The 57,348-nt window shown below is 39.3% G+C and carries 59 protein-coding genes and 1 riboswitch; of the genes, 33 read left to right on the top strand and 26 right to left on the bottom strand.

Annotated elements, in window-relative coordinates:
* Positions 1-251: 251 nt before the first annotated feature.
* The 5 genes from KVY11_RS15385 to KVY11_RS15365 form a co-directional block, all read right to left on the bottom strand.
* Positions 252-812, bottom strand: a complete 561-nt coding sequence (locus KVY11_RS15385; protein WP_010326766.1) for a lytic transglycosylase domain-containing protein — start codon at positions 810-812, stop codon at positions 252-254.
* A 506-nt stretch (positions 813-1,318) separates the two neighbouring features.
* A complete protein-coding gene (locus tag KVY11_RS15380) occupies positions 1,319-2,518 on the bottom strand; it encodes an acyl-CoA dehydrogenase family protein (RefSeq protein WP_218289435.1) in 1,200 nt (399 codons plus the stop codon).
* A 17-nt stretch (positions 2,519-2,535) separates the two neighbouring features.
* Entirely contained in the window at positions 2,536-3,822 is a 1,287-nt protein-coding gene (locus tag KVY11_RS15375) for an acyl-CoA dehydrogenase family protein (protein WP_218289440.1), read from the bottom strand.
* Between the two features lie 231 nt (positions 3,823-4,053).
* The gene (locus KVY11_RS15370) at positions 4,054-5,427 is read right to left on the bottom strand and encodes an AarF/ABC1/UbiB kinase family protein (protein WP_218289434.1); all 1,374 of its coding nucleotides are present in this window, start codon (positions 5,425-5,427) and stop codon (positions 4,054-4,056) included.
* A 157-nt stretch (positions 5,428-5,584) separates the two neighbouring features.
* Positions 5,585-5,890: a hypothetical protein gene (locus KVY11_RS15365; RefSeq protein ID WP_058951948.1), complete on the bottom strand. Its 306-nt coding sequence runs from the start codon at positions 5,888-5,890 to the stop codon at positions 5,585-5,587.
* Between the two features lie 193 nt (positions 5,891-6,083).
* On the opposite strand from KVY11_RS15365, the gene KVY11_RS15360 reads away from it, so the two are divergent.
* From KVY11_RS15360 to KVY11_RS15325, 8 genes are all read left to right on the top strand, one after another.
* Complete coding sequence (locus tag KVY11_RS15360) at positions 6,084-6,506, top strand: lysozyme inhibitor LprI family protein (RefSeq protein WP_004693016.1); 423 nt, start codon at positions 6,084-6,086, stop codon at positions 6,504-6,506.
* A gap of 105 nt (positions 6,507-6,611) precedes the next feature.
* Complete coding sequence (prmB, locus tag KVY11_RS15355) at positions 6,612-7,622, top strand: 50S ribosomal protein L3 N(5)-glutamine methyltransferase (RefSeq protein ID WP_010326759.1); 1,011 nt, start codon at positions 6,612-6,614, stop codon at positions 7,620-7,622.
* 15 nt (positions 7,623-7,637) lie between these two features.
* Positions 7,638-8,729 (top strand): chorismate synthase, encoded by a 1,092-nt coding sequence (gene aroC / locus KVY11_RS15350; protein ID WP_218289433.1) that lies wholly within the window; start codon positions 7,638-7,640, stop codon positions 8,727-8,729.
* Between the two features lie 369 nt (positions 8,730-9,098).
* Complete coding sequence (locus KVY11_RS15345; protein ID WP_256350808.1) at positions 9,099-9,917, top strand: hypothetical protein; 819 nt, start codon at positions 9,099-9,101, stop codon at positions 9,915-9,917.
* Between the two features lie 229 nt (positions 9,918-10,146).
* Positions 10,147-10,233, top strand: a riboswitch (glycine riboswitch).
* Between the two features lie 132 nt (positions 10,234-10,365).
* Complete coding sequence (locus KVY11_RS15340; protein WP_004693024.1) at positions 10,366-11,610, top strand: D-amino acid dehydrogenase; 1,245 nt, start codon at positions 10,366-10,368, stop codon at positions 11,608-11,610.
* A gap of 181 nt (positions 11,611-11,791) precedes the next feature.
* Positions 11,792-12,013 (top strand): hypothetical protein, encoded by a 222-nt coding sequence (locus tag KVY11_RS15335; RefSeq protein WP_218289432.1) that lies wholly within the window; start codon positions 11,792-11,794, stop codon positions 12,011-12,013.
* A 254-nt stretch (positions 12,014-12,267) separates the two neighbouring features.
* Positions 12,268-13,698: a diguanylate cyclase gene (locus KVY11_RS15330; protein WP_218289431.1), complete on the top strand. Its 1,431-nt coding sequence runs from the start codon at positions 12,268-12,270 to the stop codon at positions 13,696-13,698.
* A 54-nt stretch (positions 13,699-13,752) separates the two neighbouring features.
* The gene (locus KVY11_RS15325; protein ID WP_218289430.1) at positions 13,753-15,243 is read left to right on the top strand and encodes an amidase; all 1,491 of its coding nucleotides are present in this window, start codon (positions 13,753-13,755) and stop codon (positions 15,241-15,243) included.
* A 54-nt stretch (positions 15,244-15,297) separates the two neighbouring features.
* Here the strand turns inward: KVY11_RS15325 and KVY11_RS15320 are convergent, their stop codons facing one another.
* From KVY11_RS15320 to KVY11_RS15305, 4 genes are all read right to left on the bottom strand, one after another.
* A complete protein-coding gene (locus KVY11_RS15320) occupies positions 15,298-16,452 on the bottom strand; it encodes an MFS transporter (protein WP_218289429.1) in 1,155 nt (384 codons plus the stop codon).
* 141 nt (positions 16,453-16,593) lie between these two features.
* Complete coding sequence (locus KVY11_RS15315) at positions 16,594-17,355, bottom strand: 3-oxoacyl-ACP reductase (protein WP_218289428.1); 762 nt, start codon at positions 17,353-17,355, stop codon at positions 16,594-16,596.
* A gap of 174 nt (positions 17,356-17,529) precedes the next feature.
* Positions 17,530-19,470 carry a triacylglycerol lipase gene (locus KVY11_RS15310; protein ID WP_218289427.1) on the bottom strand — a complete coding sequence of 647 codons (1,941 nt, stop codon included), beginning with the start codon at positions 19,468-19,470 and terminating at the stop codon, positions 17,530-17,532.
* Positions 19,471-19,603: 133 nt separating this feature from the next.
* Positions 19,604-20,683, bottom strand: coding sequence for a putative zinc-binding metallopeptidase (locus KVY11_RS15305; RefSeq protein WP_218289426.1), 1,080 nt, complete (start codon positions 20,681-20,683; stop codon positions 19,604-19,606).
* A gap of 399 nt (positions 20,684-21,082) precedes the next feature.
* Here KVY11_RS15305 and KVY11_RS15300 point away from each other — a divergent pair, with 399 nt between their 5' ends.
* From KVY11_RS15300 to KVY11_RS15290, 4 genes are all read left to right on the top strand, one after another.
* Positions 21,083-21,574, top strand: a complete 492-nt coding sequence (locus KVY11_RS15300; protein ID WP_218289425.1) for a hypothetical protein — start codon at positions 21,083-21,085, stop codon at positions 21,572-21,574.
* 322 nt (positions 21,575-21,896) lie between these two features.
* Entirely contained in the window at positions 21,897-22,019 is a 123-nt protein-coding gene (locus KVY11_RS16650; RefSeq protein WP_256350806.1) for a hypothetical protein, read from the top strand.
* Between the two features lie 4 nt (positions 22,020-22,023).
* Entirely contained in the window at positions 22,024-22,479 is a 456-nt protein-coding gene (locus KVY11_RS15295; RefSeq protein ID WP_010326746.1) for a CopG family ribbon-helix-helix protein, read from the top strand.
* 75 nt (positions 22,480-22,554) lie between these two features.
* Positions 22,555-23,577: an ABC transporter substrate-binding protein gene (locus KVY11_RS15290; protein WP_218289424.1), complete on the top strand. Its 1,023-nt coding sequence runs from the start codon at positions 22,555-22,557 to the stop codon at positions 23,575-23,577.
* 111 nt (positions 23,578-23,688) lie between these two features.
* On the opposite strand, the gene KVY11_RS15285 is transcribed toward KVY11_RS15290, so the two are convergent.
* From KVY11_RS15285 to KVY11_RS15265, 5 genes are all read right to left on the bottom strand, one after another.
* On the bottom strand, positions 23,689-24,018 hold the full coding sequence (locus KVY11_RS15285; RefSeq protein WP_159128315.1) for a multidrug efflux SMR transporter: 330 nt from the start codon (positions 24,016-24,018) through the stop codon (positions 23,689-23,691).
* Between the two features lie 17 nt (positions 24,019-24,035).
* The gene (locus KVY11_RS15280) at positions 24,036-24,920 is read right to left on the bottom strand and encodes a hypothetical protein (protein ID WP_218289423.1); all 885 of its coding nucleotides are present in this window, start codon (positions 24,918-24,920) and stop codon (positions 24,036-24,038) included.
* A complete protein-coding gene (locus KVY11_RS15275; RefSeq protein WP_218289422.1) occupies positions 24,917-25,927 on the bottom strand; it encodes an isopenicillin N synthase family oxygenase in 1,011 nt (336 codons plus the stop codon). The genes KVY11_RS15280 and KVY11_RS15275 overlap by 4 nt, the downstream gene beginning before the upstream one ends.
* A 72-nt stretch (positions 25,928-25,999) precedes the next feature.
* The gene (locus KVY11_RS15270; protein ID WP_256350805.1) at positions 26,000-26,896 is read right to left on the bottom strand and encodes an ABC transporter ATP-binding protein; all 897 of its coding nucleotides are present in this window, start codon (positions 26,894-26,896) and stop codon (positions 26,000-26,002) included.
* Positions 26,896-27,840 (bottom strand): ABC transporter permease, encoded by a 945-nt coding sequence (locus KVY11_RS15265; protein WP_218289421.1) that lies wholly within the window; start codon positions 27,838-27,840, stop codon positions 26,896-26,898. The genes KVY11_RS15270 and KVY11_RS15265 overlap by 1 nt, the downstream gene beginning before the upstream one ends.
* A gap of 185 nt (positions 27,841-28,025) precedes the next feature.
* Here KVY11_RS15265 and KVY11_RS15260 point away from each other — a divergent pair, with 185 nt between their 5' ends.
* From KVY11_RS15260 to KVY11_RS15225, 8 genes are all read left to right on the top strand, one after another.
* Positions 28,026-28,394: a hypothetical protein gene (locus KVY11_RS15260; RefSeq protein WP_004979554.1), complete on the top strand. Its 369-nt coding sequence runs from the start codon at positions 28,026-28,028 to the stop codon at positions 28,392-28,394.
* 3 nt (positions 28,395-28,397) lie between these two features.
* Positions 28,398-28,823, top strand: coding sequence for a hypothetical protein (locus KVY11_RS15255; RefSeq protein WP_218289420.1), 426 nt, complete (start codon positions 28,398-28,400; stop codon positions 28,821-28,823).
* Between the two features lie 127 nt (positions 28,824-28,950).
* Positions 28,951-29,202 (top strand): hypothetical protein, encoded by a 252-nt coding sequence (locus KVY11_RS15250; protein WP_004693049.1) that lies wholly within the window; start codon positions 28,951-28,953, stop codon positions 29,200-29,202.
* A gap of 33 nt (positions 29,203-29,235) precedes the next feature.
* Positions 29,236-29,961 carry a zeta toxin gene (locus tag KVY11_RS15245; protein WP_184118767.1) on the top strand — a complete coding sequence of 242 codons (726 nt, stop codon included), beginning with the start codon at positions 29,236-29,238 and terminating at the stop codon, positions 29,959-29,961.
* Positions 29,962-30,433: 472 nt separating this feature from the next.
* Positions 30,434-30,850, top strand: a complete 417-nt coding sequence (locus KVY11_RS15240) for a YeeE/YedE family protein (RefSeq protein ID WP_010326736.1) — start codon at positions 30,434-30,436, stop codon at positions 30,848-30,850.
* A gap of 1 nt (position 30,851) precedes the next feature.
* Positions 30,852-31,274, top strand: a complete 423-nt coding sequence (locus tag KVY11_RS15235) for a DUF6691 family protein (RefSeq protein WP_218289419.1) — start codon at positions 30,852-30,854, stop codon at positions 31,272-31,274.
* Positions 31,271-32,140, top strand: a complete 870-nt coding sequence (locus KVY11_RS15230; RefSeq protein ID WP_218289418.1) for an MBL fold metallo-hydrolase — start codon at positions 31,271-31,273, stop codon at positions 32,138-32,140. Before KVY11_RS15235 ends, KVY11_RS15230 begins: the two co-directional genes overlap by 4 nt.
* Positions 32,141-32,373: 233 nt before the next feature.
* Positions 32,374-33,147 carry an alpha/beta fold hydrolase gene (locus KVY11_RS15225; RefSeq protein ID WP_218289417.1) on the top strand — a complete coding sequence of 258 codons (774 nt, stop codon included), beginning with the start codon at positions 32,374-32,376 and terminating at the stop codon, positions 33,145-33,147.
* On the opposite strand, the gene KVY11_RS15220 is transcribed toward KVY11_RS15225, so the two are convergent.
* From KVY11_RS15220 to tssH, 6 genes are read right to left on the bottom strand one after another with little or no spacing between them, the layout of a single operon-like run.
* The gene (locus tag KVY11_RS15220; RefSeq protein ID WP_218289416.1) at positions 33,148-34,116 is read right to left on the bottom strand and encodes a M15 family metallopeptidase; all 969 of its coding nucleotides are present in this window, start codon (positions 34,114-34,116) and stop codon (positions 33,148-33,150) included.
* Positions 34,113-34,712: a hypothetical protein gene (locus KVY11_RS15215; protein WP_218289415.1), complete on the bottom strand. Its 600-nt coding sequence runs from the start codon at positions 34,710-34,712 to the stop codon at positions 34,113-34,115. The genes KVY11_RS15220 and KVY11_RS15215 overlap by 4 nt, the downstream gene beginning before the upstream one ends.
* Positions 34,713-34,723: 11 nt before the next feature.
* Positions 34,724-35,521: a type IVB secretion system protein IcmH/DotU gene (gene icmH / locus KVY11_RS15210; protein ID WP_168159937.1), complete on the bottom strand. Its 798-nt coding sequence runs from the start codon at positions 35,519-35,521 to the stop codon at positions 34,724-34,726.
* 11 nt (positions 35,522-35,532) lie between these two features.
* On the bottom strand, positions 35,533-36,897 hold the full coding sequence (tssK, locus tag KVY11_RS15205; RefSeq protein WP_218289414.1) for a type VI secretion system baseplate subunit TssK: 1,365 nt from the start codon (positions 36,895-36,897) through the stop codon (positions 35,533-35,535).
* A gap of 5 nt (positions 36,898-36,902) precedes the next feature.
* Positions 36,903-38,033, bottom strand: coding sequence for a type VI secretion system protein TssA (gene tssA / locus KVY11_RS15200; RefSeq protein WP_218289413.1), 1,131 nt, complete (start codon positions 38,031-38,033; stop codon positions 36,903-36,905).
* A 21-nt stretch (positions 38,034-38,054) separates the two neighbouring features.
* Complete coding sequence (gene tssH / locus KVY11_RS15195) at positions 38,055-40,727, bottom strand: type VI secretion system ATPase TssH (protein ID WP_218289412.1); 2,673 nt, start codon at positions 40,725-40,727, stop codon at positions 38,055-38,057.
* A 375-nt stretch (positions 40,728-41,102) separates the two neighbouring features.
* Here tssH and KVY11_RS15190 point away from each other — a divergent pair, with 375 nt between their 5' ends.
* From KVY11_RS15190 to KVY11_RS15140, 11 genes are all read left to right on the top strand, one after another.
* Positions 41,103-41,753, top strand: coding sequence for a hypothetical protein (locus KVY11_RS15190; RefSeq protein WP_218289411.1), 651 nt, complete (start codon positions 41,103-41,105; stop codon positions 41,751-41,753).
* 40 nt (positions 41,754-41,793) lie between these two features.
* Entirely contained in the window at positions 41,794-42,297 is a 504-nt protein-coding gene (gene tssB, locus KVY11_RS15185; RefSeq protein ID WP_218289410.1) for a type VI secretion system contractile sheath small subunit, read from the top strand.
* Positions 42,290-43,771, top strand: coding sequence for a type VI secretion system contractile sheath large subunit (gene tssC, locus KVY11_RS15180; RefSeq protein ID WP_218289409.1), 1,482 nt, complete (start codon positions 42,290-42,292; stop codon positions 43,769-43,771). The genes tssB and tssC overlap by 8 nt, the downstream gene beginning before the upstream one ends.
* A gap of 46 nt (positions 43,772-43,817) precedes the next feature.
* Positions 43,818-44,321, top strand: a complete 504-nt coding sequence (locus tag KVY11_RS15175; RefSeq protein WP_004693082.1) for a type VI secretion system tube protein Hcp — start codon at positions 43,818-43,820, stop codon at positions 44,319-44,321.
* A gap of 66 nt (positions 44,322-44,387) precedes the next feature.
* Complete coding sequence (gene tssE / locus KVY11_RS15170) at positions 44,388-44,864, top strand: type VI secretion system baseplate subunit TssE (protein WP_010326723.1); 477 nt, start codon at positions 44,388-44,390, stop codon at positions 44,862-44,864.
* Positions 44,865-44,876: 12 nt separating this feature from the next.
* Positions 44,877-46,685, top strand: coding sequence for a type VI secretion system baseplate subunit TssF (tssF, locus tag KVY11_RS15165; protein WP_218289408.1), 1,809 nt, complete (start codon positions 44,877-44,879; stop codon positions 46,683-46,685).
* The gene (gene tssG, locus KVY11_RS15160; protein WP_218289407.1) at positions 46,649-47,647 is read left to right on the top strand and encodes a type VI secretion system baseplate subunit TssG; all 999 of its coding nucleotides are present in this window, start codon (positions 46,649-46,651) and stop codon (positions 47,645-47,647) included. Before tssF ends, tssG begins: the two co-directional genes overlap by 37 nt.
* Positions 47,640-49,067, top strand: coding sequence for a hypothetical protein (locus KVY11_RS15155; protein ID WP_218289406.1), 1,428 nt, complete (start codon positions 47,640-47,642; stop codon positions 49,065-49,067). The genes tssG and KVY11_RS15155 overlap by 8 nt, the downstream gene beginning before the upstream one ends.
* 90 nt (positions 49,068-49,157) lie before the next feature.
* Positions 49,158-52,916, top strand: coding sequence for a type VI secretion system membrane subunit TssM (tssM, locus tag KVY11_RS15150; RefSeq protein ID WP_218289437.1), 3,759 nt, complete (start codon positions 49,158-49,160; stop codon positions 52,914-52,916).
* 36 nt (positions 52,917-52,952) lie between these two features.
* Entirely contained in the window at positions 52,953-53,909 is a 957-nt protein-coding gene (gene tagF / locus KVY11_RS15145; RefSeq protein WP_218289405.1) for a type VI secretion system-associated protein TagF, read from the top strand.
* Positions 53,910-53,915: 6 nt separating this feature from the next.
* Positions 53,916-54,680: an OmpA family protein gene (locus KVY11_RS15140; protein WP_218289404.1), complete on the top strand. Its 765-nt coding sequence runs from the start codon at positions 53,916-53,918 to the stop codon at positions 54,678-54,680.
* A gap of 212 nt (positions 54,681-54,892) precedes the next feature.
* Here KVY11_RS15140 and KVY11_RS15135 read toward each other — a convergent pair whose 3' ends face one another.
* From KVY11_RS15135 to KVY11_RS15125, 3 genes are all read right to left on the bottom strand, one after another.
* Positions 54,893-55,042 (bottom strand): hypothetical protein, encoded by a 150-nt coding sequence (locus KVY11_RS15135; RefSeq protein ID WP_218289403.1) that lies wholly within the window; start codon positions 55,040-55,042, stop codon positions 54,893-54,895.
* Positions 55,043-55,067: 25 nt separating this feature from the next.
* A complete protein-coding gene (locus KVY11_RS15130) occupies positions 55,068-55,214 on the bottom strand; it encodes a hypothetical protein (protein ID WP_256350803.1) in 147 nt (48 codons plus the stop codon).
* Between the two features lie 113 nt (positions 55,215-55,327).
* Entirely contained in the window at positions 55,328-55,576 is a 249-nt protein-coding gene (locus KVY11_RS15125; RefSeq protein WP_218289436.1) for a hypothetical protein, read from the bottom strand.
* 117 nt (positions 55,577-55,693) lie between these two features.
* Here KVY11_RS15125 and KVY11_RS15120 point away from each other — a divergent pair, with 117 nt between their 5' ends.
* On the top strand, positions 55,694-55,897 hold the full coding sequence (locus KVY11_RS15120) for a hypothetical protein (RefSeq protein WP_218289402.1): 204 nt from the start codon (positions 55,694-55,696) through the stop codon (positions 55,895-55,897).
* A gap of 242 nt (positions 55,898-56,139) precedes the next feature.
* Here KVY11_RS15120 and KVY11_RS15115 read toward each other — a convergent pair whose 3' ends face one another.
* From KVY11_RS15115 to KVY11_RS15105, 3 genes are all read right to left on the bottom strand, one after another.
* Positions 56,140-56,289, bottom strand: coding sequence for a hypothetical protein (locus KVY11_RS15115; RefSeq protein WP_218289403.1), 150 nt, complete (start codon positions 56,287-56,289; stop codon positions 56,140-56,142).
* Between the two features lie 25 nt (positions 56,290-56,314).
* Positions 56,315-56,461, bottom strand: a complete 147-nt coding sequence (locus tag KVY11_RS15110) for a hypothetical protein (RefSeq protein WP_256350803.1) — start codon at positions 56,459-56,461, stop codon at positions 56,315-56,317.
* A gap of 113 nt (positions 56,462-56,574) precedes the next feature.
* Complete coding sequence (locus KVY11_RS15105) at positions 56,575-56,823, bottom strand: hypothetical protein (RefSeq protein WP_218289436.1); 249 nt, start codon at positions 56,821-56,823, stop codon at positions 56,575-56,577.
* A 117-nt stretch (positions 56,824-56,940) separates the two neighbouring features.
* On the opposite strand from KVY11_RS15105, the gene KVY11_RS15100 reads away from it, so the two are divergent.
* On the top strand, positions 56,941-57,144 hold the full coding sequence (locus tag KVY11_RS15100) for a hypothetical protein (RefSeq protein WP_218289402.1): 204 nt from the start codon (positions 56,941-56,943) through the stop codon (positions 57,142-57,144).
* The last annotated feature ends 204 nt before the right edge of the window (positions 57,145-57,348 follow it).

Genomic DNA, 57,348 nt, shown 5'->3' with positions numbered 1-57,348 from the left:
GAAACCTCTTAGCGCTGATGGTAGTGTGGAGTTATCCATGTGAGAGTAAGTCATCGCCAGCTCATTAATTCAAATCCCCCTAACTCAAATGAGATAGGGGGATTTTTTTATGCAAGGAAGGTTAAAATAATAAAAATAAATAATTATTAAGAGGGAAAAAGAGATAGAGAACAAGTGAAATAGCTTATCTATAAGGGCCTAAATGGTAAAAAGCCAGCAGTTGCTGACTTTTATGTCTTATTTAAAAGAGGTTACAGAGCATCTTTTAAGTTTTTTTGATGTGCTTTAACCTGTTTGGCATATTTCTTTCCTTGACGCTTCATTTTCCAGGTCGAATGGTATCCTGTTGGACCGACATTATAATAAGCCAAAGCTTTGGGCCAACTTTCTGCTTTTTGGTTATAGCTAGCGAGAATATAGGTGCCACAATTAATATTATTAATCTCTTCAAATAAATCGCCAGGGCAGGTTTGTTGCCAATAGCGTGGGATAACTTGAGTAAGTCCAATAGCACCAGCAGGGGAAACAGCATAATTTCTATAGCTAGACTCTTGTCTTATGACTGCTGCAACTAGTAATGGATCCACATTATAACGATCTGCACTTTGTACAATCATAGGTGCAATACGTAGTGCTGTTGTTGGTTCAACAGCATATGCCTTTTGAATGCCATTGGCTAATTTTGCTGAACGCTTTTCAACTGAACCGCCACCAAGTGATGAACAACCAGTAAATATTAAAGTTGTTGTTAAAATTAAAACAGATTTAGCTTTAATATGAGATGTTGGTAAGTATCGTTGATAATTCAGCAAACTGTATATCCATTGGTATAATGTCTGAGAAGATCATATTGAGCTGTGCAATTACAGTCAAGTTGAGACAGAAGGTACTATTTTATGGTTTTGTTAAATCCGTACTTTATTTAAGCTAAATAGAGGCGATTAATTGAAATTCTAGATTTTATGCTGTTAGTAGATCCACTTGCAAAGATAGTTTTGTCATATAACCCCATAGTATTTAACTTTTTTATAGGTGATTGCATGGACAAGTCAAAGAAATTCTTCTTGCTTATAATAAATAGCCTAAGCAGTATCTAAGTTGGTAAGACTTACTATTCTCCAAATATTAAATTTGCTCAATAAATCTAAGTTCTGTGATAGCGATACGTTTTTTGAAGCCCAACAAATAAGTTCAGCCGTTGTTAGATAGCATGAATTTAAGTCCAGTAATTTCTACTTTTATATTACTTCAATGTGAGGCCATAATCTTCTATTTATAAAAACTATGGCATCAACATATCTGAATGAGATGTTTTATATTATTTCAATTCGCTCGATGACTTTCCGAGTTCACGGCGTGCGATAATGAGTTGCTGAATTTGTTGCGTACCTTCAAAAATATCTAGAATTTTAGAATCTCTTGCCCATTTTTCTAAAAGCTCATCTTCGTTGTAACCAACCGTTGACGCAAGTTCGACGCACTTAAGGGTAATTTCATTACAAATTCGACCAGCTTTGGCTTTGGAAATGGAGGCTTCCTTTGAGTTCGGTTTCTTGTTATCTGCCATCCATGCGGCTTTTAAGGTCAGCAAACGAGCCGCTTCCCATTCAGCCTCCATGCGATAAATTTGGCTCGCAATATGAGTCGTCTGTAAGTATGGTGTTATATATTGAGGATCCAAACAATCGCTGAAGATTTCTTTAATTCGTTGTAGTGAGGCCTTGGCACAGCCTATAGCCATCGCTGCAACGAGCGGACGGGTATTATCAAAAGTTTCCATCACGCCAGCAAAGCCTTTAGCAATGTCAATTTCCGCATTTCCCAGTAGGTTATTGGCTGGTACTCGACAGTTGATTAAACGAATAACTGCGGTATCAGAGGCTTTGATTCCTAGTTTATGCTCCAAACGTTCTACTGCCATACCAGTAGTTCCTTTAGGAATTACAAAAGATTTGATGGCTGAACGGCCTAATTTTTTATCCAGCGTTGCCCAAACGACGATAGCGTCAGCACGCTCCCCTGAAGTCACGAAAATCTTTTCACCGTTTAAGATGTAATCATCACCATCTTTTATTGCCGAGGTGCGAATAGCCGCAGAGTCCGAGCCACAGTTTGGTTCAGTGATTGCCATAGCTGCCCATGTGTTTTTGAAGCGCTCTAGCTGCTCCTCATTGGCAACAGCTGCAATTGCTGAATTTCCTAGACCTTGGCGGGGCATCGATAGGAGTAAAGCGGTATCTCCATAACACATTTCAATCACACTTAAAGCGGTAGAGAGATTCACTCCATTTTTATTGCCTTGTTCATTGGTACCTCGCTTGCCGACAGCAGCCCCCGCATTCATACCTTCACCACCCTCATTCATACCATCGACTAAAGATGCCAGCATATCCAGTTCTTTAGGGTAGCTGTGTTCAGCTTTGTCGTATTTTCGGGAGATAGGGCGAAGTACATTGATGGCCACTTGGTGGGCTTGATCAATCAGTAATTTAAATTTCTTAGGGTTCTGTAAATTCATGCCAGTTTTCCTTTTTATTATGCATGTAGACCAGAGTAAACAATTGCTGTTGCACGTAAATCACGATACCAACGCTCAACAGGATGTTCTTTGGTGAATCCGTGCCCACCTAAAATCTGTACACCATCGGTGCCAATTTTCATGGCTTTTTCGGCACAAAGTAAGCGTGCTAAATAGGCTTCACGGTGAAATGTCTGCCCAGATTCAGCTAGACTTGCGGCATTTAGAATGAGCATACGCATGGCATCAATTTCGATGGCCATATCGGCAATCATAAATGCAACACTTTGACGGTGGGAAATGGGTTCACCAAAGGCGGTGCGTTCATTGGCATATTCAATACAATATTTTTTGACCGCTTCACATGTGCCAACCGCCATTGCACACCACATTAAATTGCCGAGGTCTAAAAATGCCGTGTAGTTGAAATCTTCATCACCTAAGCGTAAAGCAGGGGTTTGATTAAAAATTAAAGTTGCTGTTTCGGTAGCTTTGAGGCCCATAGCGGGAGATTTTTTAAACTGAATACTTTCATCCCGTCTGAGAATAAAAACTTCAGCTTGGCCATTAAGTTCAGCACTGACAAGGAAAATATCTGCACTTTCAGCCAATAGTACCAGTGTCTTTTCACCTTGGATAAAATATTGACCATCACGTGAAATGGCTTTGGTTTTTAGCTGGTAAGGATTAAAAGCAGGCGTAGCTTCTTGAATTGCAAAGCTAGCGCGAATGCTACTGTCTTGCGCAAAACTGTTTAAATATAAAGCCTGTACTTGTTCAGAACCCCATTGTGTAACGGCATTAATCACACTAAAAGTAGAGAGCATACCAGCGGCTAAACTAAAATCACCTTTGGCCAGATGCTCTGCAATAAGTACATTACTCAGAATATTTTTCTCAGCAGCGACACCCCCAAGTGCCTCAGGCAAAGCATAAAAGTTCAGACCTAGCTCTTCAATATATTGCCAAAGCTCTGTTGGAAAAGTTTCATTTTGATCGGCACTTGCGGCTAATGGGTAAAGTACATCCGCTGCAAACTGTGACATGGTGTCGATGGTCATTTGCTGATCTTCAGAATGGTTCAGATCAAACAATGATTTTTCTTGATTATTGAGTCGTTGTTTATGTAGATCTTTATTGGTTTTAAAGGCTTTTTGTGTTTTTGATAGAGTCTTATAGCCAGCTTTTGAGCCTTGATATAGCGATTTCTCGATAAATTTTCTAAGCTTTAATTGGTCAAGTACGTCGCTACTTGCCATTTTTGTGATCAGTGATAAGCCAAATCCCTGCGCCTTATTTACCATATTTGTCATTATTTTCATCCAGCAGAATTATTCTGTGGTTTTATGCTGACATAGCGGCATACGAATAACTATGTCATGACTGACATGATGTATTGTCAAAGATAAACGGTATGTGGTGTATTTTAAATTATTCTAATATTTTGTTTTTTAAGTTTTTTATTGAGTCGTTTGGAATTGAAATGATTGATCAATTGACCAAAATGACATCGCGTCATTTTGGTCAATGTACTTTTAGATAAATTTTTTCACCATTGCACGAACATTGGTTTTCGCTTCAATCACAGTCATAAATGTATAAGCACCGATGAATTTACGGCTGATAAACATAAACTCTTTGGGTGGAACACTGAAATAACGAGATGCCATCGACTTTGAAGCTTGCTGCATTACACGGCTATGAAGTTGGCTTGCTTTCCAGTCATAAGCAAAGTGTTCATCCATAACACCAGCAGGTAAGTCTGGGTTGCTGCTTGGACTGCTAAATGCTTCAGTTGCAAGTAAGAAGACTTTAGCCATATCCGGTTTAATGCTTTGAGGGATAGAGTCGAAAAACTCATAGCCTGTCATCGCTTGAACCATTTCTTCACTACTATGATTAAACCCAGCATGAATGAGCTTACGTGCTACGCCAAGTAAATGTTCATCAAACTGTCGGATTGCGCCAAAATCAAGCAGAACGATTTTGTCCAAGATGTCATTGCCATTACCTAAGCGAACGAGGTAATTACCAAAGTTCGGATCGGTCTGCATTTCACCCCATTCAAAAATCTCGCGTACCGCAATTTCAAGTGATGCTTCGCCAAGTTTGTTGCGACGTTCTTGCGGCAGAGACAGCATGACAGGGCTGTTAATCGGCACGCCACGTTCAAATGTCATACACAATACTTGGTCTGTGCAGTAGCCATCTATAATTTGCGGCACGATGTAGCGTGGGTCTTCTTTTAAGCGAGCAGCAAAGCGGCGTGTGGTAGCAGCCTCAATTTTATAATTCACTTCACGGTGCATCATCTCACGAACTTCATCGAACCATTGGTCGAACTCGCGTGTTTGCGGCACCATACGTGTCAGTTTAAGCATGTTTTTAAACAGGCTCATGTCTGAGTCAATGGCTTCAGCAACGCCTGGATATTGAATTTTCAATACCATCTCTAAACCATCAGACTTACGCGTTGCACGGTGGACTTGTGCGAGTGATGCAGTGCCCAGTGGCTCATGATCGATGGTCAAATCATCCAGTTTAGAACCCAACTGGCTGTGCAGTTGCTGTTTAATCGCAGGCCACGCTAAAGCGACCGTTTGATTATTTAAAGTATTTAAGGCTTGCGTGATTTCTTCAGGTAGAAAGTGTTCACCATAAAGCGCCATCATTTGGCCAATTTTGACGATAGAACCTTTAAGTTTGCCTATTTCAGAAACAAGATAATCGGCCTGTTCTTTCATTGCTTTTTTGCGTTTCTTTTCTTTTTCTTCTTCGCTAGAAAACATAGTTGTCGCATTAGAAGCAGCCCAACGTGTTCCAGCAAGCAACGAAGCTTTGGCAATCGATAAACGACGATCCATAGAGGAGGTTTTCAGTTGTTTAAGCTTATCGTTGTGATCTGACATAATTCAGTAAAATCCTTTCATCAGCAAGGGCAGCATTTTAGATTGTAACGGATAATATCGTGTATTCACGTATTAAAAAAGTTCAACTTGCTGAATCTCGAGTTAAAAAAGGCCATAAGTGTTAAGCAACCATCTAAATACAGCCTAATCGGGATTGTTACATGCGAAATTTTACTTTAAGGGTATTTTTCTGAATCAATTCATCTTTATGTGTTTGTATGTGTTGCAGGATCATTTCTTGTACTGGTTGGTGCATAAATCCATGTGCATAACCTTTAACAATGATGATGCTCGGTAGACTAAAAAAGAAGTATCGAGCATCCTCAATGGTTGCATATTCATAGATCCCTTGCTGCTGTAACAGCTTTTGGAAATAGGCTTTTTCAGTGGCGACATGATTGTTTTCGGTGTCATTCCAATAGCGTTCACGCATCGCCATTAAATTGTTGTGTTTATAACTCATAAATTTGGGGAATATTGGCAGAAGAACTCACCTTATAATAAGGCTGTTTGATCAGGTTTCAATGCAAAGCCTGTGAGTTCATGTAAAAAGCTGTGCAGTGGAAATTTTATAGGGGGCTAGTATGTTCATACAAAATAGGATGTTATATTAAAGCGCTGCAGCACGCAGATGCTGTGAATGACTAGATTAAAAAATGAATGAAGAAAATTTGCTTTGGGGAAAGGAATTGAAACAAATATTTAGTGCATTGCTTGTTGTGGGATTGTTCAGTGGTTCAGCCTATGCAATGGGCCCAACTAAAAAATATGAAGCATGCATGAAGCAAACTGGCAATGTGTTGAGTGAAATTGATGCATGTATGAGTAAAGAATATAAAGCACAAAAGAAACGCTTAAAGAAAGTATTTAAGCCGTATTTAGCGAAGGCTCCTGCAGAAGAGCAAGGACTGGTTAAACAGTCTCATCAGCAATGGCTGGCGCAGCGTGATCAGATTTGTAATAACAAACCTATCGTGAAAAATGAAAAGACTGAATTACAGCGTATTTCGTGTCTGATGCAAATGACACAAACCCGTGCAGATATGTACGAAGCACGTACAGGCCGTATCAGCAAATAAGAGCAAAGCGTATGAAAATGTGTTTGCTGTGCATCAAAACATTATAAATCATAGAAAAACAGGGTATCATAAGGCGTTTTTATTATGACCTTGGAGACGCCTTTAGTGGATCGCCCGACTATTAGCCCTGAACATATACAGGAAGCCGCTGAAAACTTAAGCACAATTCGTGATTTTATCCGTTTTGGAGTGACAGCATTACGTCAATACGATGCACATTTAGGTCAAGGTACAGAAGACTATTTTGCTGAAAGTTCAGCTTTGGTTTTACAAACTTTATCTTTAGATTGGAATGCGGATGCTGAAATCTTAGAGTCGAAGCTACTACCAAGCGAAAAGACAGAAGTTTTAAGCTTATTAGAACGTCGTATTAATGAAAAAGTACCGACTTCGTATTTGCTTAATTTGGCATATTTTGATGGCAAGCCATATTATGTCGATGAACGTGTACTGATTCCACGTTCACCGATTGCAGAATTGATTCAAAACCGTTTTGCGCCTTATTGCTTAGGTGAAAATGGCCAAATGGGTGAGGCAGTCAATAACTTGCCAGAAAACCCAAATCCGAAAACGCCACAACGTATTTTAGATATGTGCACGGGTTCTGGTTGTATCGCGATTGCTTTGGCTTATGCGTACCCAGATGCCGAAGTAGATGCAACAGATATTTCTAAAGAAGCTTTAGAAGTGGCTCAAATTAACTCAGAACACCACGACAAACAGTATCAAGTCGCTTTACTTGAGTCTGACTTGTTCTCCAAAATTCCTGCTGAAAATCAATATGATCTCATCGTGTCGAATCCACCTTATGTGGATGCTGAAGACATGGCAGATTTACCTGAAGAATTCCACCATGAGCCAGAATTGGCATTGGCGGCAGGTCAAGATGGCTTAGATTTGGTTCGTAAAATGTTAGCTCAAGCGCCAGATTACTTAACTGAAGATGGTCTCATCGTGATTGAAGTGGGTAATTCTGAATGGGCAATGCGCCAAAACTTTAATACTGTTGATTTTTACTGGTTACAGTTCCAAAAAGGCGGTACAGGAATCTTTGCATTGACCGCTGCTCAATGCCGTCAATTCCGTGATTTATTCATTCAATCTGTTCAAGCATAAAAGGAGTCGTTAGACATGGCAGGTAATAGTATAGGGCAACTCTTCCGTGTAACGACTTGTGGTGAATCTCATGGTGTAGGCTTAATGGCGATTGTGGATGGTGTTCCACCGGGTCTTGAGCTTACAGCAGACGATTTGCAAAAAGATTTAGACCGTCGTAAGCCGGGCACCTCTAAATTTGCGACGCAGCGCAAAGAACCTGATGAAGTTGAAATCATTTCAGGTGTGTTTGAAGGTAAAACAACAGGCACACCAATTGGTTTATTGATCCGTAACACCGATCAAAAATCCAAAGACTACGGTAACATTGCACAAAGCTTTCGTCCGGGACATGCAGATTATACTTATACACAAAAGTATGGTTTCCGTGATTATCGTGGTGGTGGTCGTTCAAGTGCGCGTGAAACGGCTATGCGTGTGGCTGCGGGTGCGATTGCGAAAAAATACTTGGCTGAAAAGTTTGGTATTTTAATTCGTGGTCATGTAACCCAAATTGGGACTGAAAATGCGGAAAAATTGGATTGGAATGAAGTACCTAATAATCCATTCTTCTGTGGCGATGTCGATGCCGTACCGCGTTTTGAAGCTCTTGTGACTTCATTGCGTGAACAAGGTACCAGTTGCGGTGCAAAGCTTGAAATTTTGGCTGAAAAAGTGCCTGTAGGTTGGGGTGAGCCTGTTTTTGACCGTCTAGATGCTGACATTGCCCATGCCATGATGTCTATTAACGCGGTCAAAGGGGTTGAGATTGGGGATGGTTTTGCCGTTGCTGGTCAGTTTGGACATGAGAGCCGTGATGAGTTAACCACTGATGGCTTCCTTGCGAACCATGCAGGGGGTATCTTGGGCGGTATTTCGAGTGGTCAAACTATTCGTGTTGCAATTGCGCTTAAACCAACAGCATCTATTACCACACCGGGTAAAACGATCAATATTAATCGTGAAGACACGGATGTATTAACTAAAGGTCGTCATGACCCTTGTGTGGGTGTGCGTGCGGCTCCGATTGCAGAAGCAATGCTTGCGATTGTTTTAATGGATCACTTTCTGCGTCATCGTGCTCAAAATGCAGACGTCGTTGCACCATTTGCACCGATTGAATACTAGAAAATTCTCTTTATATTTAAGAGAGTACATATTAAAGTCAGACTTCGGTCTGACTTTTTATTTGCGTATGAGAGCTAATCTTATTAGATACCAATGTAGGGCAACCGTTGATGAATCTTCATTTGGTCTTACTGAGCAAGCAAATTTAGAGCTCGAGTCTTTCTCGTTTCTGAAAGAAATTATTATTAACATAGAATAATTGAGTGTAAGCCATATATGGCACAAGGAACATAAGGGTTAGAGTCATAAGTTTAGTGTGGTCACACAGTGAATGGCTTTAGTTCCTCTCTTTTTCAAGTCAATTTCTTATCCGTGATTCGGGTTAAGTCATTTAGAGAGTTCATTTTTAAAAGAAAAAAGAAGGGGCATATGAATAAAAAAATTAGCACAGTCAGACGAGGCACCATTATATTTTTATCACTACTCACAGTTTTGGTTATTTCATTGTTGATATACGGCTACGACAGTATGCATGACCCTGAAAAAGTTAAAGCGCGCTTATATGCTTGTGGAAAATTTGGTGATCAGCATATGCTTATTGATAAGCAGTATTTACTTTTTGGCAGAGTGACTTATCAAGGTGTGAATTATTGGGGGAAAAATATTAAAAAAGAACACGAGGCTAAAGGTTGTGATGATCAAATTCAACATATTGCTTTGAAAGTGAGATGGCCTGAAATGACAACGTCGAGTGAAGGCTTTAGACTAGGTTCTGAGTATAAAAATGATATCAAAATAGCATTAAGCCAACGCTCAGTTTGGAAAGAGGAGTGGGGAAGTAAAGACTTTTTTAATGAGTTTTTGATTTTAAAACAATACTTAAGGAAAGGAATGTCTTCTGGTGGAGAAGAGGTGAGTGAAGTATGGATAGATGAAACAAAAACATTTAACTCAGATTTGGGACTCTACGAAATAGACGTAAAAAGTGATGATGGTGTTGGAAAAAAGGTGTATTGGCAGGAGCGTAAAGGTAAAGAGGTAAGCCTAACCATTAAGTGTCTTTATTTTAAGACTGGTGCAACAAGTTGTGAATTTAATACACATCAACCCAATTATGGGTTTAATACGAGTTATATCACTATAAGCTTTCACAGTGAGTTACTACCGCATTGGCAAGAAATTTATCAAGATGCAGAACAACTCATTCATTCTTTTAATACAGGAGAGAAACAGAATGAAGCATCTTAAGATGTATAAATCATCACTATTAAAAATGTTTAGATGACCTCAGCATAGCTCAGATGTGCGCGATAGATATGTCCTATTTTAAAGCAGTAACAGCGCAATTTTGATCAGTATAGTGCAACGTTTGTCCTAAGCTGAGGTTGTGCTTTATAAAAATAAACGAAAGATAATACTTTAAGAGCAGTTTCAAATCGGGTGATTACATGGTATATAAATTGCTCATAGAATAATAAGCATTATTGCAGGAGAGAAATGTTCTGCATTCGCCGAAGGAGCAACGACCCCGGAAACTCTCAGGCAAAAGGACTGTAATAATGAAAAAACTCTGGAGAGAAGTGTTCAATCACTCACCGAAGGGGATGGTTTAAAACGTCATGGGATGTTTTAGATCGAAGCTCTCAGGTACACATGACAGATGGGGTTGACATCAAACAATAAAAAGGAGGTGTCTATGTGTCATGTCGTTGTCATTGGTGCTGGAATTACAGGCGTCACAACTGCATATGAATTAAGCTTACTTGGTTATCAAGTGACCGTTGTTGATCGTCATTTATTTCCTGCGATGGAAACTTCTTTTGCAAATGGTGGACAACTGTCTGCATGCAATGCGGAAGTTTGGAACCAAAAATCGACAGTGCTGAAAGGCATGAAATGGATGTCTCAAAAATCTGCCCCTTTATTGCTCAATCCTGCATTTAGTGTGCATAAATATGCATGGCTGATGGAATTTCTGGGTAATATTAAACATTATGAGGCCAATACCCATGAAACAGTAAGATTGGCTTTATTGGCTCGTCAACGCTTGTTCGAAATTGCGGATAAAGAGTCAATCGACTTCAATTTAGAAAAGCGTGGTATTTTGCATTTTTATCATAATAAACAAGATTATGACGTTGCCATTCGAGTTAATGATTTACTCAATAAAGGTGGACTTGAACGTTGTGGTGTAAGCAATGAAGAAATTAAGCAAATTGAGCCGACACTGACCGGCGACTATTATGCTGGATTTTATTGTGAGGGTGATGCGACGGGTGATATTCATAAGTACACCACAGGTTTGGCTGAAGTCACCAAAAAATTAGGTGTGAAGTATCGTTTTGGTATGGATGTGACAGATATCGAACATTTAACTTCAGGTGTTGAAGTGAAGTTACAGCCAAGTTCAGAGAATGTTGAACTGCTTCCAAATGAAGTGGAAATGTTGGCTGCCGATGCTGTTGTGGTTTGTGCTGGGGTGGGTAGCTATCAATTGGCCGAATTGGTCCAAGAACGCGTCAATGTTTATCCTGTAAAGGGATATTCGATTACGGTGATGTTAAATGACGAAGAAAGCCAGCAAAATGCGCCATGGGTGAGTTTGCTAGATGAAAGCGCAAAAATCGTAACTTCACGTTTAGGTAAAGATCGTTTCCGTGTCGCGGGCACTGCTGAGTTTAATGGCTATAACCGTGATATCCGGGCAGATCGGATTCAACCTCTTGTTGACTGGACCAATCGTAACTTTAAAGTTTCGACAGAGCATGCGGTCCCTTGGGCAGGTCTTCGTCCTATGATGCCGAATATGATGCCTGTAGTACGCCGTGGAAAGTTAGAACGTGTGTTCTTTAATACAGGACATGGGCACTTAGGTTGGACGCTATCTGCGGCAACCGCAGCAATGATTAGTCAGGAAGTCGCGACAGCGTATCCTGTTTAATTCGAGTGCATTCTTGGATAGATAAAAACAAGCTTGCTTCGAGCTTGTTTTATCATTTTTGTGCAATGATGTTATAATTCTGCCTTAATTTCAAAAGATTGCTCACAAACGAATACTTTAAACTTGAGCAAAAATAAGTAGTATTGTTTCAAGCAATTAATGACTAATGTGAAGGTGAATAATGATTAACATGAAAATGGCTTTGGTGGTTTTAGCTTCTGCAACGATGCTGTCGCTTGCTGCATGTAGTGACAAAAAACAAGAGACTGAACAAACGTCAGTGGAAAGCTCAGCAACTGAAACACCAGTGACCAATATAGAAGTTAGTCCAGAGATGATTGATGCTGCACCTTTAGAGTCTGAAGAAGCAGGTGCATCAGCGGCAGCGTCTGAAGCGAAATAAGTCCAAAGATCAAACAGCCTCCCAATGTGGAGGCTTTTTTTATGGGTGAGAGTGATATCAGCATTTAATCGTAAATATTTAGGTTCAGGATATAAATCAAAAAATCATATTGAAACCATAACGAACAATCGATAGAGTTTATTTAGTAAATATTGTCAATCTGTGATGGTTTTCATCAATGCATCGTTTGCAAGCAAATGGACAGTAGAAAACATGATGTTTAATCATAACTCATGTAAAAATGAGGGAATATTTTGTACGCAGTTAAGCTCACAGAAGTATCGTTGAATTTTAAACAGCATGGCCGAGCATGTTTGATTGTTGCTGCGGTGATTTTTGTCTGCTGCTTGCTTGGGATATTCACTCGGCCGATTGCATATTTCGCTTATTTTTGGCCAGCTAATGCAGTACTGATCGGCTTATTTTTACGGTTTAAGCCACTCAGAAATGTTGGTGGCTGGTTGGGCGCATTTATTGGTTATATGTCGGCAGACTTAGTCACAGGGAATCATTTTGAACTGACTTTAGCTTTAACGATCGCCAATTTTATGACGGTAGGCGTTTCGTTATTTTTTATCCATTATTTACAAATTGACTATCGTGCATATAACAAAGGCTTAAATTTTCTTTATCTTTTCTTGGTTTGTGTTTTTCTTGGGTGCTTTTCCAGCGCGATATTTGCCGTTGCTGTCGTTCCGTATATGCCACACACCTTTATGAGCACGCAAGACCTTTGGGCTGAGTTTTATATTTGGTGGACGGGGGAAGTGCTAAATTGTATTTCACTTTTACCCCTCATGTTGACCTTTCCTGCAGCGAAGAAATTAAAGTATCTTTGGAATAACCGTAGACAGTGCGAAACCGAGTTTGTCGATGTTTTACCCTTACTCTCAGTTTTAATTTCTGTGGCATGTACACATCTGTTCTTTGGTCCTGGTGCCTTACTTTTCCCTTTAGCAGGGCTGATTTGGGCGGCTTTAAGTTACAACTTATTTTATGTGAGTATCATTAACAGTTTGGTTTGTTTTGTGACGTATCATAGTTTAACGACTTATTATATTTCACGTACAGCAGATAACTTCTTGGCCACTTCTATTTCGGTGCGTATAGGGCTGTGCATGTTGATGATTGCACCTTTGCTTTTATGTATTGTGAGTCGTAATCGTCATGATCTATATAAAGAAGTGCTCTATCTAGCCAACCACGATCCCTTAACTCATGTGGGAAATCGCCGTTTTTTCTTCACTCAAACTGAAAACTTATTGAAGGAAAATCTGGTTAAGTCGATGAGTATCATTGTGCTGGATATTGATCACTTTAAGAAAATGAACGATCAATATGGTCATTATATTGGTGATGTATTGCTACAAAGCTTTGCCACAACGGTGAAAAGTAATTTGCGTGAACAGGATTTATTTGCGCGTATGGGCGGTGAAGAATTTGTGGTGGTGTTAAATAATATCTCCGAGATTGAGTCACAAGTCATTGCAGAACGTATCTGCCGTGCTGTCGCTACTTCAAAAACCCAAGTGGCGCATGCTGTTTTGAGCATGACGGTGAGTCTTGGTGTGGTGCATCAAATTTTACCAACGAAAAATAGCCTACAGAGCTTGTTAAATCGTGCTGATCGGGCGTTATATCAAGCCAAAACTTTAGGACGCAATCAAGTACAACTTGCCTCATAGGTTAAAATTTAGTAAAAGTATAAAACAATAAAAACTATAGATACTTGGATAAAAATGAATTTTTCTGAATACCTTCGTTATGATGGGCTGGGTTTGGCTGAGTTGGTTGCACAAAAACAAATCCATCCCGCTGAATTATTACAAATTGCAATTGAGCGTAGCCAGCAAACCAATCCTGCTTTAAATGCGATTATTATTCCTATGCATGATTATGCCAAGAACAGAGCACAAAATGCATTGTCTGGCCCATTTGCAGGGGTGCCATTTTTAGTAAAAGATTTATTTCAAGAATATGCAGGTTATCCAACCTCTTTTGGATGCCAAGCATTTAAACGCACGGGTCATATTGCAGAACATAATGCAGAAATTGTAAACCGTTGGGAAAACACAGGCATTTTAACCTTTGGACGTACCAATACTCCTGAGTTTGGAATCAAGGGCATTACAGAATCAGATGCTTGGGGAGCTTGTCATAATCCTTGGAATTTAAAACATAACAGTGGGGGCTCATCGGGTGGTTCCGCTTCTGCGGTGGCCGCAGGGATTGTTCCGATTGCGGGTGCCGGCGATGGCGGTGGATCAATTCGAATTCCAGCATCATATTGCGGTTTATTTGGTTTAAAACCAAGTCGTGGACGTACACCGTGGGGCCCAGATATGAGTGAAGCAATGCACGGCGCTGCGATACAGCATGTATTGAGTAAAAGTGTAAGAGACAGTGCAGCGATGTTAGATGCAACGCAGGGTGCAGAGCATAGTTCATTGTTTAAAATTGAACTGCCCAGCCAAAGCTATTTGGCCTGTCTACAGCAGCCTGTGAAAAAACTTAAAATTGCATTTAGTACCCAATCGCCTATCGGAACCCCAGTGTCTAAAGATGCAATTGATGCTGTGCAGCATACTGCACGTTTGTTGGAGTCTTTAGGGCATACAGTGGTTGAAGCACAACCTGAGATAGATGGTATGTCTTTGGCCAGAGACTTTATCACGACGTGGTTTAGTCAATTTTCTTATATGTTAGAGCAGATCAAGCAACACGTTCCCACTATAGCAGGAGATTTTGAGCTGGATTCTTTAGCTTTGGCTGCCTTTGGTGCGAAAACGACTGCGTTAGAATATATTCATAATCTGAATAATTGGGGAGTGTATGTCACCAAAATGAACCAATTCTTTGATCATTATGATCTTTATCTAACTCCTGCCACAGCTTCAGTCGCACCCAAAAATGGGCAAATTTCTACCCCATCATGGCAAAAACCAATTTTAAAAAGTTTATTAAAAGTCGGCAAAGCGCATCTACTGGCACAAGGAAAACTGGTCGATAAAATTGTGAAAGATAATTTAGGTTGGGTGCCTTTCACTCAGTTAGCCAACATCACAGGTTTACCCGCGATGTCTGTACCTTTGTACTGGAATGCTGACAATCTTCCACTTGGTTCGCAGTTCATTGCGCCTTTTGCTCGTGAAGATCGGCTCTTACAGTTGGCTAGTCAGCTTGAACAGGCCCAACCATGGTTTCATAAATACAGTGAAATCAAAGTTTAGAAAGCTGATTAATGAAACTGCTGCAATTTATGCGCGCAGATCAGAAGAGACCTTTTAAGCTTGAACTTCTTTGGGTAAGTAGCGAATAAAACCCAAACCGAGTAGAACCGCACAGCCTGCCAAAATAAAAATAAGTTCGCCTGACAGGCTGTGCCAATAATGTCCTGCAAGAATACTTCCAGACGCTACACCCAGTCCCCACATGGTACTATATAAGGCTTGACCACGTCCTTGTTGCCCTAAACTAAAGTTTTGGAAAATGATACGCATGGCGATGAGATGAAATAAACCAAAGCTAAAAGCATGGATAGTTTGTGCGAAGAACTGGATCGCGAAGATTTGTGGAAAAGAACCGACCATAAACCAGCGTAGCGCCGTGAGGATCAGACAAATAGACACCATGAGTCGCCATGAAAAACGTTTGAAAAAAACGTGAGCAATGGCAAACATAATAATTTCGGCCATGACACCGATAGCCCACAAAAAACCAATTTCTGTGGTTGAGTAACCGGCTTGTTTTAAGAAGTTGCTATAAAAACTATAAAAGGGCGCATGCGAAAAAAGCAGAATAAACTCGACACCTAAAAATGCCGCTACAACGGGTTTTTTTAAAATAGGTAATAATGGCTCGAGCTGCCCTTGTGAATGAGGTGCAGTGGTCGGTTCTTTGATGCTAAATGACCAAATAAAGGCCAAAAAAGAAATACACAGCAATAAAACTGGCAGCATAGAGATGGGTAAAATTTCTAATAAGGCACCGATACCAAAAACCCCGACAATAAAACCGACAGAGCCCCATTTTCGAACTTTTCCATACAAAGCACTGCGCTGTTCCGCGAGCCAAAACAGAGTTACGCCTTCAAACTGAGCCAGAATGGCGTTTTGGAAGAAGCTAAAGATCAGCATGAGCAGAGCGATCGCCTGAAAGGAGTTTGGAATGATAAAAATCATGAACCAAATACAGGCTTCCATCCACGTTGCAACTCTGACCAAGAGCATCCGTTTCCCTGATTTATCTGCAATCCAGCCCCAAATAAAAGGAGCAAAAAAACGGGTAATGATCGCAATTGAGGAAAGGATACCGATTTCACTGTAGTTAAAGCCTTGATCTTCGAGATACAGGCTCCAAAACGGCATGAAGGTGCCCACAATAGAATAATAAAAAAAGTAAAAACCAGCCAGTCGGTGCCGAATGGGGAAAGAAAGCATCGTACTGTATTCCTTGGTTGGGTGGGCAGATTCTGAAGAAGACTTGAACCTAAAACAAAGCTTCAAGTCGATGAAGCTTCGAGAATTTTTAAAATGGATGGTTTAAATCATTCTTATTCAGAGTTTAGGGATTAAAGCTCATTAGCCTTTGACTAAACCACCATCCACAATCAAGTTTTGACCTGTCACAGCACAAGAATAGGGCGATAAGAACATTAAAATGGCTGAAGCAAATTCCTCAGGTGTAACTACACGACGTAGTGGTGTTGCACTTGCGATGTAATCAAAAACTTCATTGGGCGTGCTTTTGCTAGCATCAGTGGTTTGCAGTAAACCGCCAGAGAGCATATTGATATTAATGCCGTATTGACCAAGTTCATGCGCTGAGGTACGCGTAAAAGCCAACAGTGCTGCCTTCGCCGTGGTGTAGTCATGATAAGGCACCACAGGGTTTTGTACCAGATTGGTTCCGATGTTTACAATGCGCCCAAACTGGTTTTGTTTCATACCTTCAAGCGCTACTTGGGTGGTATTCAAAGCGGCTTTAACTGCACCTTCAAATTGTTGTTGCATCGTTTCCCAGCGTAGCTCATGAACTTTTGGGCGGGCCTCACCATTAAACTCGAACTGAATGAGCGCATTATTAATCACGGCGTTGATATGCTGTCCAAAATGCTGAAAGCTTGCGTCAAACATACTTTTGACTTGAGCATTGTCTGTAACATCAGCTTGGTAGATAAAAACCTGTTCGGGATACTGCTGAGCTAAGTTTTGCGCTGCTGCTTGGCTGTTCAAATAGTTCACGACTACACGAGCACCTTCATTGATTAAGGCGTGTGTAATCGCAAGACCTAAACCGCGTGCGCCACCTGTGACCAGTACAACTTGATTTTTAATGTGCATAATGTTTCCGAGCAGATAAATGCATGTATTTTTTAGATAAAGCAAGTATATCAAAACCTTTTCCGTACCTGAGATTTTACAACCGCTGCTTTTCAAGTTTTCGATGCTCATTCAGCTGAGTTAGAGTATTCGGATAAAAATCGCCAAGTAGTAGAACATTTTTAGTACTGTTGATCATTGAGCCCGAGTTTGCTCAAGGTGTAACCTTAAAATACGCCGTAATTCTAATAATGTTTCTGCTTCCTCATGCACCGAATGGTTGCCTTTAATGATTCTTTCAGAGACAGCCTGTTCTAAATGTGAACTGGAATAAGGCACAATACCATCGCTCATGTCATGTATGTCATTGTTCTGACGGTGATTACCAATAATAGAATGATAAGGAACTCTAGATACAGGCATGATGTTACTGGTCAAAGCCATAAAGCGTGACTTTGGACTTAAGTCGTCTGGGCCAGATTGCACCATGCCTTTGGTGCTAGAGCTACCATTGAGTTGTATATCCACTTGGTTAAAGAAAGTGATCGGCAACTTGACCATTTTCTTCACCAATTCCATGTACCAGCGGTCAGACAGTTCACTACCACGGTGAGGCGCGGCAATAAAAATTGCACGTCCAATGGGTAAATCAGAATGAAATTGAAAACGTTCTTTGATTACGGGGTATTGTTGTAATCGAGTGTATTGCTCATAGTTTAATAGTGGAATCACTTGTTCAGAAATATCGTGCTCACTAATCAGTAAGCGACTAATGACGCCCCCCATACTATGTCCAATCAGCACGGCGTCACTGGCCGAGCGAGAGTTGGGTTGAACTTGTGCAAAGGCTTGTTTAAGTAGTGCATGAATCTGATAGCGGCTTTCAACAATGGGCATATTGGTTGAATAAAACACCTGCCATACCTGAAAGTTTTCTCGTAAAACTTTATCCCCCAAAATGTTATTGGTCAGATTGACCCAAGTTTCAGGGCTGCTGGCGAGACCATGAATAAGTACAATCACTTTTTTATTCGGTTGGTAGGGTTCAAGCATATAGACGTGTGGCATACGCAATCGCTCAGTTTTATCGAGCAAGGTTAAGTAGCCTGTAGAGCCCAGTTTATTTTCTGCCAGCCAGTAGGCAAAAGGCACAGAATAATTCGCCGTGAGAATGTATTTTTGTTGATGTATGTCTACATACTTTTGCGTATAAGGATTAAATAGCTCAATCTCAAAAACAGCTTTGCCATTAAGCACATCTTCAATACTGCTTTCAGGGTTTAATGGCTGTGCTGCGGCGGTAACGGACAAATAGCGTGCAGGATGGATATTGGGATTGGTTTGGTATTGATAAAATGATATCGGGTCAAGGATAAAATCATTTTTATGAATAGGATCCGCTTTAGTCACAACCACGAACTCTGCACCCAAACCATCTTGACGGTTGACTTGATAAAAAACCGAGAAGTTTAAATTATAACTGGATTGAACTCGGGCAATGGTTTTACTTTTCAGTTCAGGATAGTGTTCTAAATTTACAATATATTGACGTTGTTGGACGTTGAGTTGCGCGGGAACTTGATGAAAAGGCTGCGTACGGTACGCCGTGGTAATTAAACGTGACAAAGCGACATTGTAAAAAGTGCGGACATGCATTTGTCTTTGATCAAAAACACGGGTACTTGGGCTTTCTTGCATTTTAAATAAATACACATAGCTATAGCGTAAACTTTGGTCGAAGGCATCAAGGCTCTGTTCTAAGCAGTGATTATTTTCACTATGAGGCTGTGCGCGGGTACAGTTGTGTTGTTTTGAGAGCTCTAAAGCTTGAGCCAAATACAGTTCACTTAAAGCGGCATAGCGTTCATCTGCTGCAATATCCGTTTGTGTGTTTAAGCGTTGCAAACATGTTTCAAATTCAGCGGTGCATTGCTGTGGCGTCAGACTGAGTAGTTTGAGTAAGCTGGTGGTTTCCGCACTCAATTGGTCGTGGGTTAAGATGTTTTCAGACTTGCTACGAATAGCTTGATGGATGTTATTTTCTTTGACTTTGACCAACTGGCAGGCCGGCAATAAAACAATCGTTAGCCCTAAAATGATTGGTCGCGTGAAAGTATGATGTCTCGTTAAAAGCATAGTTTTTAGCACGGACGTTATCTATATAGGCTAAAGATGTCTTTCATTTTAAGATAATTTCTAACGAGTTACATCCAAATTCGGTCCGATCTTTTGTGTCCCTAGACATAACTTAAGAACGCTTATATTCAGCTCAAGCAATTTGGCGAGCAAAGGCTTTGCCCAAAACATGTTTATGTATAAATCGTAATTTATCGAGGACTGGCGCTGATAGCGTAAATGGATAAGCATCTTCTAAACCCATACTGCGATTTAACGCATTTAAGTTAAAAGTCAGTGTCATCCACTGTTTGAGGAGTAAATCAAAATCTTGAGCGCCGATTGGATTTTCATAAAAGCTTAAGTCATGCGTATCTTTTCGATTATTACGCACGATTAAACCTGCATAGTAAGCGGTTTCCAATGTGTCCATCATGTGTAAATAGTGTGCCCATGTTTCTGCCCAGTCTTCCCAAGGATGTGTGCTGGCATAAGAGCTGACATAAAATTGGTCCCAGTTTTGTGGTGCGCCATCTTCATAGTGACGTTGTAGTGCTGCGTTATAATCTTGACGCTCATCTCCAAAATACTGACGGAACTCGTCGACCAGCTCAGGATGTAGCGATTTAATGAGGTCAAAATAATAATGACCACTTTCATGACGGAAATGCCCCAAAAGCGTACGGTAGTTTTCACCCATTTTAATACGGGTCGTTTCCCTATAGATGACATCTGCTTCACTGGCATTGAGTGTAATGACGCCATTAACATGTCCTGTCAGCACAGGGTGCTCTGCTTCAGGCATGAGAAAATTAAAACGGAGTCCGTAGCGATCATCATCGTTATATTTGGGCCTTGGCATAATATTCAGGCGTTGCATTAAATACAGAAAACGCCGTTTAGCATGTTCGAGCCGTGACCAATAGACGATATGATCTGGGTTGTCGAGAGTAGGAATAGTATATGTGAGTACACAAGACTCACAGTAGATGTCGTTGCTCTCTGCAGGAATGACCCAATTACAGACCTGATGATGCTGATAGTTATAACAGGGCTTATAGCGCTTCGTTTGGTATTTTTCATTTAGCGCTAACCAAAGAATAGGGCTATGCTGTTCAAAGCTCCCCATATCTTTTTCTGATGCAATATAACCGAGTGTAGTTTGGCAGCTCACACATTGCGAGTTGGCAAAAAAGACTTGGTTTTGACAGGATGCGCAACTAAAGAATTTCATCGGCGGCTATGTCTTTGGTGAGCTTTTAGAACCAGTATAAAGGATGTTGATTCCCTTCGTCATGTTCTGTCATCTGTTTTGATAGGCTTGCAAAGTTGAGTATTTATTTGCATATAATTTGAAAAACTTTTAGTCGTTCGTTTGATATACAGATATAAGCGCGGTAGTGCTTGCATAGAGTGCATATTAAAAAAGAATACATGTGCTTGGTTAGTAGCGAGCTTTTCAGTAGGTTCTTTTCTTTCATATTTGTATAAAGGGATATAAATTTTAAAATTTATAACCTGAATGAACGAAAAAGCTTGATTTAGGTGCAGATTCGTCAAAAATAGGGACTGGGAAAAATCAAAGCTTCATTTTAGAATTTCAAAGCCTTTTAAGTTTCTGGGAGTAAATATAATGATAACGAACGTATCGCCAAAAAAATGGCTACTCATGAGTTTGGGGGCGATGTTGCTTTCAGGTTGTGCGACCACCTCTACAGACCCAAGCCGTCAAAATGTGGGTACCACAGGTTTACTCATTTGTACGCAGAATGAGCTTTGTCCAGTGGTTACTGTGAGCTGGAATGAATCGAACAAAGAGTTGCTTAAGTTAAAAATGCATTTGAGTAGTACTTACAATAAATACGACATTCAAAAGGTCGTGTTTACCAATGGACAAAAAAGCCAAACTTTTGCTGTCACTGGGCCAACCGAACATGATCATGTGTTAGGCACCAACCGTTCGACCAATTATATTTTAGCGCCTGTAAATTTGATGAGTAAGTTAAAAGGTACAAATTCGATCAAAATGAATATTTATACAGATCAAGGTATTATCTCTCGATATGTGTATAAAGATGGCGTCTCAGCTCCAATTTTGGGTGAGTTCCAAAAAGTTTATCAATAAAAGAAAAAATCGCCATCTGGCGATTTTTTTTGCGTATAAGTCAGAGAAAACTAAAAGTTGCGAGGACATAAGACTTCACTTCCAAAAGGTGTTTTGCCTATAGGTATGTAAACATTCGGCCTTTGACGGATGAAAAGTCAAGCTGAATAGTCCCGAAATGCACTTTGATGTATCAATTTTAAAAATATAAAAATATTTTGCACAAAAAATAAACTTTTTGATGCGCTGTTGCTATCAATCTAATCAAAAAAAATTGGCATGTATTCTGCTTAGTTCTAGGTATTACAAAAACCTTTTTTGGTAATACCGAAAGGAGCAGCAAATGTCTAAACAATTCAAAGATGACTTAAATGCATTCTTCACTGTATTTAAACAGTTCGTGGTTGCCATCTTAAGTGCTAGAGCGGGCATTTATATCAAACAAGATCCATCCGAAAAAGGATAAGCACGTGCCGAAACATAAATTGGCACGGATCAGCATCACTGTGCCTGAATTAACTGTCGATGCATTGGATCAGAAAATTGTTGATCAGCACTATGAAAGCCGTTCTCAAGCCATTGTCGACATGATCAATAAACATTTGATTGCGGATCAGGAGCAACGTAACGCCGTGATGGTGGGGACGTTTACCTTGCTCTATGACGCCAGTGTTACGCCACTTAGAGTCCAATTGCTGGACTTACAGCAGCAGTTTTTAGAACAAGTGGTCAGCTCACTACATATTCAGTTAGATGAGCAAAAAATTTTAGAAGTGATGATTTTGCAGGGCTTAACTACAGAGTTAAAAGCATTAAGCCAGCAATTCATTGCTTTGAAAGGTGTGATCAAAGGGCATTTGGAACTGATGGATGCGGTGATGCCGCCGATTCCACAAAATGAAAAACAGAGCGCGTTGAAATCGTGACCATGTTCACCATCCTCAATGACTCACTCCATACATAGCAAGTTTAAACATTTATAGCATCGGGAAAATTGCATCATGATTAAAAAAGCGTTTTTATCAGTCTCTATTGTTTCGACTATTTTATTGGCAGGTTGTGATAACACCGCCAAAATTCCTGAAACAAAAAACAGTGCATCTGAAAGCACAGCCACCAAGACCATCACGATTGGCTATAGTGATTGGCCGGGTTTTGTTGCATGGCAAGTGGCAATTGAAAAAGGTTGGCTCAAAGAAGCAGGGTTGAATGTTGAGTTTAAATGGTTTGATTATTCATCATCACTTTCTGCTTTTGCAGCCAATCAATTAGATGCGGTGCTGGTGACCAATGGAGATAATCTAGTCACAGCCTCTGGGGGCACTCAAGGTGTCATGATTATGGCGACAGACTATTCCGCAGGTAATGACGTGATCATTGCAAAAGATGGGATTAACAGCATTGCTGATTTAAAAGGCAAAAGTATTGCTACTGAAAAAGGTTTGGTTGACCATCTATTGCTAAGTACAGCACTGACAGATGCAAAAATTAAGACCAGTGACATTAAATTGGTCAATTCTATGACCAATGAGCTTCCACAAGTTTTTGCCAGTCCAGACATTGCTGCAATTGCTGTCTGGCAACCTGTAGCCAATCAAGCGTTGAAGTCTGTTGCAGGGTCTAAAATTATTTATAGTTCTAAAGATAAGCCAGGTTTAATTTATGACACTCTGACTGTAAATATGAGCCATCTTTCTGCCAATAAAGAAGATTGGAAAAAGATGATCCAAGTGTGGGATAAAACAGTCAAATATATTAATGACCCTGCAACACATGAAGATGCCGTGAAAATTATGTCTAACCGTGTTGGAGTTGATCCGAAACAATATGAACAATTTATTGGCGGGACGCATTTACTCGATTTGGCAGCCAATAAAACCGTCTTTAAAAAAGGTTCAGGTTTTGACTCGATTTATGGCTCAAGCTACCACGTAAACAAATTCAACGTTGAAAATGGCATTTATAAAACAGAAATGGATGTTGATGGTGCAATTTACCCAGCTTTGGTTGAAGAGTTAAAGTAAGACTGCGTAGAAACTAAAAGCCCAAGTTAACTTGGGCTTTTTTGTATGAGTGTGTTTAAAAAGCAAAGAAAGATCTAATGTTAAATAAAGAGTAGATTTTAAGGCATGTATTTATAAATGCGTACTTTTAGAAAACACATGAATAATCACGATGCCGATAATCATAAAACTTAAACCAACAACCGCCGCAAAGTCGAGCTGCTGTTTAAAGTAAATCCAACCGACTGTAGAGATCAGAATAATGCCCGCACCTGACCACAGTGCGTAAGCTAGCCCCATAGGGATGGATTTAAACGTTAGACCTAAGAAAAAGAGCGCAATTGCATAACCAATAATAGTTAAAACAATAGGTAAAGGTGCAGTGAAACCATTGGTCGCTTTTAATGCAGAAGTTGCGAGGACTTCTGCAATCACGGCGATCAATAAATAGAGAAAAGCCATAACTTATTAAAGCTCCCTTACGCAACCACAGTTGCATGATGCATGAGGTGATGTTGTTCTTGTTTCAGCCAATCCTGACTGTCCGCCGTGGTAGATGTTACATTTTGAAAAGCGTATTCAGGTTCATACACATCCACGACAAACACCAACTGATATGCTTCGCCATCGATCAATTTACGCTGTATGAGGGTTTTAGTATCAACGACTTCAAAACCATCTAGGATGAGTTGTTGTTGAGTCATTTGGGTGCAGCTTGAATATTGAATGAGCTGATCCTGAGTTGAAACTGATACTTCATAGCTTTCAATTTGATTTAAGTCAGAAGAACTTCGCTCCACATGAGAAAGAACCCCTAACGCGTCTATATTCTGTTGAATATGGGGTAAACGTGACTGTGCATATGTCATATACTCACCGCAGATGATGAGACCGCCATCGAGCGAAATTTCTTGCTGCGTGGCAACATGTACGGCTTTGACTAAACGTAGTCCTAAAAATAAACCCGTACTGGCTTGTTGACGCCAGTCTTCAACATAGGCATTACTGGGTGAAAACTCCAAAATACAATTGCCAATGGTATGCAGGGTTGCAGGCTCAGGCCACTGGGTATGGTTCTGATAATTACTACTTAGCTCCCATGACAGTGATGCATTTTGTGCATCCCAATGCGTATAACCGACCCATGCTTGACGCTCTACGATAGGTGTATCTGTTAGTGATTTGAGACGTAAGTCGATGGTGAAGTTCTTGGATTGAAACCAATATACAATCGTATTTTCATCTGTCAGACCATTGTAAAAGCTAATACTCTTACGCCGAAATGCGCCCATTAAATAGGGTGGTACATTGCCAGAAGCTGCTGTGATAGGTTTTAGTTGACTTAAAGTTTCGAATAAATTCATGGGGTGTACTCCATGTTTGACTCAGTCAGACCAAAAGAATAAAGCGGAACGGCATTCTTTAAGACCAACTCACCACTGGCTACACGTTGTTTTAAATAATGAAAGGTTTGAGCCGTTTGATTAAACAAATGTTCTCCACCTGCCAGTGGCGCATATTTAGGTGGTTCATTTGTATTAATCGGTTGGATGACATAGTCATAGTCACAAGAAAAAAATAAAGGAAAGGAGTAGCGTTCTTGTTGGACTTTTTTAACCCGGTGCTTTGTCGCTAAATATTTTCCATTGGACAAGATTTCCATCATGTCACCAATGTTCATCACCAACGTATTTTCAAGTAGAGGAATATCAATCCATTCACCTTGCTTGGTGAGGACTTGTAAACCGGGCGCTGTGGGGAGTAATAAAGTAAAGCACTCATAGTCGGTATGCGCCCCGATGCCTTCTGCATCTGTCGCTTGAGGGTTATATGGATAGTGAATGAGGCGTAACTGGCTGGGTGCATGTTGAATATGCACATCAAAAAAGTCTTCTTTTTGCTCTAAAGCCAGCGCAAAACAGCGAAATAGTTGATGACCAATGGCTTTTAAGTGCTGATAGTACTGTGAGACATCGAGTTTAAATGCGGGATCATCTGGCCATTGCGTCGGGCCAAGTAAGGGATAATTTAATGCAGACCCTTGATAGTCATAATTCACATCATAAGATTCTTTTAAATCGTAGCTGTTACTCGAAAACTGTTCTTCACCTATCGGTACATAGCCACTATGATTCACCGATTTTCCAATATAATTTTGCATTTTTAATGCTTCATCTTGGGCAAAATAGTGCTTCGCAATGTCACATAACTGTGCAAATAATGCAGGTTGAAATTGATCACCTCTGAGGTAGAGAAAACCAACTTCTTTACAAGCCTGATCAAGCGCTTGAGCAACTTGCATACGGTCATCTAGATTTGTGCTATTTAAAAGGCTGATATCCACCAGTGGAAGGACATATTTATCTTGCATGGTAAAATCCTCGCGTTGGCCGTCCAACAGTGCATAAAACCTAAGGGTCGTCCCTCAGGCGAGATCAATGAGTTACTTGTGCGTACTGACTTGGGTCATACGTGGAATTTTGGGTAAATCCTCCAGTGCTGGGTCAATTTCTTCTTCTTGTGCATGTACTAAGAAATCGACTCGCTCTCGAAGTTGCTTAAAGGCAGGGCTGGACATCAGTTCAGTGTTTCGTGGACGGGGTAAGTCCACTTCAATAATTTCTTTAATTTCTCCAGGATTGGCTTTCAGCGCTACGATACGATCAGCCAGTAAAATAGCCTCATCCATATCATGGGTTACAAAAATGATGGTGATATCAATGTTTTGCCATAGGTCCATCAGGTGTTTTTGCATTTTCTGACGGGTATGCGGGTCAAGCGCACCGAAAGGTTCATCCATCAGTAAAATTTTCGGTTCATTGACTAAAGCACGGGCAATCGCAACACGTTGCTTCATCCCGCCAGACAGTTGATGTGGATATTGGTTTTCATACTTCTCTAAGCCAATAATATTGATCCATTCTCGTGCAGCCGCTTCGGCTGAGGCATGACTTGCACCTTTCATGAGTGGACCAAACATCACATTTTCTTTAACCGATTTCCAAGGAAATAAGGTATAGCCTTGAAACACCATGCCTCGCTCTGGACTAGGGCCTGAAATGGGCTGTCCATCTACTAGCAACTCACCACTGCTATAAGGGTCTAGACCCGCAACAACACGACTAAAGGTCGATTTTCCACAACCAGACGGGCCAATCACACAAATAAACTCCCGCTTATGAATTTTCAAATTGAGCTGATTTAAAATCGTGCGTGAATTTTTACCATGCTGAAAAACTTGACTAAGTTGTTTGGCCTCTAAAATGACAGGACGTTGATAAATGTGATCAAAATACTGACGAGCATTGAATTCCGTTGCTTTTATATCTGTGGTTATCATTATTTTGCTCCCGCTTTCCATTTAAACAGATGCTGCCCTAGCTTCATTAAAATCACATCACAGACCAAGCCAATCACCCCAATAATCAAAATCGCAGCATAGACATTGTCAAAGTTCTGGTAGCGTGCTTGCTGGGTAATAAACCAAGTGATCCCTGTGGTGGTGCCAATTAGTTCAGAGACAATCAAGTAGGTCCACGCCCAGCCCAGCAAGACACGTAAATCACGGTAAATATCGGGTAACGCCGCTGGAATGACCACGTGAAACAGACTTTTTGCTTTATTCGTCCCTAGGGTATAACCCGCTTCAATCAGCCCGCGGTCCACCATACGCGTAGTATTGGCAATAATCAGAATTTGCTGAAACAGCGTCCCAATCACGATGATGGCAATCTTTGGTGCATCATTAATGCCTAATATGGCAACAGCCAGTGCACCAAAGGCAGGTGCAGGTAAGTAGCGAAAGAACTCAACAAAGGGTTCAGTGAGCTGGGAAATTTTGTTGGAAAAACCACATAAAATTCCCAACGGAATACCCACGAGTGATGCAATAAAGAAAGCACTGAATACAATTTTGATACTGTGCCAAAGACTTTGATGAAACCATGGCGCATCGGCTTGAGCTGGTGGTGTAGTAAATGCCGTCACTAAGGCTGTCGCAACTTGATGAGGTGCTGGTAAATAAATGGGATTGACCAAATTACCTTGTGGCGGTTCAGTGCCTGTATTGACGGCATTTTGCGCTTCTGTATAGAAAACACTTTTGTCTACACGGCTACCGATTTGTAAAAAAGAGACACTGCCAGAGTTGGTGATTTGTACTTGAGGATGCCAAATAAATGGTAAATAACTCACAGCACACCAAATGAGGATTGGTATTAGAAATGATCCAAAGCCCAGCAATACTTTGCTTTGAGGACTGAGTTCTCGTGCGAAATAACCCATAGTTGCTTAGCCCCGATATTACTTTTTTTATAAAACGTAATACTGTTAAGCAAAATAAATGCCAAATTTGTAGTGATATTGAGTGTTTACCTGTGTGCTAATTGTTTAAATAAAAACAGCCTTTGACCTAAATATGTTTTAAAATGCGCTATCGATAGATTGACGCTCAAAAGGGGCAGCATCGCATGGCACAAAAGTCACAACAATCTGCATTGAATGAATTGATTGCAGAACAAAAACTACTGTGTGAAGAATTTGACTCGGCTTATGTTGAAGTAAAAGGTGATGATGTCGTTGCTGTTGCTGTACAGACTTTAAATCAAGAGCCCATTGTTGGTTTACGTAAAAAGCCAGAAACTGAAGAGAATGTCGCTTGGTTTATTTATGGTGGTGAATTGGGTGAGGGCCAAGACTTTTTTACAACCATGACTGTACGTGAATTACAAGATATCTTGCCTGATGTACTTCCATATTTGGCTTTAAGTGAAGGTTATCGTTTTATGATTGATGGCGATGACTATGAAGACGTATGGAAAGAAGGCGATGAGTCTTAATACATGAAAAAACAAACATGGACGTTGCTTAGCCTTTCGTTATTTTTATCATCATTTCTATCAACCCTGAGTTATGCAGAAACAACGAAGCTAACTCAGGCACAGTATGATCAGAAGATGGCTGAATATACAGCAACTGTGAATTCAACTAAAACCGTTTTAGATGCAAAAGATAATCCAGCGACAGCAACAGAAATGAAAACCGCATTTTGTCAGCGTATGGATGCATATCATCAAATTGCTGCGCTATCTAAAGCCAATATTGAGTTAAGTACCGCTTCAGTGATGCTGATGGTGGCCAACCGTTACCTTGAGCAGCAAGAAAAAAGCCTGACCGATGCAGGGATGAATGAAAGTGCCTTCTGCCCAACGGCGAAAGCTTTAAAAGTTGAAGATACGAAACGATTAAAAAGTAAAGTAACCGAATAAGACAGCATGAAATTAGTGTAGATATTAAGATCTAATTTATTGTTTCAGGATGCTGTATAAATAGACAATGTCCTCGATTGTGTTAAGATAAATAAAAATCAACCATCGTTTGAGTAGGAGTTGGTGTATGGCAGCTTATACCGACATTAAAGTAGGCAAATATGAGGATGATATGATTCCTAAACTTGCCATTCATGCTTTTCATGATGCTTTTCAAAAAGCAACCACTCGTTCGTCTGTAGTTTATGCAAAAGCTGAACAGTTGGTTGAACGCGATATTCATGGCAATGAAACTGTTTTACAAGACTTAAGTCATGCTTATGTCGATGTAGGCGTTTTACCGACACTGACACGTAAAAAGAAACACGCGACCGTATAGATTGATATGCCACCTCGACAACCTAGAATAAGAATGTTTGCAGGGCCGAATGGTTCTGGTAAAAGCACTGTTAAAGATTACCTCTTGCCCCAACATATTGGGGCATATTTAAATGCAGATGAACTGGAACAAAACTTAAGACAGAGTCAACGCATTGATTTATTGCATTATCATCCTTCCTTAAAAGCTTCAGAGTTGGTCACTTTTCTAAAAAGTAAGAAGCGTCCTCAAGCGGGACAGTTTGTGGCCTTACTTGCACATGAGCCAATTGTGCTAGATGAATGGAAGATCGAGTTTAAAACCGAAGAGATTGATTCTTATCTCTGTGCACGCATTATTGACTATATCCGGCTTGAGTTTCTGCGCTTAAAAGTCAGTTTTACTTTTGAGACGGTCATGTCACATATCTCTAAAGTTGAGTTTCTCCGAGAAGCGAAACGTCAGGGTTATAAAACCTATCTATATTATGTCTCAACAGTAGACCCACAAATCAATATTGCCCGAGTCAAGTATCGCGTCAGTGTGGGTGGTCATCCTGTTCCTGAGCAGAAAATTATTGAACGTTACTACCGTAGTATGGATCTGCTCATGCAAGCCATAGAGTGCTGTGATCGAGCCTACTTGTTTGATAACTCTTCTGACGGTATACAAGCGTCTTTTCTTGCAGAAATAGAAGCAGCTGAAACCTTAAAAATGAATGCTGCCGTGTCTAAGCTCCCAAGATGGTTTGCAGAACGCGTACTATCAGAATTTCAATAAACTGCTCAGAAAAAGAGCAGATTATTTTATCCTTTTTCATGTGTCTGCCCGCATAAAAAAATATTCAAAAGTCGTAAATGTGTTTCATAAACTGAGAATAATGATCATGATGTAGAGATGTACCTCTAACTGTATTCAGTTTCTTTAAATGAAAACTATCATGAAATAAAGCGAGAGAAGTTAAGTATTTCTAATCTAAAAAAGGGCTGAATACAAAATCCCTCGGGGATATATTCAAGCTTTTTACGTTATTGTGAAGAATAACTATGTAAAAAAATGCTTTAAGGTGTTATCTAAAAGACTAAAAGCTTCGAGAACGGACGGGTAGTGCCATTCAAATATCTAAAGCTAGATGAAAGACCCCGTAGACAGTGACCATAGACATGCATAGCATCCATAGATACAAAGGACGCTTGATTATTTTTTAATTAAATATATTATAAAAACATATATTGTTTTAAGGTGCTTACCAATGCATGATTTTGCGTGGTCTTTTATAGGTGGAATATTACTCGGCATCTCCGCCGTTGGATATTTATATACCAATGGACGAATTGCAGGAATCAGTGGTCTGGTCTCTCAAGTTTTAAACTTAAAAGGGATCATAAATACGCCTGCACTGTGGTTTTTATTGGGCCTGTTCATTGTTCCGTTTATATATGCCGCTTTTGTTCAGCCAGAGATCTATATTGAAGCTACACCTTTCATGTTAATTATTGCGGGCGTATTAGTAGGCTTTGGAACTCGCTTAGGCTCTGGTTGTACCAGCGGGCATGGTATTTGTGGTATCAGTCGTTTATCCAAACGTTCAATCATCGCTACAATGAGTTTTATGTTCGCAGGCTTTATTACTGTGTATGTTGTCCGTCATATGTTTGGAGCAATCTAAAATGAAAAATGTTTGGGCATTCATTTGGGGTGGATTATTTTCAATTGGTCTCATGCTTTCAGGAATGTCGAATCCTGCGAAAGTGATTGGCTTTTTAGATATTTTCGGGCAGTGGGATGCCAGTTTAGCTTTTGTGATGATAGGGGCGATTGCGGTTGCATTTATTCCTTTTCAAAAAGCTGTACGTCAGCCACATCCACAAACCTTTTATGGTGGAGTTATACAGCTTCCTAAAAATACGAAAATCGATAGAAATCTGATCTTGGGAAGTCTGCTATTTGGTATAGGCTGGGGAATTGCGGGAATTTGTCCTGCGCCGAGTTTTACTTTGATTGGGCTGGGCTATTATCAAGCGATCTATTTTATAATTGCGATGTTCGTTGGTGTGCTACTACATCGTAAAGTGATGGAGAAAATGCCATGAAGGAAACTGCGCAAGTAAAAGCATTCTTTGATTCAGCGACCAACACATTTAGTTATGTGGTGAGTGATCCAGACACTCAGCGCTGCGCCGTGATTGATAGTGTGTTGGACTATGATGCAGCATCGGCAACGACTAAAACAGAGCAGGCTGATTTAATCATTGCTTATATTCAGGAAAATAGTCTAAGCGTAGACTGGATTTTAGAAACGCATGTTCATGCAGATCATTTAAGTGCTGCACAGTATTTAAAGCAAAAACTAGGTGGAAAAATTGCGATTAGTCATAAGATTGAGATCATACAACAATCTTTTGGTGAGATTTATCACTTAGATATTAAAAGTTTAAATGCCACGCAGTCGTTTGATTACCTTTTTGCAGATCACGAGATATTTTTGATAGGCAACATAAAAGCATATAATATTCCGACACCAGGGCATACACCTGCGTGTCTCAGTTATGTCATTGGTGATGCTGTTTTTGTGGGGGACACGTTGTTTATGCCTGACTATGGGACGGCACGTTGTGATTTTCCAAAGGGGAGTGCGGCGGCTTTATTTGATTCAGTGAAGACTTTGTACACATTGCCAGATCAAACGCGGATGTTCTTATGCCATGACTATTTACCCGAAAGTCGTGATCAATACCAATATGAAACATCGGTTTATTCGCAAAAGCATAAAAACATTCATATCAATACTACAACGGGAAAAGTTGATTTTGTCGAGATGCGAAACCGCCGTGATGCAACGTTAAGTATGCCAAAATTGATATTGCCAGCGATTCAAATCAATATGTTTGCAGGCAAGTTCCCTCAACCAGAAGGCAATGGTATTTCTTACTTAAAAATTCCGCTGAATTATTTTTAAAATACAAAATTAGTAAGACTTAAGGCATTCGACATCTTTTCACTTGCTTAGAATCTGATTCAAAAATCAAATCTATATTACGTACGGACATTTACCTCATGTTTTTAAATTTAGCCTAAGCAAATATCTCACCTAAAATAGCCTAAGCAAAATTGAACTTAATATAAAAAGTCATTTGATTTATTTCCATTAAAAATTCAATATCTATAGGAATCAAATAAAGTAAGTTTCATATGATCCTAAATCATCAATTTCATCAAAATGAGCAGCCGCGTGCAAAAACATTGGTCTTTGTTCATGGTTTATTTGGCAGTTTAAGTAATTTAGGGATGTTGGCTCGGGAGTTTTATTCAAGCCACCATGTATTACAGGTAGATGTACGTAATCATGGGTTATCTACACATTCAAATGTGATGAATTATGAGGTAATGGCAGCTGATCTAATTGAAACTTTAGATGAACTCAATATCGAGCACTTTTCTTTGATCGGGCATTCGATGGGTGGAAAGCTGGTGATGAAAGTGACCGAACTCGCAGGAGATCGACTAGATCAATTGGTGGTATTGGATATTACGCCTATTGCTTATAAAGAAAATCATCATGAGCAAATTTTTAAAGCGCTCTTTGCAGTACAAAAAGCAGGTATTGAAACACGTCAACAAGCCATAGAAATCATGCGTGAATATCTCAAAGAAGAAATGGTGATTCAGTTTCTCTTGAAATCTTTTAGCAAAGGGAAGTGGTTGTTTAATGTAGATGCACTGTATCAGAACTATGCCCAAATTCTGTCATGGGAAAATATAGAAACATGGCATAAGTCTGCATTGTTTATACGTGGTGGAAATTCACCATATGTAAAAAAGCCAGAATATATAGAAGCTATCCAATCGCAGTTTTCTCAAGCCCAGATTCAGACGGTGGCAGATGCTGGACACTGGTTACATGCAGAGAAAACTGCACAAGTTCTGCAAATCATCACTCAATATTTGAGTCAGCCTTCAACCTGATTAACTCAAATTCGCAGCTGAAAGTTGTCCTTCAGAGGTCAGCTTTTCAGCCATTTCCGCAGTTTTCTTTAAATTCGGCATTCGATATTCAGTATGGCCATAGTCTTGGATCGACTTCCAACGCCCGCCCCAAGTTAAACCTACAGATTCTGCAACTTCACCATAGAGCTGATAACCACGCATCGCCCATGGATCTCGTTCAGAAATAACGACTTTTCCATCCCGCTTAAATGCGACATCCGCCGCCAATCCAAATTGGTGGTAACTCTGATAACCACGTGCCAAAGTCGTATTTTTATTGCTGGCTAAAGAATTCTGACGCTGCGGACTACGATAGCCTTCCAGTAAAACCAGTTCATATCCATGCTGCTCACGCATTATTTTAAATACCATCAGTAAACGTTGTTTATAGCGTGGGTTCATTTTGTGCCACTTACGATCAGCCGTTGCTAAATTGTCATGTGAATGAGTTGAATGTACATCCTGAATACTTGGATCGTAATTCAAAGCACTGGCTTGAATAGAATTATTATTAAGATCCGCTTGTTCAAGCATACTTGCTTCAACTATGGCCTCAGCAACTAAGGATTCTTCGACCTGTGGTGGTGGAGACAAAATTTGTCCATCAAGTAGGGCATAAATTTGTGGATCCGATTGTCTTAAATAATCCGCTTCGATTTTAGTGGGCGTGATTGGACTGGTAAAAGCAAACATTAAGATGCTGGCAAATAGAAATAGACCCGCAGCCAATATCCACCACTGTTGAATATGCCAATGCGATTGCAATTGCTCGGGCGCAGCAGCATGATTTATATGCTGTGCAAAATGACGAGCGGATTGAAATCTTTGTTTTCCTTGAGGAATTAACCCGACAAAAAAGCCTGCTAATTTTGCTCTAAGTTCATAGGACAATGCTAAACCTAGCCCTAGTGCCAGGATTAGAAAAAGCGAAAAAAGAGCATAAATCATAGTCGGATAGTAGCTGGCATTGGGGCTTCGACGGTACGAGTTGTAATCTTGGTTTGTACACTCCCTGTGGGAGATTCTTCGGATTTTTCCACTGCCTGTTCTGCTTTGGCTACTTTGTCGTGATTTTTATCTTTCGGTGCGGCCGAACTTTGCGTTGACGAGTTTTGTTTCTTATTTTCTTTTGATAAGGGCTGCGGACTAGCACTCTTCATCGATGGTGCAGCAACTGTTTCAGTTGGACGAAGAAAAGCTTTGCTTAATTCATCTTCTTTGGGTTGAGGAAAATCAGAAGGCGGCTCAGTTACATTTGAAGGTTGAACACTTTTAGAAGGGATGGCTTTAGTCGCTTCAAAAATAGCTTCGGGTTCCCGCGTCGGGGCTTCATTATCGACTGAGGGTTCAGTGACATCCACGCTAAAACTTTGATTAACCTGTATTGAATCATTTTTTTGTTGTGCAAAAAAATAAGTAAAACCAAGAGTGGCCATCAATACGATACCACTCAAAAAACCACCAAACGCATAGAGCATAGGTGAAATATTTTTCTTTTTTGTAGACGTCAAAATTTTGACTGAAGTCCGTTTTTCATGAGCCATGGAGTTAGTTCTTAGGGTAAATGAATAGTAATATGTGCCTGTTCTGTTGGCGTAGAAATGACATTTTCATATGTGGCTAAAGAATTCGTACTTTGCTTTGATAACATATAGCGCAAGCCCGCAAAGGATAAGAGTGCGAATACGATTAGAAAAAGTAAAATCCAGTAAAAAGGAAGCTCACGGTGAATCATGTGTTTAATTTGATCGGGTAGCGATGCAAAAGGAGAAAAGGCCGCCTTTTTTCCTTTTAAGTAGTCGATTTCATCGCCTACACGTGCCACCAAATGGTTTAAATTTTCTATAGATTCAATGCGATATCTACCATGAAAACCCAGAAGCATGCAGTAATGATAAACTTCAAGTGCGGCTAATCGACTATTTCCTTTACGGCGTAACTCTTCTAAAATTTCGAAAAAACGATAACCCGCAAGTTGCGAGCCAAATAAACTAAGCTGTAAGGGACTGATTAACCAACTATTTTGTAGCTCGAAAAATTGTGCATCTTGCTGAGTCACAATGGTTTCATCTAATAATGCACAGTAAGCATATTTAGCATCTTGAATATCATCTGATGAAAATTGTAATTTTCGGGCTTGGTTTTCAAAACGGTTGAGTAGGGCAATGATTTTTTCGCGAAATTCAGTCGAACTACTCGGTATATATTTGTTTTTTAATAAAAATACAATATAAAAACCATCATGGAGTAAGTCGACCAAGTTGGTTGTACTGGTGACTTTGGCGGTCATGGGCTGAGTAATTGAACCAGTTCCAATTTGTCCATCATCAAAAAGTGAAGGGGCATTATTCATGATTCATTTCCTTAGCCATTCATCACAGCAATCAATTCAACAGCAATATCTTGGAAACCTGCCGGAATATAAATACAAATCGACTCGGCATCCAACATACGTTGGTATAAGTCATTATTTGGTTCAATTTCAAAGTAACTCACACCAGATCGCACTGGAATAGCGGTTGGAACCTGCATTAAATGATGCAAAGGAACTGCAGGAAGTGCGGCGATGACGCGCTGTTCAACATCTACGGTGTTGCCGACTTTAAATCTCAACGGAACCAATTGAATTAGTTCGTGACTTTGCATCATGCTGCTAGAAACAGCCAAGTAAAGTCTTGAATCTCGAGTAATTTTGTCTGACTCTAAACTGCCTAACCAATAAGATGGTCGCGTTTCTTTCAATTGAATGTTGATATAGCGGTTTGAAATAATCGTATCTAATAACTCACGTAGAATGACATCAAGCTGACTAAAACTTTCTTGTAAATTATGGTGTTGATAGCGAGGTAAATGATCAACCTCATGAGCCGTTGAAAAGGTCAGTAATGAGCCTGTTAAACGTAATAATTCAAAAAACAGTCGCTCTGGATGGATATGCGGATATTGCAATAAATGATTCAACGTCGCATGTGCTGTGTTGAGTGCATTGACCAACCAAAATGACACAATGTCGCCAGATCGAAACTCAATCAGTTTTTGCTCATTTTCTCGATTATTACTTTGAATGGTCTTAATTTTCGCTTTGATGACATTTAAACTGCGTTTCAAACTCGAGATAAGATTTTCAGAAGATTCGATATGCAAGATAGGCGGAATAAAATGACGATCAAATTCAAATTGACCTGAGCTTTGACGTTTAATTTTTGCTAAAGCTAAATACAAAAAACCATCCAGCTCTTGATTCGGTTCTACGTTCGCCTCTAACAAGCGAAACTCTGCACGGCGGCGTAATAAGGTGATATCTGCTGCAGTTGCATCTGTAAATAAATCGTGGGTTGAGGTCAGATAAGAGTGGTAGCGACCGAACTGCACACTATTTTCAGCGCTCACATTTTTCTTATTGGCTTGTACAATCGGCAAAGCCAAATAAACCAAGATTTCGCCACGTAAATTCAGTTCATCTAATAACACTGGCTCTGGCAGTAAATCACGTGTCGGCGCTTGATAAATTTCACCATCTTGCCAAATCATACTAATACTTTCGAGGGCCATGATATGTGTGTGTAACTGAGCCTCATCAAATTGAATATTTTGAATGCCATAGGCAAATGGAATCGTAGAACGAATGGTATGATTCAGACGTTGTTCATGATACGCATCTTGTAATTGAAAATGTTGAGGACGTAAAAATAGACCTTCACCCCAAAGTATTTTTTCTGCTTTAAACATTTAGATTACCAGTCGCTTGATTCATTTGCTTGTTGTACGCCCAGTAGTTCTTGGACGTTATGCAGTGGATTTTCGTTTTTAATGACTTGATTTAACCACTCATGTAGTGGCATCTGACTCCACTTGATGGTTTTCTGTAACATATAGCTTACGGGGCTATGCGGTTCATTGGCTTGGAAATAGTCAGAAATTTCTTGTAATACCCGCATGGCTTGTTCACGGTTTGCTAAGTGATTTTGCGGTTGAACCTGAAAGCCTTTGGATGGATGGACGGTGTTCATGTCAATTTCTTGTTCTTTGTGCTGGGTAAATGAAAGTGCCTGTGTTGTTATCGTTGCAGCAGCAGAAGACTCAGATGTTTGTGTCGCCATTAAAGGTTGGGTAAAAACATCGGTTTTGTAGAGCTTTTTTAAACTGGTGTGGATGTTTTCAAGCTGAGTATCAATAGCAGCAAAGCTTGGTGCGTCTAAACCCATTAAGGTATCTAATACACTTTTCAAAATTGACCATTCAGCGAGAAGCGCCGAAAAATGTTGATAGTTCTGATATTGAAATGATTTTGATGTATTGAACAAGCTCTGCTCAAATTGTTCTAAAATCTGAGAGCTATTGGTATCATCTGTATAACTTTCGACTTGTTTCAACAAATGGTTTTTTTGTCTCAGTAAGGCTTCATAATCACTGAGTGAAAATGCAGGAACATTCACGATAGCAACTTGTTTAATCAGTGGAATCAAATGATTAATTGAGCCTTGCAATAAACCTAGACGTTGATCTAAATCTTCTTCTTCAATTTCAGGATGAAGTTGTGTCCAATACTCATTTAGCGTCCGGTGCATAAGCTCTAGGGCTTTTGCAGTACCTTCGAATCCGTATAAATTTGACCACGCTTCAAGTAACCAGCCCAATAAGCGTAAATCCTTCGATTTTCCCGTGAGGAGCTCGATTGATTTTTGTTCAACGAACTGCCAGTCTGCTTGCTTGGGTTCAGCAACCCAGTCGCCTTGATCGAGTAGTGGATCATCCTGAGTTTTTGCAATTTTGATAGCGTGGAATTCATTGGAAAAAGACAAGTCTTGTCCACATGGTTGATCGCTTGAGATAGGAGACAATAAAGGCTCGATTTCTAAGCTCATAATTTTACACTCTATATTCTATTAAACTTGATTCGCTTTATTTTTAGCAGGATGTCGTTTCTTTTTAGCCGTGGTCTTTTCGACAGGGTCTAAAACATAAGTAATTTCATCATCTTTGACATCAATCTGAATGACTTTAGGCAAATGATCTGCTGCCAAAGCTATCAATATTTCTGTGGCTAAAGCAGGCAATATACTGGCATTTAAAATGTGATCAACATTTCGTGCACCGCTATCGACTTCCGTGCAGCGACTTAATAACAGTTCTACCAGTTCCTCTGAATATTGAACTTTGGTTTGGTACTGTTTCTCAAGGCGAGAGGTTATTTTTTTGATTTTATGATGGATAATTTGAACCAGTAAATCATCATGCAGTGGGAAATAGGGAACGATACGCATGCGCCCTAAAAAAGCAGGTTTAAATTGTTTATATAAACTTGGTTTTAACTGCTCAGCTAAGTTTTCTGCTGTTGGCCATGTCTCAATCGGTTGATTCAAACACGCCTGCATAATGGCATTCGAACCTACATTCGAGGTCAAAATAATGGTGGTATTCTTAAAGTCGATGATTCGACCTTCACCATCTTCAAGTGTACCTTTGTCAAAAACTTGATAAAAGAGTTCTTGAACATCGTTGTGTGCTTTTTCAATTTCATCCAGTAAAACCACACTATAAGGATTGCGGCGAACCGCTTCAGTCAGCACACCACCTTGACCATATCCCACATATCCAGGTGGAGCACCTTTTAAAGAAGAAACGGTATGTGCTTCTTGATATTCAGACATATTAATGGTGATCAGGTGGGATTCTCCACCATAAAGTTCATTCGCCAGCGCAAGCGCGGTTTCGGTTTTACCGACACCACTTGGCCCCACCAACATGAATATGCCTTGCGGTTTATTGGGATCATCCAATTTTGCTTTAGATGTTTTAATCCCCTGAACCAGTTGATGTAGGGCAGAGTCTTGCCCCATAACACGCTCAGCCAGTTTGCTTTCTAGGCTGAGAATTTGTTTTATTTCATCGTTCACCATATTGCCCACAGGAATACCGGTCCAGTCTGAAATAATTTCATTAATGATTTGTGCATTAACACGTTCAAACACTAAGGGATTCTGGCCTTGCACATCGCTTAATTCTTCACGAAGCGCAGCAATCTCATTTTGATCGTTGTGAGCCGTTGTATCTTGCTGGCGTTGTTTTATCTGTTCAACAAGCGCGCTTTCTTTTTGCCACTGTGTTTGAGTATGTTTAACTTCACACTCAAGCTGAGCTAATTTTTTCTGTAGATCGTGCAAGCGTTCATGATGAATTGGTAGATTTTTATGCTCATTTTCTAAAATCTCATATTCAAGTTTGAGATTATGTTGTTGAGCCAGTAGATGATCTAGCTTCACAGGTTGCGCATTTTGAGTAAGTGCCACACGCGCTGCGGCTGTATCGAGTACGCTAATTGCCTTGTCTGGGAGTTGACGACCACTAATATAACGATGTGAAGAGTGTACAGCTGTGACGATGGCTTCATCATCAATATTTAAATTAAAATGATTGGCCATGACTGGTAACATGGCACGTAACATATCGATGGCGACATCTTCAGTCGGTTCTTCAACTTTAACAACTTGGAAACGTCGACTGAGCGCCGCATCTTTTTCAAAATATTGTTTATATTCAGCCCATGTAGTTGCTGCAATGGTACGTAACTCGCCACGAGCCAGTGCGGGTTTTAATAGGTTGGCAGCATCATTTTGGCCTGCTTGACCGCCTGCACCAATCAAAGTGTGAGCTTCATCGATAAATAAAATTATCGGATGGGTGGCAGACTGAACCTCTTGAATCACTTGTTTCAAGCGGTTTTCAAATTCACCTTTTACACTGGCACCTGCTTGTAATAGTCCCATATCCAGCGTATGCAGTTGAACATTTTTTAAAGCATCAGGCACTTGGTTGTTCACGATTTTTAATGCCAAACCTTCCACGACAGCTGTTTTTCCTACACCCGGTTCACCAGTTAATATGGGGTTGTTTTGGCGTCGACGCATCAGAATGTCGAGCATTAAACGTATTTCAAACTCACGACCGATAACAGGGTCGATAAGACCGTTTTGTGCCTTTTGGGTTAGGTTAAGTGTATATTGATCAAGTGCAGGAGTTTTGTTTTTAGCCAGATGCTGTGCAGGTTCAGTGCTTTCGCTTGGCGTTGGTTCCTGTAAAACGTTTTGTTCGATACTGTTTGAGCAAAGGTCTAAAAATTTATGCTTCATTGTATCAATTGGGAACAGTTCGAATTGGCTCGAAGCGCGTAAAGCCATTTGATGTAAATCTGGTGCTGTTAAAAGTGCTACTAAGATATGGCCGGTTCGAATAATAGGATTTTGTTCGGCTGAAGCAAGTAACCACGCTTGCTCTAATAAACGAATAATCGATTGAGCAAAGATAGGGGTGCGAGTATTTCCCTTAGGTAACTGGGAAAGACTAAGTTGTAAGTCTTTAACTAAAGAATCATGGGAAATTTTATATTTTTCAACTAATAAATAGAGATCATTTAGTTCTGGTTGTTCTAATAATTCAAGAAAAAAATGCTCAATTTCAATTTCATAATTCTGTTGATTAATACAACTATTTGCAGACTTCTCTAGAGCAACACGCGCATGATTAGATAGCTTCTTAATTAATATTTTAAGGTTATTCATATGTAACTCAGTCATGCTTTATAGCAAAGTTTTTACAAGACAAATATGCCAATGGCTATCTGTGTTTTTAGTGTAAATATAAAATTATTTATAAATTAGCATTTTACAAGTCATTATAAATGCTATTTGGCGCGTATTTTATATATATGACATCATAATACACAAATGAAATTTAGATAAAAAAGAAGATACATTACAAAAAACAAACATAGTTACTTTTGAGTAACATTTATTTCCTTGACTTTGGGTGTCATATTTTTGTTAAATCCAAGCGCATTATATAAGCAGAAGATACTTACCTAGGGTGTGTATATTTTAAATCGAAGTTACTGATAATAATTTTAATTTTTTATTCATAAAGGTTTGAGGCAAGTTTTGAAAAAATATTATTTAATTTTACCTACATTCGTTTTACTAACGGTGACACCATTTGCTTTTTCAGCGGTAGAAGAAGGTATTAGTTTAAAAAAGAAATGTATTAAAGATTACCCCTTAGTAAATGGGGAAACAGATCACAATTTACTAAGTTTATATGCACAGATTTGCGATAGTAAAAATAAAAAAAATGATGAGCTAAAAAATAAATTATTGGTTCAAGCTGCAAGTCGATATCAAGAACTTGGAAAAAGTTATAAAGCACTTCAACTGGTTCAAGAGTTAAATGCGCGAAATATTAATCATACATCATTAACAGATACTCGGTTTTTAGCTGGTGTTTCGATTGCAAACACAGCGTTAAACCATATGCGTCAAGAAGAAATGCGCTATTTATCTGCAGATTTAACTTATCCACCTGCTAAAGAGTTGTCTAATCTCGTTCGTAATTCTTTGCCTGCGCCAGATACGAGTGATGCAAAGGCCGTGGTGATTAAAGCCCCTAAGAAATCCACGCGTAAGACTGCGAGTTCAACCAAACAAACCACAAAGAAAACAACGGCTCAGGTGGCAAAACCCAAAAAAGTTGAGAAGGTACAATCAACAGAAGTGGCGAGCAAACCGAATACAAATCCCTTCAATTCACTTTAAAAACTTTCATTTTTGAAATAATAAAAAACAGGATTTTCATATGGCTAAACGTGAAAGCGTCCAAAAAAAGTTACAGCGTATTCGACCACCTCGGGTACAACTGACTTATGATGTTGAAGTTGGTGATGCTAAAGAAATCAAAGAATTGCCATTTGTTGTTGGTGTTTTAGGTGATTTTTCCGCAGCATCTGAAATAGAAAAAACCAAGCTCAAAGACAAAAAATTTATTAATGTTGATTTAGAAAACATTGATGAAGTCATGGAGTCCTTAGCACCACGTGCTGCCTATCAAGTTGAAAATACATTGACTGATGATGGTGGACGTATGTCTGTTGATTTGACATTTAAGTCGATGGAAGATTTTCGTCCTGAAAATGTGGTTCAGCAAGTAGATCCTTTGAGAAAGTTGGTGGAAGCTCGTGAACGTTTGACTGATTTGCGTAACAAAATTTCGAATAATGAGCGTTTAGAAGATCTACTTGACCAAGTTCTACAAAATACAGATCAAGTGCGTAAAATGAGTGTGGAGGCTGAAAATGAATAATGCCCAATCCGCTGCAGTTGCTCAAGATACTACTGAAGAATTTACGCTATTAGATTCAATTGTTGAACGTAGTCGAATTGCTCGAAATGAAGAAGAGCATGATAGAGCGAAAAGTTTAATTGGCGAACTTGCTAAAGAAGTGATGGCGGGGACGATTACTGTTTCAGAAAATATGACATTATCGATTGATAAGCGTATTGCTGAAATTGATGCACTCATTTCAACGCAGCTCAGTAAAATTATCCATGACGAACAATTTCAAAAAATTGAATCGACATGGCGCGGTTTATATTACTTTTGCCAAGAAACGCCATCTAATCCATTGATTAAGATTCGTATGTTGAATACAACGAAGAAAGAATTAATCAAGGATTTTCAAGGCGCAACGGACTTTGATCAAAGTACATTGTTTAAAAAGATCTATGAAGAAGAATATGGGTCATTTGGTGGTGCGCCATATGCCACATTAATTGGCGATTTCGAGTTTGATCGTACACCTTCAGACATGTATTTGCTGGAACAAATTTCACATGTTGCTGCAGCTGCACATGCACCCTTTATTTCTGCAGCAGATGCTAACATCCTCGGATTAGAATCCTTTACGGATATTGACCGTCCGCGTGAAGTATCTAAAATTTTTGAAACCGCTGAATATGTCCAGTGGCGTTCTTTCCGAGAAAGTGATGATGCACGCTATGTTGCATTAACAATGCCACGTGTATTAGGCCGTCTGCCTTATCACCCTAAGGAAGGTACAGCGACTGAAGGCTTTAATTTTGTGGAAGAAGTCTCAGGGCAAAATCATGATGAATATTTATGGATGAATGCAGCCTATGCTTTTGGTACGCGTTTGACCAATGCCTTTGATATGCATGGTTGGTGTGCTGCCATTCGTGGTGTTGAAGGTGGTGGTTTGGTAGAGGGATTACCTGTTCATACCTTTAAAACCAGTGATGGTGAAGTGGTCTTTAAATGTCCAACTGAAATTGCGATCACCGACCGTCGTGAAAAAGAACTCAGTGATCTTGGCTTTATTCCTTTAGTACATTGTAAAAACACGGATTATGCAGCATTTTTTGGTGCGCAATCGACGCAGAAACCTAAAAAGTATAATAGCGATTCTGCCAATGCAAACTCGGCTTTATCTAGCCAAATTCAGTACATTATGGCCGTTTCACGTATTGCACATTATTTAAAAGCCATGATGCGAGATAAAGTCGGAAGCTTTGCTTCGGCTGGAAACATTGAAACATTTTTAAATGAGTGGTTGGCTCAATATATTTTGCTTGATGACGGGGCTTCACAAGAGGCGAAAGCGCAATATCCGTTGCGTGAAGCATCTGTCAAAGTTGTAGAGAACCCAGCACAACCGGGGCACTACAAATCTGTGGTTTTCTTAAGACCACATTTCCAGTTGGATGAGTTGTCAGTATCACTGCGACTTGTTACTGAGTTACCTCAGTCCTCAAGCTAATTTGAGTGTCAACACATAATAACTTTAGAATAGGAAAAGATTACAAATGAAAGACATATACGTACAGTTCAGAGGTAAATATAAGGTCGATGGCGAGTCACGTGATACAGAGCACCAAGGCTGGTTAGAGGTGAACTCTTGGTCACACAATATTCGTCAGCCAAAGTCTGCAACATCATCAAGTGTTGGCGGTCATACGGCAGAACGTGTTGAACATTCAGATATGTTATTTGTTAAAGATTTGGATGCAACCAGTCCAAAACTTTGGGAAGCATGTTCTGCAGGTTATACCTTTGATGAAGTACAAATTGATTTTTATCGCGCAAATGGCGATAAACGCATCAAGTACCTACAAATTAAATTGAAGCATGTTCTGGTTTCAAGTGTTACACCAACAGTAAGTGAAGAAGGTGTTCCACTTGAAGGATTTGGTTTGAAATATGCTGCTGTGGAATGGACATATAACCAGCAAGATATTAATGGCACACAAAAAGGTGCTGTGACCAAGAAATGGTCTCTATCAAACAATACTGCATCATACGCTGCATAAAAATAACTGAAAAAATAAAGGCTGACCAACGTTGGCCTTTATTTATGCGAGATGATTTTAATCAACATGAATCTAGATCAGCTTTATCCCTATGGGTTTAGAAAAACGCTATTTGACCGATTACTACCGACCACTGAACAGGACCGATTGGGGATGTCTCTTCAGGAGCTACGTGAATCTGTCGCAACTGACTTAGAAGATTTGTTGAATAGTCGTATGGCCAATTTTAATGATTCAATTGATGCTTTCCCGTTGGTGAAAAAGTCCATTGTTCAATTTGGAATCATTGATTTTGTTGGATTATCGACTGCGAATCCGACCGATCGCGATAAAATTTGCCAGTCGATTGCAGCGTCTATTACTGCACATGAGCCGAGACTGAAACAAATCAAAGTCGAAATGTTGCTCGATGGACAGAATATGGGGGCGTTGTGTTTGAGTATTCAAGCCTATTTAAATATTCATCCTTTATATGAACCCGTGATTTTTGATGCTTTGCTCAAACCGACAACACAACAATATGTTATTTCTGCAAGAGCTTAATGGGGCTGATTTGTGATTGAAGAATTATTACCGTACTACGAAAAACAATTACAAGAATTTGGACAGCAGTCCCGTGAGTTTTCGCAAAAATACCCAAAAATCGCTCAGCGTTTATCCTTAAATCAAGAGCAAGTAGATGATCCGCATATTGAACGCTTAATTCAGTCCTTTTCCTTAATTGCAGCAAGAATTGATAAGAAACTGGCGGACAGTTACGACATCTTTACCCGGTCTTTGTTTGAGGTGATGTTCCCTCAATACCTCAAACCATTTCCTGCATGTACTGTGGTCAGTTTTGAAGACCTAAATAAGTGTAAACAATTAACTGACGCTCATCTCATTCCTAAAAATACCGCAATAAAATCAAGAAGTTTTAAAGGTGTTCAGTGTGAATTTAGCACCACACAAGAACTAAAATTATTACCCATTGAGCTGAGTCACCTTAATTTTAAAACCAATCCTAGTGCGCATATGCATTTAAATCAAAATGCAACGCTTAGCTTAGGATTTAATATTTTTAATCAGGCACATCGAATTTTAGAAAAAGAAAATTTGCCTATTTATTTGGATGCGATATCCAATTTTCCACTACAAGTTTTGGATGCTGTGTTCCAGTCCAGCACAGGCTTTTCATTAAAGTTTGGTCATCGCGTCATCGACATTCCAAATCCGTTTAGCATCATGGGTTTTGCTGAAACTGAAAGTCTGTTGCCCTTGGATCAACATACGCATCATGCATACCGGCTGTTGATGGAGTATTTCTGTTTTTCTGAAAAATTTAATTTCCTCAATATGAACTTAGGTTTGTTAAAACATTTAGAAAAAGAGCAAAATCAGTTTGAAATTTTGATTCATCTTAAATTAAATTTAAATGATCAGGTCAATATTCGAAATTATTCTGAGTTGAATATCGCAAACTTTAAATTATATGTAGTACCAGTTATCAATTTATTTAAAAAACAAGCTGAACCTCAAAAAATTAATCATCAACAACTCGAATATCCTTTAGTTACCGATGCTCATCATCCTGAGTTTTATCAAACTTATTCGATTACTAAAATGCAAATGATTCGTGAAAAGTCGAATAAAGATCAAACTACTTTTGACATTTATCCATTCTTTGCGATGAGTCATTATCAAAAGGACGAGACTCAGTTTTTTTATAGTTTGAATTCGGCACAGCTACAAAACAAATATGTTGAAACAGGTTATAGTATTATTTCAAAACATTTATCGCCTGAAACAACCAAATCTGATTTTATCAGTACGCAATTATTATGCTCCAATCGTGATTTACCCCATGAGGCATTGAGCCAAGCCAACAATATATTAAATTTGAATGACAGTAGTCTGGCACGGCGAGCTGTTGTTTTAAAAAGACCGAATAAACCCTATTACTTTGAACAAAATAAAAAAGAGCAATGGCGGATCATTTCGCATTTATCATTAAATACTTTATCTCTAACTAAGGGCGATGCTCTAAGCCATATTCAAGAACTACTTGAACTCTACAATTTGCCTCAGCTTAAAGAAAACCACCTTATTATTAATGCGATTCAGTCGGTTAATTTTGAATTAAAGCAAAAGATGGTAGATGCAAAACCATTCCCGCTCTTTATACGAGGGTTGAAAGTAAATCTAGGGATAGATTCGAAAGTGTTTCGAGGACATAGCTTATATATTTTTAGCCAGTTGTTGTCACATGTCTTTAATCTAAAAGTCCAGATGAACAGTTTTGTGGATGTTGTTATTTCAGATGCTCAATCTCAACAGGAGTTATACCAATGCGTGCAGAACGTTGGTGGCAAGACACTTCTATAGTTGATGTACTGGTTGAACAACCGAACGCTTTTGAATTTATTCAGGCCACGCGATTATTACGTCATGCGGAAGCTCCCCATACTCAAAAAGAAGGGGATTGGGCAAAGCAGTTTAAGTTTCATAGTTCACTGAATCTCAATTTTCCGAATGCAGAAATTGAGAGTTTGACCCTTGACGAAGAAAAAATTTACTTAACCAACTTAATGATTGGTTTAACTGGGATTCAGGGCACCTTACCGTATAGCTATACCAATAAAATTAAACAAAGTGCGCGTATACAACGGAATGAAACACTTCATTTTTTAGGTTTATTTAATCACAAGCTCACGGCGCAATATGTGGATGCATCTTTAGCCTACCATTTACCGATTCGCTATGAAATTGAGCAAGAAAACCATTACCTCGATATTTTGCACGCACTAAATGGCTATGTGAGTGCTCAACATGAGCAGCGAGATTTAGATGATTATTTTGCTGAATTCGCTGGATTAATGCAGGGGCAAAATAACACATCACATGCGCTAAAAACCATGCTGAGTTGCGTGTTTAAGCAACCCTTTAAGATTAAAGAATTTGTTGAAGAGATCTTTCACTTGTCCCCTGAACAAAGAAGCACACTGGGGGGTAATAATCAATTGGGCATCAATACCTTTTGTGGAGAAAATATCCGTCAAATAGATGGAAAAATTGAAATAGAAGTTGGCCCCGTCCCATACACCGAGTATTTAAAATTTTTACCCGACCAAGCTGAGAGTATAAAACTCAAACGATTACTCGCGAGCTGGCTGAGTCCAACGCTTGGGGTGGATTTAAGAATCATCCTGAGGAAAGAGGATATTCAACCGATTCAGCTGAGTTCAACGATGACCATTGGTTTATCACAAGGTGCTTTTTTAATGCCAATGCTGACCGAACACAATCACGAAACCTGTTATACATTGATGGGGATGGGGCATGCTTAAGCTCTTTATTGGTACTTTGAGCAGCTTATTGTTGCTTGTCGCAGGAATCGTCATTTTTTACTGGCGTGACATTCAGTATGACCCAACTGGGACAGACCTGCTCAATTATTTGCTTCTATTTCCACTGATTCTGTGCGTAATTTTATGGTCTCCTGTATTTATTTATCATGGCATTAAAGCTCACCAAAAGCGCAAAGAGCAACAAAAACAAGCGCAAGTAGAGAAGCATCAGGATGATGAGAACCAACAAGCTGAAGCTGTTGAAATTCAGTGGTTAAACCTGAATATTTATTCTTCGTCTGCATATAGTGCCTTTGGGGAAAATGGCGAGATTCTTGATGAGATTAAAAAATTTAAAAGCCCAGAGCTCGATACGCAATTACAAAATGCCTATGGCTTACCAATGCTGTCTTATCGCATACATGCACTAGACCATGTCATTATAAATCAGGACGATGATGAAGTCGTTGATCATCCGCGCCATCTGCGAATTCAAGCCCTGATCGAGCATCAACTAGAGCAACATGCAGAAACATTGTGGCAAATCTCACAGCATTTAAAGCAATCTGCCTTATTTTATGATAGTGAATTGGCATATGAATATCGTATGCATCCAGCATGGATTGATCCTACGAGTGAATATGATAGCAATGAACCAGAGGAACAACCTGATGTGCAGCAGGTTGCTAAATTAAACCGTATCAATATACATATTCTGCTGCCTGAATCGATGTTACATGCTTGGAATGAAGAACAAAGCAGTGGCGTCGTACAGGATTATTTAAGTTCATTAGGCGTGATTACGCAGCAAATTCATCTTGAGCACCATTATTTCAGTCAAGAAACAGCCTATAAAGATTGGATGCTGTTATTGGAACAAATTTCTCAGCAGTCAGAGGAAATTACATTCATCCTGAATGTAGATTCTGAAATTGACCAAGAACTGCTCGATGAAAAAACATGGTTAACCGACCATTACTTGCCTGCTGAATATGCCTCTAGTTGGTGCTTAGCATCATCTTCTTTACCATTACTTGATATCAACCCCTTAAAACAACTCAAGATTGTGCTAAACGAGGCCAATCTTGCCAATCAGTTTGCATCCCCACCGATGAAGCAATTAGAACAATTTAAGGATATTCAGCCTTTTGTACTGATGCTCGATGATATTACAGACATTCAAACCATGAAAAAACTTTACCAAATTTTCGATCGAAGTGGGATTGAATCGCATCACTTCATTCATACCAAACAAAGTTTTGGACATACGCAGCATTTGGCCAAAGTATTTGGATTTATGTTGAGTATGCATTTGCCTGATGAGCTGATGGCGATGATTTATAGCACTGATCAATTGTCTACACATTGTTTTCTACATGCGTGTGAAGACAGTAATATCCCTGTAGAACCAACCATTTAAATTAAAAAAGAATAAGAGAGTATTGTGAATTCTTTATTTTATAACGTCTTAGGTTATGTTTGGCAGTATGTGAGCAACCCTAAAGCTATTATGGCTATATCGGGCTTTGTCGCACTAATGGCCATGTATAACGTCATTCCAGCCAAAATTTTTTGGCCTTTAATGATTTGTTATGTATTCGGGTTGATGCTGTGGGGAATTTATTTACTCATTGTACGTCGTCGACATGCAGCACAAGGTGAAGCTCTTGCCGATGCCATTGCACATGACACCAATGCAGAATATGGCAAACAAAAAAACAAAGATGAACTTCATTTGATTCAGCAGCAAATGAAAGAATCTATTCAGTTGATTCGAAAATCAAAACTGGGAGATAAAAAGGGCAATGCTGCACTCTACGAGTTGCCATGGTATATGGTAATTGGTAATCCTGCCGCGGGTAAAAGTTCGGCCATTTATAACTCAGGTTTAAAATTTCCTTTTGAAGAAACCCATCAAAAATCAGTTTCTGCTGGACTCAGCGGAACGCGTCATTGCGACTGGTTTTTTTCAACAGAAGGCGTGTTATTAGATACTGCAGGTCGTTATTCTGTTTATGCAGAAGATCATTTTGAGTGGCTAGGTTTTTTAAATATTTTGAAAAAAAACCGCTCAAAAGCACCAATCAATGGCTTGATCGTGATTGTCAGTATTGCTGAGTTAGTGAGTAACAGTCCAGAAAAGTCGATCAAACTGGCAAAGAATTTACGTGCACGAATTCAAGATCTTACTGAGCGCTTAGAAGTTTTTTCGCCTGTTTATTTGGTCTTCTCTAAAATGGATCTGATAGCAGGCTTTACTGAGTTTTTTGAATGTTATGAAGTCGGTGAGTTTGATCAGGTTTGGGGGGCGACACTGCCTTATACAACCGATGGGGCTAATAATGCTGTTGAATTGTTTGAAAAACACTATTCCATCTTATATGACGGTTTAAAAGGCGTCAGTACGACACATCTCAGCCGTCGACACTCGCAGAATATTTCTCCAAGTGTCATGACATTTCCTTTAGAGTTTAAGAGCTTAAAGCCTGCGTTAAAGACATTTATCGGCACGCTGTTTGAAGATAACCCTTATCAATTTAAACCTGTTTTCCGTGGCTTTTATTTCACCAGCGCACTTCAAGAAGGCATTATTGAAAGCCCAATGACCGAGCAAATTGCTCAAGACTTTTTATTGCAAAAAGGTTTAGACAATGAAAATGGCATTCCAACGAGCTCAGTTTCGCAAAACCATGGCTATTTTTTAAAAGGTTTATTTTCAGACATTATTCTGAAAGACAAGAACCTCGTTAAACAGCATATTAACCCTAGCCGAAAGCGTCAGCGTTATATTGCCTTTGTTGCCGCTTTATTTGGTGTAGCCATCATTTTAAGTCTATGGGTGTGGTCTTATCGGAATAATCAACAATTGATTGCAGACGTACAAGCCGATTTAGACAAAGTCGTTTTACTTGAAAAGCAATCGGGTCAAGAGTTGTCTACACAACTGAGTGCACTCTTGATTTTACAGGAACGTATGCAGCAGTTGGACCAATTTGAAGAAGATCGTCCTTTAAAGCTGGGTTTTGGTCTATATCAGGGAGATGAGCTGCAGGAGAAGCTAAAAACAGAATATTTAAAGGGTGTTGAGCAAATCGTCTTGATTCCAACACAACAAAATATTGCCCAATATCTACAGCGGGTGAAAAGCAATGAAGAAAAATTGCGCACAAACCATGCAAATGTAGAGCTGACACCTGTTGCAAAAACACAGCAATATTTAGAGCCTAATGATGCAAATCCACAAGATGCATACAATGCTTTAAAAGCCTATTTAATGATGGGTAATACTCAATATATGGATGCAAGCCATTTAAGTGATCAAGTCACACGCTTCTGGCGTTCATGGTTAGATAATAATCGTGGTCAAATGCCGCGCGGAGAAATGATCCAGAAGGCAGAGCAAATTTTGTCGTATAGCATGACTTTAGTTGGCGATCCTAAATTTCCAGTACTCAGCTCAGACAGCTTGGTGGTGGATCAAACGCGTCAAGTTCTTCTGTCTGTTATTCGTGGAATGCCTGCACGAGACCGAGTTTATAATGAATTAAAAATGCGTGCGGCTGTCCGTTATCCAGCATTAACCATAAAGCAAATGCTTGGCGATGCCAATCAAAATGCAATCTTAGGGAGTTATGCCTTGCCGGGTATGTTTACACATGCTGCATGGTCAGAATATGTTGAACAAGCCATCGATGAAGTTGCAAAACGACCTACGGATACCAAAGACTGGGTACTCAACAGCACACAGTCGGATGACTTATCATTTAGTGGTAGCCCAGATCAAATCCGTAAACAGCTCACAGAACTCTATAAAAAAGAATATATTGCGGAATGGCGGAAATTTTTAGGTGCGATACATTATGCAAAAGCTAAGGATTACGGACAACAGGCGAGTTTCGTTCAAGTTTTAGGCGAGCCTGAAAACTCACCCATTCGAAGTGTTTTTGATCGCGTTGCCAAAGAAACCAGTTGGGACAATCCAGTCGTAATGGCAGAGCTGGCAGCGCCACAAACAGGTTTTGTGGCTTGGTTTAAACGCAAAGTATTAAGACGAGATGAAACTCAGCTTGATGCCAAAGTCATGAATCAAGCGCAAGGCCCGATTTCTAAAGAATTCCAGATGTTTTATCAGCTAGTGCGTAAGCGTGATGATCAACAAAATAAGTCTTTGCTTGATGAATACATGCAATCTTTAGCGCAAGTTCGAAGTAAATTCAATGACTTGAAAAGTTCAGGGGATATTGGACCATCTGCGATGAGTTTAGTTAAGTCGACCATTAATGAGCAAAACTCTGTTTTTAATACAACGCAGAAGCTGGTCGATGAAAAAATGTCCGTTGGTTTGTCTGAGGTTGATCAGAAACTGCTCCAAAAGCTGTTGATTTCGCCACTGACACAATCATTTGAAAGTTTAATTCTCCCTGCACAAGATGAGATGAATAAGCTGTGGGTTATGCAAGTCTACCAACCTTTTAACACAAACCTGAGTAAAAAATATCCATTTAATTCTTCAGCGACATTGCAAGCAACCAGCAATGAAATTAGCCAGATTCTTGGCGAAAATGGCAGTATTGCGCGTTATGTCAAAGAGTATCTTGATCCACTGGTTATTCGTCGTGGTTATACCTTGACTTCTAAGACGTGGAAAGATTTAGGGATTAGCTTGAATCCACAGTTTGTGATGAATTTTCAAAGCTATGTTGCTCCAAGTAATGGCATGGCAACAGGAGCGTTGAATCAAGCTTCATCTACACCTGCTGCTACGGCTCAATCCAATTTTCAATTTTACCCAATTGAAAATCCTAAGTTTTTATCCTATACCATTGATATTGACGGACAAAGAATGCTTTATGAAAACGGCATTCAACAATGGGTGAATTTTGTATGGCCAAATGCTGGAGCAATTCCAGGTGCACGTATTACAGCCATTGATTTAGATGGGAAAACGCATACGATTTTTGAGGCGCCTGGTGAATATGGTATTAATCGTTTAATTGACGGTGCTGAGCGAACGCAACGTGGCGGAAGCTATGAAATGATTTGGAGAAATCAGCAAAATCCAGAGCTTGCAGTAAAAGTCAATTTCCGTTTAATCAGCGGCGACGCCAATGGTGGAGTAGGCGGGCAGCGCAGTTACAATGGCATGCAGCTAGTCGATCAAATTGTCACCAATAAATCCGTACGTGTGGTGGCAGCGCAAACCACACCTTCAGCAACAGTTGCAAGTCCTAAAGCTCCAACACCGGGGATACAGGAGTCTCGTTTATGATTTCTCGAAAGTGGCTAGGTTGTAAGGAGTATTGTGATGGATGAACTGCGGACCTTAGCTTTATATTACGGAAAATGTCCTGCACGTGGTGATTTCTTAAAAACACGCGGTCAGTATGCCTTAATTCAACTGATTGATCAGTGGATTACTGAAGCATTAGAACATGCCATGCAATCAGAGGGATTTAGTCAAGCGTATGAAAAGCTACCTTCATTAGACTTTTTTATTGCCAATCCACAAGAAAATAATTTTCTTGTGGCAAATTTGATAGCCAGTCACGATAGTTCTGGTCGTCAATTTCCAATGGTTTTGAGTCATTTATTAGAGGTTGAAAATAGTTTTGATAATATTATTTATGCGCCATATCGCTATAAGCAAACTTTAATCGATCTATTTCAAAAGAATCGTGTGGTACGTTCGATACGTGACCCCAATATCGTGCTCGATAAATTATCTAAATTAAATAACGAGGTACAGGTTTTTAATAACAGCGAAGTTTCGGCATTTTATGAACACCATACGATACATTCATTTGCTCAATTACTAAGAATGAGTAGTTATGAGCTTGCACAAAGCATGATTGGACTTGGGTTATTGTTACAACCCGTCATTCAACATGGTACTAGTCGCTTAACTAAAGTGTTGATTTTACCTATTAATAACTCTAGCTACTGCTATGAAATTGCAGCTTTTTGGGTCAATCTAATCAGTTTTTTTATTCAAAATCAAAATGCTGAGCTTCTGATAGGGATTTTGCATAGCGAAAAACCGGTACTTCTTTTTGGCTTTCAAGGGGCAGATATTATGACCTTAAGTGAAATTTTCACGCAAAAGTTAGATTCAGATCACTGGGTTTCATTGGTCCAAGCCAATTGGATTGATGCATATTTAGAGCAAAATGCCGGTTTGGCAACGCTGGAGCAAGCTTTGTTTGAGCGCCAATTGAGCTTAATACAAGCTGTGAAACTTTTTAAAAAAACTTTTATAGATTAGTAAAATATGAAAATAAATCATGGATTTAAGTCAAATAAATGGCTGCTGATTTTAACGTTGGTTTTGAGCGTGAATGTCTGGGCTGAACCGATTATTGTGGAAGGTGTTGTTCCAAATGAGGCCAGTAAGCAAATCATTTTAAACAAGATGTACAGTGTTTATGGTGCTGACCAAGTGATTGATAAAATAAAGGTTAAAGCAGTTAGCGCTCCGAATGGTTGGAGTGAATCTGTTGCGAATATAGTGGTTCCAGAGTTAAAAAAAGTGCATCAAGGTAAACTTTCTGTACGTGGTACGCAAATGGAACTTAATGGAAAAATATCGAGTTCAAATGAAATTCAGCCAACAACAAACTTATTCCAAAGTTTAGTAACACCACCGTATCGCTTAAATGCGCAGCTTTCTGTCAATCAGGCTGAACAGCAAATTATAGATGAAGCACTTAAAAACAGAATTATAGAATTTGAATCTGGCAGTGCAGTTTTGGCTATGAGTGGAACTCAAATCTTAGATGAAATGGCGGTGGCTCTAAATAAGGTTGGTGGAAAAAAGGTTAAAATTATTGGACACACAGATAGTTCAGGTGACGCTGCAAAGAATCTTGCTTTAAGTAAAGAGCGTGCTGTAGCTGTTAAAAACTATTTGATCAATAAAAGTATTGCAGCTGAACGTTTAAGCGTCGAAGGATTAGGCTCGAACAAACCTGTTGCTGATAATGCGACTGCAGATGGTCGTAAGAAAAACCGTCGAATTGAATTTGATGTGATCTAAGTCATTTATAAAAAGCCACATCATCAATTGTGGCTTTTTATAAATGACTTAGATTACGTATAATGTATATTATGTTAAATAGCATATCCAAGACTGTGGCCTACGCAACTTAGTTGGTGCCACAGCTCAGCAACGTGAATCTGTAAAAATTATATTCACGTTGCTGAGTATCCTAATGAACATAATATACGTTATGCCGAAATCCGTGAGCTTTATAATTGTTCATCTGTAAAAATATCAGAAATGATAATAAAAATTGCAGCAATAGTAAGAGCAACACAGAAAGCCAATAAAAAATTCTCAAAAGTAAAATATTGAGTATATTTAAAATTAGGATCAGAAATAAAAACAGTCTCAAACATAAAAACACCCTATTTTGATTTAAATTTAGTCAATCGTAACCCGCATGTTATAAATGGGGGTAGAAAAATCAGTCAGGCGACTAGATTCTGCTGAGAAGAATTGTGCAGATTTAGGGCTTTCCACCGTGTTTTTACGGGTTTGGGTTGTTTTTTGATCAGTCTTTTTAGTCATGAATCAGCCCTCACACTTAGACATATGAAATGGCAAATACTGGTGATGAAATCTTGAGAAGCATTTTGGGCACTCAACATCAACAGAACCTAGAACGATGCTTAAAATTCTCATTAGCAATCCCCCATTTCTTCTTTTAATTCAGCGTTTGTTTTTTTGTATAAATCTGCATGAACATCAATCAGCGAATAGTCATAAGCCATTTCTGACGCAACAAATGCCAAGTGCTCTAAACACTGCTCTGTGGAGAAAGCAGGTACAAAGTTATCTAATGCACTTTGGCCATTTTGAGAAACAAGCTCTGCCACCCTGTTAAAAGCAGCCTGAGTAAATTCTTGTGGACTGTCGAATGTTATTATCATGGCAAAATCACAAATGCATAAATCACTTTTAGTCAATAATACAGAAATCACATATGAATACAAGAATAAATCACAAGTTCATTTATAATTTTGCAATTTAATCTAGGATTCAGATTGATGGCTAAAACATTTAGATTTACAGATCAGGAAGAACAAGCTCTAAATGAGACAGCTCTAAAGCTAAATAGAGATCTTGTGAAAGCAGGAAAAAAGCCGCTGAGAGACACAGAAATATTTCACGAAATTATTAAACAGACCCTACTGGAAGGCTTTATAGAAGTAACGAGAGACGGAACAGTTAAGGTTGAGACAAAAAAATAGACTTATTATTTTAACCATCGATATTGAATACTAAAAAAGAAAGGGAGTTTTAAACTCCCTTTTCTTTTGGCTCAGAGCCGAATGTCGCATAACGTAATTTTATGTTAAATAGCATATCCAAGACTGTGGCCTACGCAACTTAGTTGGTGCCACAGCTCAGCAACGTGAATCTGTAAAAATTATATTCACGTTGCTGAGTATCCTAATGAACATAATATACGTTATGCCGAAATCCGTGAGCTTTATAATTGTTCATCTGTAAAAATATCAGAAATGATAATAAAAATTGCAGCAATAGTAAGAGCAACACAGAAAGCCAATAAAAAATTCTCAAAAGTAAAATATTGAGTATATTTAAAATTAGGATCAGAAATAAAAACAGTCTCAAACATAAAAACACCCTATTTTGATTTAAATTTAGTCAATCGTAACCCGCATGTTATAAATGGGGGTAGAAAAATCAGTCAGGCGACTAGATTCTGCTGAGAAGAATTGTGCAGATTTAGGGCTTTCCACCGTGTTTTTACGGGTTTGGGTTGTTTTTTGATCAGTCTTTTTAGTCATGAATCAGCCCTCACACTTAGACATATGAAATGGCAAATACTGGTGATGAAATCTTGAGAAGCATTTTGGGCACTCAACATCAACAGAACCTAGAACGATGCTTAAAATTCTCATTAGCAATCCCCCATTTCTTCTTTTAATTCAGCGTTTGTTTTTTTGTATAAATCTGCATGAACATCAATCAGCGAATAGTCATAAGCCATTTCTGACGCAACAAATGCCAAGTGCTCTAAACACTGCTCTGTGGAGAAAGCAGGTACAAAGTTATCTAATGCACTTTGGCCATTTTGAGAAACAAGCTCTGCCACCCTGTTAAAAGCAGCCTGAGTAAATTCTTGTGGACTGTCGAATGTTATTATCATGGCAAAATCACAAATGCATAAATCACTTTTAGTCAATAATACAGAAATCACATATGAATACAAGAATAAATCACAAGTTCATTTATAATTTTGCAATTTAATCTAGGATTCAGATTGATGGCTAAAACATTTAGATTTACAGATCAGGAAGAACAAGCTCTAAATGAGACAGCTCTAAAGCTAAATAGAGATCTTGTGAAAGCAGGAAAAAAGCCGCTGAGAGACACAGAAATATTTCACGAAATTATTAAACAGACCCTACTGGAAGGCTTTATAGAAGTAACGAGAGACGGAACAGTTAAGGTTGAGACAAAAAAATAGACTTATTATTTTAACCATCGATATTGAATACTAAAAAAGAAAGGGAGTTTTAAACTCCCTTTTCTTTTGGCTCAGAGCCGAATGTCGCATAACGTAATTTTATGTTAAATAGCATATCCAAGACTGTGGCCTACGCAACTTAGTTGGTGCCACAGCTCAGCAACGTGAATCAGTAAAATTATATTCACGTTGCTGAGTATCCTA

It is taken from the genome of Acinetobacter sp. CWB-G5, assembly GCF_019209785.1.
GTDB classification, from domain to species: domain Bacteria; phylum Pseudomonadota; class Gammaproteobacteria; order Pseudomonadales; family Moraxellaceae; genus Acinetobacter; species Acinetobacter johnsonii.
Note: the sequence above shows the minus strand (reverse complement) of the source record. Positions and strands in the feature narration are given on the sequence as shown.

Coding starts and splice junctions, on each gene's coding strand:
- KVY11_RS15275 (WP_218289422.1), bottom strand. CDS start 25,927: ATGCAAGATAAATATGTCCTTCCACTGGTGGATATCAGCCTTTTAAAT.
- KVY11_RS15380 (WP_218289435.1), bottom strand. CDS start 2,518: ATGAATTTACAGAACCCTAAGAAATTTAAATTACTGATTGATCAAGCC.
- KVY11_RS15215 (WP_218289415.1), bottom strand. CDS start 34,712: ATGGCTCATGAAAAACGGACTTCAGTCAAAATTTTGACGTCTACAAAA.
- KVY11_RS15340 (WP_004693024.1), top strand. CDS start 10,366: ATGTGTCATGTCGTTGTCATTGGTGCTGGAATTACAGGCGTCACAACT.
- tssG (WP_218289407.1), top strand. CDS start 46,649: ATGCGTGCAGAACGTTGGTGGCAAGACACTTCTATAGTTGATGTACTG.
- KVY11_RS15260 (WP_004979554.1), top strand. CDS start 28,026: ATGGCACAAAAGTCACAACAATCTGCATTGAATGAATTGATTGCAGAA.
- tssA (WP_218289413.1), bottom strand. CDS start 38,033: ATGAGCTTAGAAATCGAGCCTTTATTGTCTCCTATCTCAAGCGATCAA.
- KVY11_RS15360 (WP_004693016.1), top strand. CDS start 6,084: ATGAATGAAGAAAATTTGCTTTGGGGAAAGGAATTGAAACAAATATTT.
- KVY11_RS15255 (WP_218289420.1), top strand. CDS start 28,398: ATGAAAAAACAAACATGGACGTTGCTTAGCCTTTCGTTATTTTTATCA.
- KVY11_RS15110 (WP_256350803.1), bottom strand. CDS start 56,461: ATGACTAAAAAGACTGATCAAAAAACAACCCAAACCCGTAAAAACACG.
- tssE (WP_010326723.1), top strand. CDS start 44,388: ATGAATCTAGATCAGCTTTATCCCTATGGGTTTAGAAAAACGCTATTT.
- KVY11_RS15175 (WP_004693082.1), top strand. CDS start 43,818: ATGAAAGACATATACGTACAGTTCAGAGGTAAATATAAGGTCGATGGC.
- KVY11_RS15375 (WP_218289440.1), bottom strand. CDS start 3,822: ATGGTAAATAAGGCGCAGGGATTTGGCTTATCACTGATCACAAAAATG.
- tssB (WP_218289410.1), top strand. CDS start 41,794: ATGGCTAAACGTGAAAGCGTCCAAAAAAAGTTACAGCGTATTCGACCA.
- KVY11_RS15305 (WP_218289426.1), bottom strand. CDS start 20,683: ATGAAATTCTTTAGTTGCGCATCCTGTCAAAACCAAGTCTTTTTTGCC.
- KVY11_RS15325 (WP_218289430.1), top strand. CDS start 13,753: ATGAATTTTTCTGAATACCTTCGTTATGATGGGCTGGGTTTGGCTGAG.
- KVY11_RS15140 (WP_218289404.1), top strand. CDS start 53,916: ATGAAAATAAATCATGGATTTAAGTCAAATAAATGGCTGCTGATTTTA.
- KVY11_RS15135 (WP_218289403.1), bottom strand. CDS start 55,042: ATGTTTGAGACTGTTTTTATTTCTGATCCTAATTTTAAATATACTCAA.
- KVY11_RS15370 (WP_218289434.1), bottom strand. CDS start 5,427: ATGTCAGATCACAACGATAAGCTTAAACAACTGAAAACCTCCTCTATG.
- KVY11_RS15285 (WP_159128315.1), bottom strand. CDS start 24,018: ATGGCTTTTCTCTATTTATTGATCGCCGTGATTGCAGAAGTCCTCGCA.
- KVY11_RS15125 (WP_218289436.1), bottom strand. CDS start 55,576: ATGATAATAACATTCGACAGTCCACAAGAATTTACTCAGGCTGCTTTT.
- KVY11_RS15245 (WP_184118767.1), top strand. CDS start 29,236: ATGTTTGCAGGGCCGAATGGTTCTGGTAAAAGCACTGTTAAAGATTAC.
- KVY11_RS15345 (WP_256350808.1), top strand. CDS start 9,099: ATGAATAAAAAAATTAGCACAGTCAGACGAGGCACCATTATATTTTTA.
- tagF (WP_218289405.1), top strand. CDS start 52,953: ATGGATGAACTGCGGACCTTAGCTTTATATTACGGAAAATGTCCTGCA.
- tssM (WP_218289437.1), top strand. CDS start 49,158: ATGGCTATATCGGGCTTTGTCGCACTAATGGCCATGTATAACGTCATT.
- KVY11_RS15130 (WP_256350803.1), bottom strand. CDS start 55,214: ATGACTAAAAAGACTGATCAAAAAACAACCCAAACCCGTAAAAACACG.
- KVY11_RS15225 (WP_218289417.1), top strand. CDS start 32,374: ATGATCCTAAATCATCAATTTCATCAAAATGAGCAGCCGCGTGCAAAA.
- KVY11_RS15270 (WP_256350805.1), bottom strand. CDS start 26,896: ATGATAACCACAGATATAAAAGCAACGGAATTCAATGCTCGTCAGTAT.
- tssC (WP_218289409.1), top strand. CDS start 42,290: ATGAATAATGCCCAATCCGCTGCAGTTGCTCAAGATACTACTGAAGAA.
- KVY11_RS15365 (WP_058951948.1), bottom strand. CDS start 5,890: ATGAGTTATAAACACAACAATTTAATGGCGATGCGTGAACGCTATTGG.
- KVY11_RS15155 (WP_218289406.1), top strand. CDS start 47,640: ATGCTTAAGCTCTTTATTGGTACTTTGAGCAGCTTATTGTTGCTTGTC.
- KVY11_RS15315 (WP_218289428.1), bottom strand. CDS start 17,355: ATGCACATTAAAAATCAAGTTGTACTGGTCACAGGTGGCGCACGCGGT.
- KVY11_RS15310 (WP_218289427.1), bottom strand. CDS start 19,470: ATGCTTTTAACGAGACATCATACTTTCACGCGACCAATCATTTTAGGG.
- tssH (WP_218289412.1), bottom strand. CDS start 40,727: ATGAATAACCTTAAAATATTAATTAAGAAGCTATCTAATCATGCGCGT.
- KVY11_RS15240 (WP_010326736.1), top strand. CDS start 30,434: ATGCATGATTTTGCGTGGTCTTTTATAGGTGGAATATTACTCGGCATC.
- KVY11_RS16650 (WP_256350806.1), top strand. CDS start 21,897: ATGTCTAAACAATTCAAAGATGACTTAAATGCATTCTTCACTGTATTT.
- icmH (WP_168159937.1), bottom strand. CDS start 35,521: ATGAATAATGCCCCTTCACTTTTTGATGATGGACAAATTGGAACTGGT.
- KVY11_RS15290 (WP_218289424.1), top strand. CDS start 22,555: ATGATTAAAAAAGCGTTTTTATCAGTCTCTATTGTTTCGACTATTTTA.
- KVY11_RS15300 (WP_218289425.1), top strand. CDS start 21,083: ATGATAACGAACGTATCGCCAAAAAAATGGCTACTCATGAGTTTGGGG.
- KVY11_RS15280 (WP_218289423.1), bottom strand. CDS start 24,920: ATGAATTTATTCGAAACTTTAAGTCAACTAAAACCTATCACAGCAGCT.
- aroC (WP_218289433.1), top strand. CDS start 7,638: ATGGCAGGTAATAGTATAGGGCAACTCTTCCGTGTAACGACTTGTGGT.
- KVY11_RS15120 (WP_218289402.1), top strand. CDS start 55,694: ATGGCTAAAACATTTAGATTTACAGATCAGGAAGAACAAGCTCTAAAT.
- KVY11_RS15335 (WP_218289432.1), top strand. CDS start 11,792: ATGATTAACATGAAAATGGCTTTGGTGGTTTTAGCTTCTGCAACGATG.
- tssK (WP_218289414.1), bottom strand. CDS start 36,897: ATGTTTAAAGCAGAAAAAATACTTTGGGGTGAAGGTCTATTTTTACGT.
- KVY11_RS15235 (WP_218289419.1), top strand. CDS start 30,852: ATGAAAAATGTTTGGGCATTCATTTGGGGTGGATTATTTTCAATTGGT.
- KVY11_RS15230 (WP_218289418.1), top strand. CDS start 31,271: ATGAAGGAAACTGCGCAAGTAAAAGCATTCTTTGATTCAGCGACCAAC.
- KVY11_RS15320 (WP_218289429.1), bottom strand. CDS start 16,452: ATGCTTTCTTTCCCCATTCGGCACCGACTGGCTGGTTTTTACTTTTTT.
- KVY11_RS15265 (WP_218289421.1), bottom strand. CDS start 27,840: ATGGGTTATTTCGCACGAGAACTCAGTCCTCAAAGCAAAGTATTGCTG.
- KVY11_RS15250 (WP_004693049.1), top strand. CDS start 28,951: ATGGCAGCTTATACCGACATTAAAGTAGGCAAATATGAGGATGATATG.
- KVY11_RS15105 (WP_218289436.1), bottom strand. CDS start 56,823: ATGATAATAACATTCGACAGTCCACAAGAATTTACTCAGGCTGCTTTT.
- KVY11_RS15220 (WP_218289416.1), bottom strand. CDS start 34,116: ATGATTTATGCTCTTTTTTCGCTTTTTCTAATCCTGGCACTAGGGCTA.
- KVY11_RS15100 (WP_218289402.1), top strand. CDS start 56,941: ATGGCTAAAACATTTAGATTTACAGATCAGGAAGAACAAGCTCTAAAT.
- KVY11_RS15115 (WP_218289403.1), bottom strand. CDS start 56,289: ATGTTTGAGACTGTTTTTATTTCTGATCCTAATTTTAAATATACTCAA.